The 57,671-nt window shown below is 58.9% G+C and carries 48 protein-coding genes and 4 pseudogenes (1 of these 52 running past the window's edge); 38 read left to right on the forward strand and 14 right to left on the reverse strand.

What is annotated here, in order from left to right:
• Window positions 1–129: 129 nt before the first annotated feature.
• Window positions 130–941: pseudogene (locus NBH21_RS24360) on the reverse strand (IS3 family transposase); the annotation flags it as partial.
• A gap of 242 nt (window positions 942–1,183) precedes the next feature.
• Between NBH21_RS24360 and NBH21_RS26300 the strand changes: the two are divergent.
• The 9 genes and pseudogenes from NBH21_RS26300 to NBH21_RS24410 form a co-directional block, all read left to right on the forward strand.
• Window positions 1,184–1,276 (forward strand): annotated as a pseudogene (locus NBH21_RS26300) (GMC family oxidoreductase N-terminal domain-containing protein); the annotation flags it as partial.
• A 539-nt stretch (window positions 1,277–1,815) separates the two neighbouring features.
• Entirely contained in the window at window positions 1,816–3,372 is a 1,557-nt protein-coding gene (locus NBH21_RS24375; RefSeq protein WP_250913204.1) for a DUF2272 domain-containing protein, read from the forward strand.
• Between the two features lie 105 nt (window positions 3,373–3,477).
• Window positions 3,478–4,302: a hypothetical protein gene (locus NBH21_RS24380; RefSeq protein ID WP_250913205.1), complete on the forward strand. Its 825-nt coding sequence runs from the start codon at window positions 3,478–3,480 to the stop codon at window positions 4,300–4,302.
• Window positions 4,303–4,662, forward strand: coding sequence for a hypothetical protein (locus tag NBH21_RS24385; RefSeq protein WP_250913206.1), 360 nt, complete (start codon window positions 4,303–4,305; stop codon window positions 4,660–4,662).
• A gap of 2 nt (window positions 4,663–4,664) precedes the next feature.
• Complete coding sequence (locus NBH21_RS24390; protein ID WP_250913207.1) at window positions 4,665–5,066, forward strand: transposase; 402 nt, start codon at window positions 4,665–4,667, stop codon at window positions 5,064–5,066.
• A gap of 386 nt (window positions 5,067–5,452) precedes the next feature.
• A complete protein-coding gene (locus NBH21_RS24395; RefSeq protein WP_250913208.1) occupies window positions 5,453–9,130 on the forward strand; it encodes a S8 family serine peptidase in 3,678 nt (1,225 codons plus the stop codon).
• Window positions 9,123–10,691, forward strand: a complete 1,569-nt coding sequence (locus NBH21_RS24400; RefSeq protein ID WP_250913209.1) for an MBL fold metallo-hydrolase — start codon at window positions 9,123–9,125, stop codon at window positions 10,689–10,691. Before NBH21_RS24395 ends, NBH21_RS24400 begins: the two co-directional genes overlap by 8 nt.
• A 1,056-nt stretch (window positions 10,692–11,747) precedes the next feature.
• Window positions 11,748–12,032 carry a metallophosphoesterase gene (locus NBH21_RS24405; protein WP_250913210.1) on the forward strand — a complete coding sequence of 95 codons (285 nt, stop codon included), beginning with the start codon at window positions 11,748–11,750 and terminating at the stop codon, window positions 12,030–12,032.
• A complete protein-coding gene (locus NBH21_RS24410; protein WP_250913211.1) occupies window positions 11,980–12,510 on the forward strand; it encodes a hypothetical protein in 531 nt (176 codons plus the stop codon). Before NBH21_RS24405 ends, NBH21_RS24410 begins: the two co-directional genes overlap by 53 nt.
• 136 nt (window positions 12,511–12,646) lie before the next feature.
• On the opposite strand, the gene NBH21_RS24415 is transcribed toward NBH21_RS24410, so the two are convergent.
• From NBH21_RS24415 to NBH21_RS24425, 3 genes are read right to left on the reverse strand one after another with little or no spacing between them, the layout of a single operon-like run.
• Window positions 12,647–14,911: a DEAD/DEAH box helicase gene (locus NBH21_RS24415; RefSeq protein WP_250913212.1), complete on the reverse strand. Its 2,265-nt coding sequence runs from the start codon at window positions 14,909–14,911 to the stop codon at window positions 12,647–12,649.
• Complete coding sequence (locus NBH21_RS24420; protein WP_250913213.1) at window positions 14,892–16,214, reverse strand: ATP-binding protein; 1,323 nt, start codon at window positions 16,212–16,214, stop codon at window positions 14,892–14,894. The genes NBH21_RS24415 and NBH21_RS24420 overlap by 20 nt, the downstream gene beginning before the upstream one ends.
• Window positions 16,211–19,285 (reverse strand): TerB N-terminal domain-containing protein, encoded by a 3,075-nt coding sequence (locus NBH21_RS24425; RefSeq protein WP_250913214.1) that lies wholly within the window; start codon window positions 19,283–19,285, stop codon window positions 16,211–16,213. Before NBH21_RS24425 ends, NBH21_RS24420 begins: the two co-directional genes overlap by 4 nt.
• 498 nt (window positions 19,286–19,783) lie before the next feature.
• On the opposite strand from NBH21_RS24425, the gene NBH21_RS24430 reads away from it, so the two are divergent.
• From NBH21_RS24430 to NBH21_RS24450, 5 genes and pseudogenes are all read left to right on the forward strand, one after another.
• Entirely contained in the window at window positions 19,784–21,508 is a 1,725-nt protein-coding gene (locus NBH21_RS24430; RefSeq protein ID WP_252759591.1) for a type I secretion system permease/ATPase, read from the forward strand.
• On the forward strand, window positions 21,498–22,811 hold the full coding sequence (locus NBH21_RS24435; protein ID WP_250913215.1) for an HlyD family type I secretion periplasmic adaptor subunit: 1,314 nt from the start codon (window positions 21,498–21,500) through the stop codon (window positions 22,809–22,811). Before NBH21_RS24430 ends, NBH21_RS24435 begins: the two co-directional genes overlap by 11 nt.
• 34 nt (window positions 22,812–22,845) lie before the next feature.
• Window positions 22,846–23,541 (forward strand): calcium-binding protein, encoded by a 696-nt coding sequence (locus NBH21_RS24440; RefSeq protein ID WP_250913216.1) that lies wholly within the window; start codon window positions 22,846–22,848, stop codon window positions 23,539–23,541.
• A gap of 148 nt (window positions 23,542–23,689) precedes the next feature.
• Window positions 23,690–24,331, forward strand: a complete 642-nt coding sequence (locus NBH21_RS24445; RefSeq protein ID WP_250913217.1) for a hypothetical protein — start codon at window positions 23,690–23,692, stop codon at window positions 24,329–24,331.
• 135 nt (window positions 24,332–24,466) lie between these two features.
• Window positions 24,467–24,828: pseudogene (locus NBH21_RS24450) on the forward strand (3'-5' exonuclease); the annotation flags it as partial.
• A 92-nt stretch (window positions 24,829–24,920) separates the two neighbouring features.
• On the opposite strand, the gene NBH21_RS24455 reads toward NBH21_RS24450, so the two are convergent.
• The 7 genes from NBH21_RS24455 to NBH21_RS24485 form a co-directional block, all read right to left on the reverse strand.
• Window positions 24,921–25,151 (reverse strand): hypothetical protein, encoded by a 231-nt coding sequence (locus NBH21_RS24455; protein ID WP_252759590.1) that lies wholly within the window; start codon window positions 25,149–25,151, stop codon window positions 24,921–24,923.
• Window positions 25,152–25,269: 118 nt separating this feature from the next.
• Window positions 25,270–25,716: a helix-turn-helix domain-containing protein gene (locus tag NBH21_RS24460; protein ID WP_280924896.1), complete on the reverse strand. Its 447-nt coding sequence runs from the start codon at window positions 25,714–25,716 to the stop codon at window positions 25,270–25,272.
• An 87-nt stretch (window positions 25,717–25,803) separates the two neighbouring features.
• Window positions 25,804–26,970: a hypothetical protein gene (locus NBH21_RS24465; RefSeq protein ID WP_250913218.1), complete on the reverse strand. Its 1,167-nt coding sequence runs from the start codon at window positions 26,968–26,970 to the stop codon at window positions 25,804–25,806.
• Between the two features lie 14 nt (window positions 26,971–26,984).
• Entirely contained in the window at window positions 26,985–27,680 is a 696-nt protein-coding gene (locus tag NBH21_RS24470) for a TfuA-like protein (RefSeq protein ID WP_250913219.1), read from the reverse strand.
• Window positions 27,681–27,684: 4 nt separating this feature from the next.
• Window positions 27,685–28,878, reverse strand: a complete 1,194-nt coding sequence (locus NBH21_RS24475) for a YcaO-like family protein (protein ID WP_250913220.1) — start codon at window positions 28,876–28,878, stop codon at window positions 27,685–27,687.
• Between the two features lie 27 nt (window positions 28,879–28,905).
• On the reverse strand, window positions 28,906–29,337 hold the full coding sequence (locus tag NBH21_RS24480) for a hypothetical protein (RefSeq protein ID WP_250913221.1): 432 nt from the start codon (window positions 29,335–29,337) through the stop codon (window positions 28,906–28,908).
• A gap of 12 nt (window positions 29,338–29,349) precedes the next feature.
• A complete protein-coding gene (locus NBH21_RS24485) occupies window positions 29,350–31,296 on the reverse strand; it encodes an AfsR/SARP family transcriptional regulator (RefSeq protein ID WP_250913222.1) in 1,947 nt (648 codons plus the stop codon).
• A 175-nt stretch (window positions 31,297–31,471) separates the two neighbouring features.
• On the opposite strand from NBH21_RS24485, the gene NBH21_RS24490 reads away from it, so the two are divergent.
• The 7 genes and pseudogenes from NBH21_RS24490 to NBH21_RS24520 all read left to right on the forward strand — a co-directional run bounded on the left by NBH21_RS24490 (window position 31,472) and on the right by NBH21_RS24520 (window position 39,446).
• Window positions 31,472–31,960, forward strand: coding sequence for a hypothetical protein (locus NBH21_RS24490; RefSeq protein ID WP_250913274.1), 489 nt, complete (start codon window positions 31,472–31,474; stop codon window positions 31,958–31,960).
• Between the two features lie 226 nt (window positions 31,961–32,186).
• Window positions 32,187–32,390 (forward strand): annotated as a pseudogene (locus tag NBH21_RS24495) (ISNCY family transposase); the annotation flags it as partial.
• A gap of 572 nt (window positions 32,391–32,962) precedes the next feature.
• Window positions 32,963–34,225: a hypothetical protein gene (locus NBH21_RS24500; RefSeq protein WP_250913223.1), complete on the forward strand. Its 1,263-nt coding sequence runs from the start codon at window positions 32,963–32,965 to the stop codon at window positions 34,223–34,225.
• A 64-nt stretch (window positions 34,226–34,289) separates the two neighbouring features.
• Window positions 34,290–35,342, forward strand: a complete 1,053-nt coding sequence (locus NBH21_RS24505) for an acyltransferase family protein (protein ID WP_280924897.1) — start codon at window positions 34,290–34,292, stop codon at window positions 35,340–35,342.
• Between the two features lie 19 nt (window positions 35,343–35,361).
• Complete coding sequence (locus NBH21_RS24510) at window positions 35,362–36,429, forward strand: glycoside hydrolase family 5 protein (RefSeq protein WP_250913225.1); 1,068 nt, start codon at window positions 35,362–35,364, stop codon at window positions 36,427–36,429.
• Window positions 36,430–36,580: 151 nt separating this feature from the next.
• Window positions 36,581–38,194, forward strand: coding sequence for a GumC family protein (locus NBH21_RS24515; RefSeq protein ID WP_250913226.1), 1,614 nt, complete (start codon window positions 36,581–36,583; stop codon window positions 38,192–38,194).
• 136 nt (window positions 38,195–38,330) lie between these two features.
• On the forward strand, window positions 38,331–39,446 hold the full coding sequence (locus NBH21_RS24520; RefSeq protein WP_250913227.1) for a lysylphosphatidylglycerol synthase transmembrane domain-containing protein: 1,116 nt from the start codon (window positions 38,331–38,333) through the stop codon (window positions 39,444–39,446).
• A 38-nt stretch (window positions 39,447–39,484) separates the two neighbouring features.
• Here NBH21_RS24520 and NBH21_RS24525 read toward each other — a convergent pair whose 3' ends face one another.
• A complete protein-coding gene (locus NBH21_RS24525; RefSeq protein ID WP_250913228.1) occupies window positions 39,485–40,438 on the reverse strand; it encodes a glycosyltransferase family 2 protein in 954 nt (317 codons plus the stop codon).
• Window positions 40,439–40,661: 223 nt separating this feature from the next.
• On the opposite strand from NBH21_RS24525, the gene NBH21_RS24530 reads away from it, so the two are divergent.
• Window positions 40,662–41,774, forward strand: coding sequence for a polysaccharide deacetylase family protein (locus NBH21_RS24530; RefSeq protein WP_250913229.1), 1,113 nt, complete (start codon window positions 40,662–40,664; stop codon window positions 41,772–41,774).
• A 115-nt stretch (window positions 41,775–41,889) separates the two neighbouring features.
• The gene (locus tag NBH21_RS24535) at window positions 41,890–42,141 is read left to right on the forward strand and encodes a hypothetical protein (protein WP_250913230.1); all 252 of its coding nucleotides are present in this window, start codon (window positions 41,890–41,892) and stop codon (window positions 42,139–42,141) included.
• A gap of 15 nt (window positions 42,142–42,156) precedes the next feature.
• Here NBH21_RS24535 and NBH21_RS24540 read toward each other — a convergent pair whose 3' ends face one another.
• Window positions 42,157–42,438, reverse strand: coding sequence for a BON domain-containing protein (locus tag NBH21_RS24540; protein ID WP_250913231.1), 282 nt, complete (start codon window positions 42,436–42,438; stop codon window positions 42,157–42,159).
• A gap of 276 nt (window positions 42,439–42,714) precedes the next feature.
• Here NBH21_RS24540 and NBH21_RS24545 point away from each other — a divergent pair, with 276 nt between their 5' ends.
• Complete coding sequence (locus NBH21_RS24545) at window positions 42,715–44,406, forward strand: sensor histidine kinase (protein ID WP_250913232.1); 1,692 nt, start codon at window positions 42,715–42,717, stop codon at window positions 44,404–44,406.
• Here the strand turns inward: NBH21_RS24545 and NBH21_RS24550 are convergent.
• A complete protein-coding gene (locus NBH21_RS24550; protein ID WP_250913233.1) occupies window positions 44,401–44,691 on the reverse strand; it encodes a hypothetical protein in 291 nt (96 codons plus the stop codon). The genes NBH21_RS24545 and NBH21_RS24550 overlap by 6 nt on opposite strands.
• Before the next feature lie 209 nt (window positions 44,692–44,900).
• Here NBH21_RS24550 and NBH21_RS24555 point away from each other — a divergent pair, with 209 nt between their 5' ends.
• The 14 genes from NBH21_RS24555 to visR all read left to right on the forward strand — a co-directional run.
• Window positions 44,901–45,710, forward strand: coding sequence for an inositol monophosphatase family protein (locus NBH21_RS24555; protein ID WP_250913234.1), 810 nt, complete (start codon window positions 44,901–44,903; stop codon window positions 45,708–45,710).
• Between the two features lie 352 nt (window positions 45,711–46,062).
• Complete coding sequence (locus NBH21_RS24560; protein ID WP_250913235.1) at window positions 46,063–47,718, forward strand: globin-coupled sensor protein; 1,656 nt, start codon at window positions 46,063–46,065, stop codon at window positions 47,716–47,718.
• 136 nt (window positions 47,719–47,854) lie between these two features.
• Window positions 47,855–48,151 (forward strand): STAS domain-containing protein, encoded by a 297-nt coding sequence (locus NBH21_RS24565; RefSeq protein ID WP_250913236.1) that lies wholly within the window; start codon window positions 47,855–47,857, stop codon window positions 48,149–48,151.
• Window positions 48,151–48,516 carry a chemotaxis response regulator CheY1 gene (gene cheY1, locus NBH21_RS24570; RefSeq protein ID WP_099056616.1) on the forward strand — a complete coding sequence of 122 codons (366 nt, stop codon included), beginning with the start codon at window positions 48,151–48,153 and terminating at the stop codon, window positions 48,514–48,516. Before NBH21_RS24565 ends, cheY1 begins: the two co-directional genes overlap by 1 nt.
• Before the next feature lie 16 nt (window positions 48,517–48,532).
• Entirely contained in the window at window positions 48,533–50,797 is a 2,265-nt protein-coding gene (locus NBH21_RS24575; RefSeq protein ID WP_250913237.1) for a chemotaxis protein CheA, read from the forward strand.
• Window positions 50,798–50,829: 32 nt separating this feature from the next.
• Window positions 50,830–51,297, forward strand: coding sequence for a chemotaxis protein CheW (locus NBH21_RS24580; RefSeq protein WP_250913238.1), 468 nt, complete (start codon window positions 50,830–50,832; stop codon window positions 51,295–51,297).
• Window positions 51,294–52,199: a protein-glutamate O-methyltransferase CheR gene (gene cheR, locus NBH21_RS24585; RefSeq protein ID WP_250913239.1), complete on the forward strand. Its 906-nt coding sequence runs from the start codon at window positions 51,294–51,296 to the stop codon at window positions 52,197–52,199. The genes NBH21_RS24580 and cheR overlap by 4 nt, the downstream gene beginning before the upstream one ends.
• Window positions 52,199–53,248, forward strand: coding sequence for a protein-glutamate O-methylesterase CheB (gene cheB, locus NBH21_RS24590; protein WP_250913240.1), 1,050 nt, complete (start codon window positions 52,199–52,201; stop codon window positions 53,246–53,248). Before cheR ends, cheB begins: the two co-directional genes overlap by 1 nt.
• A complete protein-coding gene (locus tag NBH21_RS24595; RefSeq protein WP_099056621.1) occupies window positions 53,248–53,637 on the forward strand; it encodes a response regulator in 390 nt (129 codons plus the stop codon). Before cheB ends, NBH21_RS24595 begins: the two co-directional genes overlap by 1 nt.
• Window positions 53,634–54,188: a chemoreceptor glutamine deamidase CheD gene (gene cheD, locus NBH21_RS24600; RefSeq protein WP_250913241.1), complete on the forward strand. Its 555-nt coding sequence runs from the start codon at window positions 53,634–53,636 to the stop codon at window positions 54,186–54,188. The genes NBH21_RS24595 and cheD overlap by 4 nt, the downstream gene beginning before the upstream one ends.
• A gap of 14 nt (window positions 54,189–54,202) precedes the next feature.
• Window positions 54,203–54,589, forward strand: coding sequence for a chemotaxis protein CheT (cheT, locus tag NBH21_RS24605; protein ID WP_250913242.1), 387 nt, complete (start codon window positions 54,203–54,205; stop codon window positions 54,587–54,589).
• Window positions 54,590–54,745: 156 nt separating this feature from the next.
• On the forward strand, window positions 54,746–56,431 hold the full coding sequence (fliF, locus tag NBH21_RS24610) for a flagellar basal-body MS-ring/collar protein FliF (RefSeq protein WP_250913243.1): 1,686 nt from the start codon (window positions 54,746–54,748) through the stop codon (window positions 56,429–56,431).
• 296 nt (window positions 56,432–56,727) lie between these two features.
• Window positions 56,728–57,474 carry a transcriptional regulator VisN gene (gene visN, locus NBH21_RS24615; RefSeq protein ID WP_250913244.1) on the forward strand — a complete coding sequence of 249 codons (747 nt, stop codon included), beginning with the start codon at window positions 56,728–56,730 and terminating at the stop codon, window positions 57,472–57,474.
• 14 nt (window positions 57,475–57,488) lie between these two features.
• Window positions 57,489–57,671 carry the 5' portion of a transcriptional regulator VisR gene (visR, locus tag NBH21_RS24620; protein ID WP_425340473.1) on the forward strand. The gene runs 567 nt beyond the window's last position, so 183 of the gene's 750 nt are visible here — the first part of the coding sequence; its start codon is at window positions 57,489–57,491; its stop codon lies beyond the right edge, outside the window.

Raw genomic sequence — 57,671 nt, forward strand, 5'->3', positions numbered from 1 at the left:
CCGGCCTGATGCTCCTTCAGAATACCGATGATCTGCTCGTCGCTGAAACGGGAACGCTTCATTCTCTGTCTCCTTCTCCGGAGAACAGACTAACCTCAAACCGAGGACATTCCAGGGGAGCAGGTCAGTGGGGATGCCGCGCAGGACAAAGAGGTCAGAAAGCACGTCGATGACATCGACGGCCTTCAGCTTTCTCTCGACCCTTATGGCGATGCATTCCCGTGTGAACTCGTCGATCACATTGAGCATGCGGATTTTCCTGCCGTTGTGTGTGCGGTCCTCGACGAAGTCGTAGGACCAGACATGGTTCGGGTATTCCGGTCGAAGCCGGACGCATGAGCTGTCGTTCAACCACAGCCGACCGCGTTTGGGTTGCTTGTGCGGCACTTTCAGCCCCTCCTGTCGCCAGATACGCTCGACCCGTTTGACGTTCACGATCCAGCCAGCCTGGTGTAGCATCGCGGTGATGCGGCGATAGCCATAGCGGCCGTACTGGAGAGCGAGCGCCGTGATGTCAGCGGTCAACGCCTTCTCATCATCCAGGGGCCTGGCGATCTTGCGCTGCGTGGAACGATGCTGTCCGAGAACCCGACATGCCCGTCTCTCGGACACGCCCAGTTCCTCAATGACATGATCCACGCAAGCGCGGCGACGGGTGGGGCTCAGAAGTTTCCCTTGGCGGCCTCGGCCAGGATCATCTTGTCCAAAGTGAGATCGGAAACAGCACGCCGCAGCCGGGCATTCTCTGCCTCAAGTTCCTTCAAGCGCTTAACCTGATCGCCCTTCAGGCCGCCGTATTCGGCTCGCCAGCGATAGTATGTAACTTCCGTCACGCCTATCGACCGGATTGCCTCCGACATCGACTTGCCCTGTGCATTCAGCACGTCAACCTGACGGAGCTTGGTGACGATCTCTTCTGCCTTGTGTCTTTTCCCTGCCATTTCAATGTCCTTCCTCGGCTCATAAGCCATACTTCAAGAAGGATCACTTTTCAGGGGCAGACCAAAATCCGTGCTCACCGGATTGTGGTCCGAGATCAACGGTGCGGCTGACCTGCGACTGAACTTTCATCCGGCGGCGATTAGAGCCTCGGATGAAAGTTCAGTCGCAGGTCAGCATCAGTCGGATACAGAGACCAATTGCCGCGCTGGCAGGAGACGTCCTATCAGCATGATGAGGCCTTCGGTCGCTACAGCCATATCCGCGTGGCAAGACGCTCGGCGGCTGCTCCTCGATCAACGGCATGATCTACGTGCGCGGGGATGAACGCAGATTTCCGCGTTTTCCTCATGAGGCCACCAGTGATCAGTTCTTTTCCGAAGAGCAGTTCGAAGCCTATCGGGCGCTCGGGTTTCATGCGGTGGATCGGGCTCTTACACACGCAGATGAGACCGTCCCTTGGAGAACTCTTATGGATCGACTCCTATTCGATCTCGCAAAGAAATGAGCGCTGCGAAGGCCGCAGCGTAAGGGTTCAAATACCCCTAGAACGTGTTTTATTCGATGCGACATGTATTGCATTCCGTGTAAGTATGCGTATTCTGCATCATTAGAAAAACTCCGGATTATAGCTGGTTACCCAAGCAATGTTGTGTACTTGTAACCAAGTACGCTCGCGAGTTACGAGCTAATGGCGTCCGCGTAACAAAAGACGTTCTCTTCCTATCCAATTATTTGTGTGGCATCGCATACAGAGCATGGTGATGGGAGAATCGTAAGATCGCCATCTGAAGCTCCATGGAAATAAACAGACCACTTTCACCGCTGTGATCATCAGCGATGCAGTGCTTCAAGACAATTTTTGGGGGAATACAGATGTCCTATCGAGATGACTTCTCGAATGCGGCTGGTTGGTCTGCGGCCGATGTCAGCATTCGACTTAACAACAGCGCTGGGCGTGGATTTTTGTCCTTTCTCAAGCAGAGCGGCGTCGACACGCTCATCCGGTACTATGCAAGTTCAGCCCGTCCGAAAACGATCACCGCCGAAGAGGCGAAGTTCCTTTCTAAGGAAGGATTTGGCATTCTGCCGGTCTTTCAGGACAGCAGCCGCGATATTTCCAACTTTACGCGTCAGGCTGGAAAGGCAAACGCAAAAAGCGCCATGGATTTCGCCAAGCGCGTTGGTCAGCCAAAGGGCAGGGGCAGCACCATCCTCTTTGCGGTTGATGCTGACTACAGCACTGCTGAAATCGACGGCCCGATCGTCGACTATTTCACTGCGGTCAAAAACGAGATTGATGGCGCCTTCGCGATTGGTGCGTATGGAAGCGGAGCAGTCCTTTCCAAACTTGTAGCTGAAAGGCTGATCACAGTTCCCTGGATGTCAATGTCTCGGCTCTTTCTGGGAACCGAGCAATATTTCTACTCGAATCGTTGGTCGATGCGTCAGATCCCGCCCGAGGTGACGCACCAGGCTTCTGGTGTCGGCTACGACCGTAATGTCGTGAGGGTTCGGCGCGAAGAACTGGGTGTGTTTCAGGTGGATGAAGCCGGGGAGGGCCTTCTGGCTTGGGACACTGATATTGATGCAACGTTGGGCGGTCACATGGATGCGGCTGCAATCGAGCATGCCATCGGTCCTCAGAAACGGGTCACGACGGAAGGTCTACGTCTTCGAACCTCTCCAAACGGCGAGATTATTCGCGACCTGACGATCGGCGAAAACGTTACGGACCTTGGCGAAGCCTCTGAAGATGGTTGGCGTAAAATCAAGGCAGGGACAGACGAAGGCGTCGCGTTCGGGAAATATTTACGGTCCCCGGGACGCCCTGAGGTGGAGGCTCTTCTGACGGCCGCCATTGGCGAATGGGTGCGGTTTGAGAAAGGACGGGCCAACGAGGCATCGGATCCCTTCTATAAATACGTCCGCGAAATGTGGGCAGCCATCGGTGAGCCATACGATGGCCGTAGCAAATATCCGAATGGCGAAGAAGTCCCTTGGTCTGCGGCATTTATCTCTTGGGTCGTCCGCAAAGCCGGACCTGCCTATGCGAATTTCCAGTTTGCGGCCAGCCACTCGGTCTTCGTCAATAATGCGATCAAGGCGCGTGTGACAGGCCGCCAGGACAAACCCTACTGGGGCTTTCGCATCACCGAGGAAAAGCCGGAGTTGGGAGACATCATCCAGCGGAATCGTAGCGGGCGGACGTTCAGCTACTCCTACGCGGAAAACCACGCGGAATACATCAGCCATTCCGACATCGTGGTGGAGGTCACGCCTGACGTGGTTCGAGTGATCGGCGGCAATGTCGGCGATACCGTGTCGTTCGGCGGCGAGATCCAGGAATATGAACTGGACGGCAACGGCTTCATCAAACCGGGGCAGAAAGTTATCGCGCTTTTGAAGAACCGCGCCGGCTTGATCGGATGACCAGGCAGACGTCGACGTCCATGAGGCCGTTGCTGTGGCCGACGCGGTGCGTGGTCGAGCGGCAAACACATGAATGCAGCAATCTGGTTCAATCAGGGGAAGTCGATGTTTGAACGACGTGTAGGTTTAGGGGTAGGTGTCATCATTGTCTTCTTCGTCATGTATCTCGTGATACGTGACAGGCCTTTCGACCCCTCCTTGTTTCTATTGGTCAGGATAATTCTGTCTTTCGCGATCGGAGCACTTGTCGCCACCGTGCCGGGTTTTCTCGGTGTTACGCTTAATGGTCCAGGCATTGCTATCCGCGCCGGGGGCGGTATCGCGGCATTTGCTCTGACTTTCTTCTTTTCTCCAGGGACCATAACCTCGCTGCAGCCGCCCGCTGGGCAACTGTCTATGGACCCCCTCAAGGTGATCGATTTCCGGACCTTGGCAGATCCGGGGAAAACCGAAGAAGAGCGCCGAGCCTCGCAGATGGCCGTGACATTTCCAGTCGTCTTCAGGAATTCAGTAGACCCTGCCAAAACTGTAACTGTTGAAGCCACGGACGTGGAATTTACGTTTGGGGGTGAGGTGTACAGCTACCATTGGCGTGACTTTGTGAAAATGCATGAAGAAAACTTTGGGAAATGGCTGGGCAAGGAAGATGACGCTGCTCCCTTCGCGTTGCCTGCCGGACAGGTTATCTACAAAGAGATTCTACATGTTCCCAAGTCTGCTGAAATCGCGACATGGGGGACCTTCATCGACGCCGTCAACCGCATCAAACCAAAAGAAATTGAGGTGACGTTTGAAGCCGATTCCAACTCGGGGACGATAAGATCTGTTTGCCGTGCACAGATGGCGGCTAGGGTGAAGGAAATTGGCGATTTTATCGCAACATCAAAGACAATACCCGGCCGGATAACCACATTGTGCGGGGTGCTTTAAATGCGAAAGCTCTTCTATTTAAGTATCCTGCTGCTGATGATGACGGGAAGTGCCGTACACGCCGACGACAAGGAGAATGTCTTCAAAACGTTCCCAGGATTGGCAGAATTTTATAAAAAGCATCAGTCGTCGGAAAGCATCACGATACTTGCGTGTCCGCCGGGTGTCGCAAAAAAAGATTTCGCTAGCAACACCACGCCGTGTGGCCCCACCGGCACGCCGACCGTTCCAATCGGAGGTGGGACCCCGGTTTCGCCCTGTTCCGCTGCGGGTGCCTGTGGCCCCGGGGTAGGCTTCGAAGGCGGCCTCGAGAAGCCTTCGTTGGAATTGTGGAGAATGGACGCAGTTCCCTCTCAATAACGATGCTGACGGGATATGAACGCCCGCGCGCGATTGCTAAATCGTTCTTCATTTTTCAGGGAGACGGCGTGACCTATTGCAATCGCAAGGTCTGCAAAAGCTGCACGCTACGCCCTGCCTGCACTGCTAAAACCTATCGGGGGATCATCCGGCTTGAGAATGAAGCCGTACTCGACCGTATGGCGGCGCGGCTCACCGCTCGACCCGAGGTGCTCGACCGGCGGCGTGAGAGTGTCGAGCACCCGTTCGGCACCATCAAACAATGGATGAATCAGGGAGCGTTTCTGATGCGCCGACTGGCAAACGTTCGAGGGGCGTTCAGCCTGACCGCGCTCGCCTACAACATCAAAAGAGCTATCACCATCATCGGCGTTCCGAGCCTGATTGCGGCTGCCAGGGCGTGAGATGACCACTTCTCGTCGAAAACGCGACCCTGCCGCGCTCCATAGGCCTGAGATCCCTTCTGATGGCTTGTTGCCTACGATCAGCGATGAACAGAAGCAGAGTGTCCGCAACGATCTCGCGACGGGCATGAGCGTTTCGGCGATAGCAAGGAAATTCGCGACCAGCCGGCAGACCATCATGCGCCTCCCCGACGAAGGTTCACGATCGGTTCGGCCTTAGCGTGTCTGGGGGAACAGTTCTTGTTCTGACCCCTGAACACTCAGAGACGCAAATAATAGTGTTGAACTCTCCCTATGGTTGATGATTATATGCCGCGACATCAGAGATCGGCTGTGAAGTCAGCCTGAAGTTTCATCCGGTGATTTTGCAGCTGGGGGGCTGAGACGTGGCTGATATCGCAGGTTTGCTTGTCAAGGTAGCTGGGGATGGTACTGCGTTCACGGCGAACAAACGAACTCTCGGAGTAAAAGCCGGTTCGGTCGAACCGATCTTGAGCATGCCTCCCCAGCCGGCCGCTGGTATGGCGGCCCAGGCGGGGCAAGGTGCCACGTGGCTAAAGCTCGGTGCAGATTTCAGGAACTCGCAGAATCCATGGGATGATGCCCATGCCGTCGTCGATCGCGGTTCGGCCTTTGCCGTCGCAGGCGGAGCGCAGATGCTGGCCATCGAACCCGATCTGGTCCAGCAGTGGGACTACAAAGACGCGAATGGCGACCGCGGCATGGCGGCGAGCGCCAGCCCTGTCTGCGTTTTCGACGATCAGGACGACAGCGGCCGAAAGGCGGTCAAAAAGGGAGTAGTCGCCTGGAATGCCGGCGCAGCCTTCAGCCAGTTCGACGCGGCGCGCCATAAGGTTGGCAACAAGCAGGAAAGGATCATCGTTGCTCACCTCGACACGGGCTTTGATCCGAAACATCAGACCCGGCCCGTGGGGATCGTAGATAAAGCGCTCTGGCGTAATTTCGTCGATGACGGCCACGGCCCAAACGATGCGATTGATCATGCGCCCGCCGGGACGTTGAGCAATCGCGGGCACGGTACCGGAACACTCAGCCTGCTGGCGGGTAACAGGCTGGATGGCACCTCACCGGGCTGGCCGGGCTTTTCCGACTATGTCGGCGGCGCTCCGCTCGTGCAAATCATTCCAGTGCGGGTGGCGAACTGGGTCGTGCGCTTCAGTACGTCGACACTCGTGCAGGGTTTCGACTATGCTCGCCAGCAGGGCGCCCATGTGCTTTCCATGAGCATGGGTGGAGTGTCCTCGGCAGCCCTCGTCGACGCTGTCAATCTTGCCTACGAGCACGGCGTGGTCATGGTCACCGCTGCAGGTAACAACTATGCTTATAGGCCGTCGCCGAAGAGCATCGTTTTCCCGGCCCGCTACCAGCGTGTTCTGGCGGCCTGCGGTGTGATGAGCGATGGTCGCTCCTATTCGGGCCTCGCATCCGGAACGATGCAGGGCAACTATGGTCCCGACAGCAAGATGGCAACGGCGTTGGGAGCCTTTACGCCGAACGTTCCCTGGGCAGAAATTGATTGCGGCAAGATTGTCGACATGGACGGCGCCGGCACCTCGGCCGCGACGCCACAGATTGCCGCCGCCGCCGCCTTGTGGCTGGCCGAACACTGGGACACGGTGAAGAACTATCCGGAGCCATGGATGCGCGTCGAGGCCGTTCGCCACGCGCTGTTCTCCCGAGCCCTGAAATCCACCGCCAAAATGAACGCGCAGGAAGTTCTGGAGAAAGTCGGCCAGGGCGTCCTGCGGGCGGAAGACGCGCTTGCCGTCTTGCCGCTGGCCGCGAACAAGCTGAAGAAACTGAAACTTGCGACCGATTCCTGGAGCTGGCTCAACCTCCTGATCGGTGGTGGCGTCAGTCTGGCGCCGGAAGGACCGCAAGCGCGGCAGAAACAGCGTATGCTCGCACTTGAGCTGACACAGATGGCGCAGCGTGTCGCTTCTGTCGATCAGGCGATCTCCGATCCAGATGCGGATCCGGCACAAATACCAGCCGCTGCCCGCAATCGTTATCTGGAGGCCGCCCTTGACGAGGGCAATCCCTCCAAGCCCCTGCGAGCTGTACTGGAGGCTGCTCTTGGCCGAGCCGCAGTGGCCACGGCGGCTGTTTCAGCTCCGCCTACGGCGCTGCCGATCGCACGCAAGCCTCGGGCGGTCTCCCCGCCGGCACGACGGCTACGCGTTTATGCGCTCGATCCGGCGGTCGGCAAGAAACTCGAATCGGTTGCAGTTCACCAGGCGACTCTTTCGGTACCGTGGGATGATGACCGGCCGGACGGGTCGCTCATGCCGGGTCCGGTCGGTGAGTACATCGAAGTGGTCGATGTCGATCCGGCTTCGAACCGTGTCTATGATCCCGTCGATCTCAACGACAAGCGTCTGCTTGCCCAAGATGGTCTTACTCCCTCGGAAGGCAACCCGCAATTCCACCAGCAGATGGTCTATGCCGTGGCCATGACGACGATCGGTCACTTTGAGCGGGCACTGGGGCGTCGAGCTCTCTGGGCACCGCGTTATGCCAGCTATATCGGGCGCGATGGCGACAGGAAGTCGAAGGGCTATGAAGTGCCGCGACTGCGCATCTATCCGCATGGGCTGCGCATGGAAAATGCCTATTACAGCCCGGACAAGAAAGCCTTGCTGTTTGGCTATTTTCCGGCCGATAGCGGCGGCGAGGACACCACCGCGCCGGGATCCATGGTCTTCTCCTGCTTATCCTTCGATATCATCGCCCATGAAACCTCGCATGCACTGCTCGATGGTCTGCATCGCCGTTTCCAGGAGGCTTCCAATCCGGACGTGCCTGCGTTTCACGAAGGGTTTGCCGATATCGTTGCGTTGTTCCAGCACTTCACCATGAAGGAACTTGTCAGCTTCGAAATCGCGCGAACGCGTGGCAATCTTTCGGCCGTTAATCTCCTGTCGGGTCTCGCCCTTCAGTTTGGGGAAGGGAGCGGTCGATCCGGCCCTCTGCGCGATTATGCCAAACCGAAGATGGCAGAGCTCGACTATGAAAAGACCTTTGAACCGCATGACAGAGGCTCGATCCTCGTCTTTGCGGTCTACGATGCCTTCCAGGCAATCGTCGCGCGGCGAACGGAAAGTCTCATACAGCTCGCGACAGGCGGCAGTGGCATCTTGCCAGCCGGTGCTTTGCATCCGGGGCTTGTCGAACGTCTGACGGACGACATCGTCAAGACTGCGCGCAGCATGCTCGACATGTGTATTCGAGCTCTAGATTATTGCCCCGCAGTCGATATTACGTTTGGTGAGTATCTCAGGGCCGTGATCACGGCTGATTTAGATGTCTTTCCAGAAGACACCTACAATTATCGTTTGGCCTTCATGGATTCCTTCCGGAAATGGAAACTGTTGCCGCGTGACGTGCGAACCGTTTCGGAGGAAACTTTGACGTGGGATACGCCAGCGGTTGCCACGCCATGGTTAGAAAATATCCTGAAAGGGATAGATCTCGGCTGGGATCGTAAGCTAACCCGATCAAAAATATTCGAATTCAACGAAAGCAACCGTTGGAAGATGTGGACGGGATTGAAGAGTGTTCTGCTGGAGAACCCGGCGATCCACGCACATTTCGGTTTGTTGCCCGACCTGCCGCGTTACCGGGACGACGGTACATTGCTCAAGAAACCCGATAACGGCGGCACGACGTTCGATGTCTATGGCGTGCGGCCAACGCGCCGCGTCGAGCCGGACGGATCGTTTCGCACCGAGGTGATCGTCACGATCCAGCAGCGTGTTCCACTGAGACCGGACGGAACGATGGCGATGGAAGGCGTGAATACTGGCGAGGAATTCCTCTGGTTTCGCGGAGGCGCCACGGTGATAATCGATCCGCGCAAGGGGCAGGAGGAAATCCGTTACGCAATCATCAAGAATACGGGAAGCGATGCGCGCCAGAAGCGGCAGGCGAAAGCGGCTAGAGCCCATTACATGTCGCCGCTGAGAGCTCTGTATTTCGGTGAAACTAAGTCCGAGCCGTTCGCGATGCTACACGCAGATCATGGGGGACACGACCATGGCTAAGGCACCCGCAAAGCCAAGAAAAAGGACATCGGCAGCCGCAAACGCGACAGCATCGGCGTCCGTGGTGAACAGCGCTCTTCCCGCGATCACCGTTCGCCACTACTGCCAGGGCATAGGTGACAGCCATCTCCTGACATTTCGCAAGTCCGACGGCTCCCTGTTTCGGATGCTGATAGACTGCGGTGTTCACACCTCTGTTACCGGCGGTGGAGATCTCATTCGGGATATCGCTGCCGATATAAAGAAGGAGACAGGCGGAAAGATCGACGTCCTGGTAGTGACGCACGAACACTGGGATCACGTTTCCGGTTTTACCAGTGCGGCGGAGGTCTTCGACAAAAACAAATTCGCCGTCGACGAAGTCTGGATGGCCTGGAGCGAGAACCCGAAGGATCCCGATGCTATCGCATTTGACAGGTTCAAGACCCAGGCCCTCGCTGCTCTGCAGGGCGCGAGCGCCAAATTGGACGCGGTCAAGGGCATGGACAGCTACCTGGGTGGCCTCCGTGATGGCTTGAATTCGGTGCTGGGGTTCCAATTCGGAGCTACGGGCGAGAAAGTTCGGGCCGCGCGGGACGCCGCCGCCGCGCTTTCGAAAAGGCAGCCGCCTGTCTACATGGGGCCGGAGACTGCGCCATTCTCGATCCCCGGCCTGCCGAACATTCGCATCTACGTGTTTGGCCCGCCACGTAGCAAGGACGCACTGAAGCTGGAGACCAAGGCGAGCGAGCAATATCCGCTGGCTGCCGACAGTGCCCCTCTATTCCTGAAGCCCTTGCGTGCCGCGCTGGATGCCAACAATGCTGATAGCGCCGCCTATCCTGCAGATTATGCGTGCCCTTTTGACCCGCATATCGGGACTCCGCTTTCAGAAATCCTGGCCGGGTCGGTGGACGGAGAGACATCCGATTTTGTTCGAAGGCATTACTCGGAAAGCTTACCGACGCCGGGTGCCAAGCCCAGGATCGATGATGAAACGGTGAGGGACCAGTCCTGGCGCCGGATTGATGCAGACTGGCTGGGCATTGCCGCTGACCTCGCCATGCAGCTCGATCGCGGTGTCAACAACACCAGCCTCGTGCTGGCATTCGAAATGATCGACAGCGGACGGGTCTTCCTGTTTCCTGGCGATGCCCAGATCGGAAACTGGTTGAGCTGGATGGATTCCAAGTGGACGGTCGATCAGGCCGAAGTACACGCAGCCGACCTGATGGCGCGCACGGTCTATCTCAAGGTTTCCCATCACGGCAGCGAAAACGCGACGCCGGACAAGAACGGACTTGGTCTGATGACCAATCCCGACCTTTCGGCATTCATCCCGACGAACAAGAACGATGCGGTGAAAGTCCGTTGGGGCGCGATGCCCTACGATGCCATCCTACAGGCCCTCACAACCAAAACCGGCGGCCGCGTTATCCGCGCTGACGACGCATGGCTGGCAACTGTCAATGGTAAGCCTGATTTCGCCTATCCTTCCGGATCTATTCTTGACGTCCGCAGTGCCGTCCGCGACCAGAAGCGCGAACCTGGCGGGCTTTGGGTCGAGGTTGATCTCGCTTAGGTTCCGGTGGGCTAGTGTCGGCTCAGACGTTGGGCCGTCACTGAAGGTCCTTGGCAGCCATCGCTCCGACCAATGTCGGACATAAAGGGAGTTGAAATGCCGACCGTGAAGGTTTTTGTGCGACCGAACTGGAACGACATCTGCCCGGTGCAGGCCGGGAGGACTTATGAACTGTCGGCAATGGGGACCTGGTGGGACTGGTTCGTCCCGTGTGGACCAGATGGTTATGAGGGGAAACTTCTCGAGCCCGTCGCACACCTGAAGCGGTCACCGTCTGATCGATGGTTCCGCCTTATGGGCGCAGTAGACCGCGCTGATGATAGTCTCTTTGCGATCGGCAGTCGTAAAACGTGGACGCCAACACGGGACGGCATGCTTTGTTGTGTGGTGAACGATATTCCTGCAATGCATTGGAATAACTGGGGTTCAATAACTTTGTCAGTCAGTATGGTCAGGCAATCCTGAGAGGCGGATTTGCCGCCGATCGTACAGAGGGAAGTAATCAAGCCGTGCTGGCTTTTCGCGGTGATCAGCGAGCCTAGGCCAAGGCCGGGTAAGATTTGGAGCAGAGCGCATTATGGCGTTTTAGCACCAGCAGTAAATCGAAGGTCTCCAGTTCCTCAGGCGGCAGCTCACGATCCTGCGTGGAGCACGGGTTTCGAGAGACTGCCCGCCAAGTAATTCAAAAAAGGGTATTTCATTAAGTGGTGAACCGGATGATTGCAATTCGCGACGATTAAGATAGCCATTGCGGGTATCGAAGTTCACATAACTCGGAATTATATGAAACGGTAACAGGCAATTGAGCGACTACGACAATCATGTGGTGTAAAATTTAGCAATCACTCTTTGTGTCAAAGAGTTTGGAAGCGATGGTTTGACTCCGTTCAATTCCAATCGTTCGTTGTCAATTTTTGTGGCGCGTCACTCCCGGGATGGCCTATAGGAACTGCGACCATCAGACTTGGCCTTGGTCCTTTCCTCGTCGCTCCAAGTCTCTATGCCTTGCAGCACCAGGGTTGATTTCACGCACCATGTTTGCCTGCAGGAAAAATAGTGACTACGACCGAGAGCTTATCGTCCGAAATCTATGCCATTGCCGACATTCATGGACGCGCCGACCTTCTTGAAGCCATGCTTGGCTACATCGCAGCTGCCTCGGATGATCATCAATCCAAGCCGGTCGTGATCTTTCTGGGCGACCTGATCGACCGCGGCCCTGACAGTCCGAAGGTACTTGATCAGGTTTGCTCGACACTCGACCTTTATCCAGGGTCCCGGCTGGTTCTTGGCAACCATGATTTTTACTTGCGTGAACTCCTTCGCGGCACTCATCACTGATGAGGACGCCGTCAACTGGTTGGACTGGGGAGGCGTCGCAACGGTGAGCGCCTACTCCAGTCGCCCGGTCCCTGATTTTGAGAACATCGCCGCCGATATCCGCCGCGTTTTCCCACGCCACGCGGAGTTGCTGGAAAACGCGCTGACATTCAAGGAGATCGGGCGCTTCTGTTTTGTTCATGCTGGAATACGCCCCGGCGTTCAACTCGCAAGGCAAACCGAATACGATTTGCGCTGGATCAGGGCGGGATTTCTCGATCATATCGACGGCTTCGGCCATGTCGTTTTGCACGGTCACACGATCACCAAGTCTCTGTGGCCCGAAGTCTACTCAAATCGCATAGCATTGGATACCGGAGCGTATCGAACCGGCAGGCTGAGCGCCGCGGTCGTCAGGCGTGATGCGCTTTCACACTTCGTATGCACCGAACTGACCGAGACCGGTGCGATCCACGTTGGTGAGTGGCAGCCCGATTAATGGAGAGGGGGACCAATTTCCATGGTTTCCAGAAAGCGCGTTGCGCCAGAAAATCTCAGAGAGATCAGAAGGCGCTTGGATCATGAAGACGTGCCAGTGGTTCAGATCCCTTCAAGAGCTTAAGCCTCCTCGCTATTTAAAGGCCCTCTGAGGCTACATCTCTGGGTTTGACCTCGTGGTCGTCGCAAAGGCTAATGGCAATGCCTTGGAGAGCCCCATAGTCGAGCCGCTCCCGAACGGTGACCATCGTCATCAGGTCCCATGAGAGATGATTGTCGAAGCGTGCGACATTCGGCCGGGCCACCCCGGTCATCAGGGCGTCGATCGTCGGCACGTCGCCCGCTGACCACCGCTCGAGGCATTGACTGGCGCCTTCGGGATCACAGTCCTGGAGTTCGAGGGAGTGCTGGTACTGCGCGGTCCGGAAATCACGCGAGAGGAAGGCGAGAGCGAGGGTGGTCAACTTCCTGGTCCCGATCCAGGGCAGAACCAGAGCACCATCGGCGTATGGCAGGATCGATCGCGTGGCCAGCCCAAGTTCACCAAAACACGCCCGGGCGCTGCCCAACATTTCCGCAGCGACGCGATCAATGTATGCGTACTGCTCGCTACTTTGGAGCACTCGTTTCATCTCCAGCACTATGCGATCGTGCAATCCACCGACATTCCCGCTGAAGCGCGGCGGCTTGCCGCCCCGGGTCGGTTTCACGGTTATGATCCGAGTGGCGTCGTCCACCTCGAGGACCTGCCAGCGCCGTCCGGCGAAAATCAGCGTCTCCCCCGACCTGATCGCCGATTCCAGCGGGTAGGTGCCCAGCGTTCTGGCGTCATGCATGATCCGGTATTCCCGCTCCGTCGAGAACACCGGGTAGAAGTCGTGCGCCTCGGTGATCCTTTCCCCGAACTCCCCGATCATCAGCAAGCCCTCGGTCGACTGTTCGATGAGCTTATTTTCTTCGGACGCCATACAGCGTAGAAGATCGGCGAATGTCGTGCGGTCCACCGACTTGAAGGGACCTCGGTCGCATAGCACTTTCCACGCGGTCTGCAGTGAAACTCCCCCATTCTGAAGTATTAGGGCGAGGACTTGGTGAAGGAGTGTCGAAAGGTGAACGCCTGTCGGCGCAGGCGGCTCGCACCAGCCGTCCTTGAGGCACTCGATCATGGCGATCGATTGGACAAGCCCGAGGTTCAGGCGCTCGAGCGGATGCTGTCCGCGGCCCGGATTTCGCTCGATGACGAACATCCGCATGACGGCCGGCCGTCCGGCCCTTCGTCCCGAACGGCCAAGGCGCTGCCTGAGTGACGACACTGAAAAGCCCGGCCCAATCTGGGCAACGGATTCCACGTCGCCGATATCGATGCCGAGTTCCAATGTCGTCGTCGCGACGGCCGTCGTAGGCCGCGGATCATCGCGGAGCCTAAGCTCGACATCCTCACGTTCTGCCTTGGAAAGGCTGCCGTGATGAGGGAAGAACTCGTTCGGGACCCGGTTCTCCTCGCACATAAGACGGAGCCGATCCGCGTAGAGCTCGACCCGTTCTCGAGACCCGCCGAACAAAAGGTTCCGGTGCCCGCGCAGGAAACGGAAGAGGTCGTTGGCTAGGCGCTCCGGGATGCCGTGCCGCTCGTCTGTCTCTGTACCGGGCGGCGTTTCCGCGACCTCTTCGCTGTCATCCTTGGAGATCTCTTCCTTATCGTAGTACCCTCGGATCTGTAATTTGAGCCCGTTCCCTTCGTCGTTCCCTTCGATGACCGCGACGTTCGCGCCGCCGGCAGGACGCAGCGCGTCGGCGGCCAGCCGCATATCACCAAGCGTCGCCGAAAGGCCGACGCGGTCGATCCGCTCCCGACCGCACTCGATCTCGATCCGATTGAGGATGGACTGAAGCTGCATGCCCCGCTCGGTCCCGATGAAGGCGTGGAGCTCGTCGATGACTATGGCCTCCAGCGAGGAGAACAGGAAGCGTACTTCCTTGCCCCGGCGGACGAGGAGCGCCTCCAGCGATTCCGGCGTGATCAGTACGACCCCGCTCGGGTTCTTACGCGCCCGCGACTTGGCGTCGGCCGACACGTCGCCGTGCCATTTATGCAGCGGGATGTCGCAGGCCCCGCAAAGCGGCTCGAGCCGACGGTACTGGTCGTTGATGAGCGCCTTGAGCGGGCTGACGTAGAGAATACGGAAGCCGTCCCGCCCTTGGCCGTCGAGGACGCGGGTCAACAGCGGCAGGATCGCGGCTTCAGTCTTTCCAGCAGCCGTGCGGGCGGATACGACGACGTCGCCGCCCGCGAGAACGGCAGGTATCGCCTTCTCCTGAACGTCCCTCAGCCGCTGCCACTTCTGTGCCCAGATCCAGCGCCGGATCGGTTGGCTGAGACGCTCAAAGGCGGAGGGTTGCAAGCTCGTCGTCCCCGTCGTCGGCGTCTGCAGAGATTTCCGCCTCGTCAGCGCCCTGGCGATCCTCGCTCACTTCGACACGGGTCAGCAGGTCGTTCCACCTGACGTCGGGATTCTGCGCGAGGATCGCAAGAAGGTCCACGAACGCCTTCACGGTGTTCCGAGGCGTGCGGAAGTAGGCGTCGCCGATGGTGTTCGAGCAGTGCTCCATGAAGGCGACGAGTGCCTCGTCCGGGACCAGATGTTTCTCCGGGTCACCGCCCGCAAATACGTCGCGGAGCCTTTCCAGCAGGTGGAAGAGTTCTTCCGGGGTGAGGCTCGGCAGGTTGATGACAGGCCCCGAATAGTCGGCGAGACCGTTCACAGCAAAGCTGTTTTCGGCAAGCCTGCTCTGCAGCGCTTCGTAGGAGTAGAGACCCCGGCGGGTGTCGAGCAGGAACTCCGGCGTTCCGCCGAGGATGAAGCCGATGCCTTCGGTAGTCCCCTGGAGCACGTCGTTCAGGATGCGGAGGATCTGCTCATAGTTCTGCTTCCGAGCCTGGGCGCTTTGCAGCTTGTAGAGATTTACCAGTTCATCGAGGCAGACGATCATCCCGCCGAACCCGGCGACGCGGACGAACCCCGCCAGAAGTCGCAGGCCGTCGTAGAAGGACGCGTCGTCGAGGATTGTCCTGACACCGAGATCCTGTCGCGCCTCTGTCTTGGTGGTGTATTCGCCGCGGAGCCAGCGGAGGGCGGCGTCCTGAAGGGTGCTGTTGCCGTCTTCGTATCCGCGGGCGTAAGCGGCGACCACGGTCGCGAAGTCGTAACCCGCCGCCATCTCGCGGATGTCACCGAGGCCGTCCTTGACCGCCGTCTCGATCGGCACGCCCGTCGCACCCGCTTTCTCGGTCGCCTTCTGGATATAGCTTTCGAGAATGTTGCGCAGAGCGCCGCCGTCGGGCGCAGTGCGGGTGGAAAGGCTTCGCGCCAGCTCGGCATAGAGCGAGCGGGCCTGGCCATTGGTCGCGTGGATGCGTCGGTCGGGTGACAAGTCGGCCTGGCAGACAGCCAGCTTGCTCTGGAGGGCGATCTGTCGGACGAGGAATAGGAAGAACGTCTTGCCAGCCCCGTATGCGCCGATCACGAAACGTATGCTCGATCCGCCTTCGCCCACCCGGCGTATGTCACGAATGAGCGCGTCGATCTCGCGCTGACGTCCGACCTGGATGTGCTGTAGGCCGAGCCTCGGGACGACACCCGCCCGGAGCGCGCTGATGATTGTGTCGCGGTCACGCGGCTTGATGGCGGGTGGCTTGGTGGTCATGCGGGCATGCCTTCTTTGATAGCTGATGGGCTTGTCGGAGGTGTGGGAAGCAGATGGCTGTTGATGTCCAGTTCATCGTCGCCTTCGATCATGAGTTCGTCGAAACGGTCGAGCGCCCAGTCGTTGATTGCTTCCTTCGCCGCGCCAGGCATCAGGGAAGCGTCTCGGGCCAGATGTTCGAAATCGTCTTTCGACCAGCTTGCGCGCTGAAGGATTTCCGACAGGAAAGCCCCGTATCGCTGTTCGAGGCCTTCGAAGAGCTCGCTTTGCGTGGCTTCTACCGGGGTCTCGAGGACCACAGCGACGGCTTCTTCCTTTTCGTCGACGAAAATGTCGGCGAGGACGTTCGAGGTAACCCGTGTTGCCGAGCGGATGCTCTGAAGTCTCGAAAGGTCGATGCGTGTCGGTGAAGGGGAAGGCGCGATTTTCGAGGAGGGGGCGGAAGGCGCCGATGTGGGCCCGGCTGTGTGCGTCGCGCTGTTTCCCGCGTGAAGACGCTCGTAGAGAGACTTCTGGTCGATCCCCATCCTTTTGAAGATCGCCTCGAGTTTCCTGACCTCGTCGGCGTGCAGGTCGCCGTCGGCGGAAGCGAGCGCGACCAGTTCGGCGGCGACAGCGTCCCGGGCGCGTTCGGGGACGTCTTTCAGACGTTTGAGCCAGTCATCTAGGCGCGCGGGGTCCTTTTCGTTCAGCCGGATTTCTGCTTCCAACCTCCGCTTTTCATCTCCGGACAGGTCTGTGGAGGTCGCAATCCGGTCAAGAAGCGCCTTTCGCTCCAGTTCGTGGAAATCGCCGTCGGCATGTCCGACGACCATGCCCAGCATCGTCGAGAGCTGTTGGGTACGGTAGGCGTCGGTTGCCACCGCGGGGAGGGGGGCCGAGATCGGAAACAGGATCGCCGTGTCATCACCTGCCGACGTCTTCACGGCAAACGCCGGATCGAAGGTCGCGCCGATTCCGAAACCGGAAAGGGTCTGGCTTAGATCGCGGAGCTTGGCCTTGCCGGGGATGGGGCCCATCTCAATGCCTATCTGCTCGGCGAGACGGTCAATACGTGTTTCGGAGGATTGGTCGGCGAGACGTCGGAGGCCCGCCAGGGGATCGCCCGGCAAACTCGCGGCGGCCGTTATCCGCAGAGCCTCGGGGAGCTTGGATATGGCGAGCAAATTCGGCTGCAGACCGGGGAGACGTCCAAGAGTGCGGCTGTAATCATCGAGCTGCTCCATGCAGTCGTTGAAGACCCGTCGCGCTATCCGGATCGGTTCTTCCCGGTCGGTGATGTCCGGAATGTCTCCGCCGAGGACCTTGATTTCGAGATTGAAGCTTCCGCTGCAGGCCTGGTACTGCTTCTTGAGCTTCTTTGTCCGTCCGGCCCTCGACCGGTAGCCCGCCGGATAGAGCTTCGCGAATTCCAGAAGGTAGAGTTCCCGCAACAGGGAGGGAACGCGCTTGGCAGGCGTGCGGACGCTGGTCTCCGGATGGGTCAGCGCGAACCGAAGCATGAGATCAGCCTCGATCGGGCGTTCGTCCCGGACCCGGATACCGAGGGCGATCTTGACCGCAGCGGGGACCTCATAGCCGTTAGGTTCGACCCTGGCGAGAAACTGGGCGGAGGGCTCACCGCTCCTGAGCTCGGCTGCGGTCAGTAACTCCGTGGCATAACGGTTGAAGGAGCCGTTATGGCCGTAAACATCGAGAAGTCGTCTAACCTCCGCCAGCACGGCGGCTGTATCGGACGCATCGACGTCGAGGAGCAGCCGCCGTTCGAGGCCGTAGAAGTAGAGGAAGACGTAACCGATGTAGTCGTCTGGATTCGACCTGCCGCCTGCCAACCATTCCAGATAGGACCTTCTGGCTTCCGGGGACATCCCGCCATATGATGGCCAGTATCCCATGGACACACCCGCCGGATCGCGGCCTCTTCCCACGGTTAGCGCCGGATTGACCAGACAGTTCTCATTTTCGTTCAGCCTTCCCTGCTTACCGAGGAAGCCGCCAAGGTAGAACATGCCGCCCGAGATCGCGACGGAAGCGACGGTGACGGACTTCCCCGGCGATATCCACTCGGCTCCGGCCGTTCTAGTGGCAGAGGCCTCTGTCTTAGGGGGAGGGGATACTACCTTTGCTCGATGGAAGTTCAGCAGGGTGCCCGTCTGGGAGGGTATCGGCGGGTGGATCACGCCAGTCTTCTGCCCCCGCTCGGTAATATAGGTCAGGTCGTCATTTTCGCCATCGGACAGGGATTTCGGTTTGGAGGCGTTAGCCTTGATCCAGTCGGTGACGTTCCTGTTGTGCGCGTCCATCGACGCCGCCCGGTCCCGAGACGGGGAGGCGGTTCGTGTGGTCGTCGACTGCTCCGTTAGAACCCGGAAAGCGTCCTTGTCCCATATCAGCTCTCCCGTGGTGTCGCTGTCAGTAGCCGTGGGCATGCCGTTGGCGCTAGCGGCCTGCCGCTTTCGCTTCCGTCTCCTCCAGAACAGTACGACACCGCCGACGGCCAGACCGACAAACGCCAAGCTCCAGGACGCGTTCTCGCCATCGGACGGAGCCGCCGATGACCGGGGAGCGACGGCATCACCCGAACTTTCGGTCGTCAGCGGGACGCTGTCGGCCTGCCGCGTACTCTGAGGCTGCTGCGAAGGCGTGGCGGTTTCGACGGCCTTTACTTCGGCGGTGGGTTCGATAGTGCTGGAAGCGGAGCCGCCAATAGGACCTAGCGGTTTGGTTTCGACTTCCGGGACCTTTGTCAATGGCGTTACGTTTTCCGACGCCGAGCCAGTAACAGCGGGCTTTTGATCTTTTATCGCCGGAGGCGTCGGAAAAAGGCGGTCGATTGTCGCCTGGTCCGCCGCGCCGGTGGGCGGTAGGCCGTTTGCCGTCTGATACGCCTGCAATGCCGCGATCGACCTCTTGCCCCATATGCCATCGGCGACACCCGGCTTGAAGCCCTTGTCAACCAAAGCTTCCTGGATATCACGAATCGACCGCTCGGCTGCCTGGACCGAGGCGGCGGTCAGCAGGCTTAGCAAACCCGCAGCAATAACCAGAACAACAATCGGCCGGAACTTCACGAAAACCTCACCCCGAAGTGGATATCTACTATACACGGGGAGCTTGCATGGCCAAGAGCTTGTTTACATTCGCGGTCTTGAGATCATGTATTCGATCCTCAACCGACCTCTCCGTGGAAGGACTCCCACCGCTGCCGTAACTGCATCCGGCCAGATATCCGGTGTGGAGCCACGCTTTAAAGCCTTTTTGACCACCGGGATTCCCACAATGCCTTGGGCGGTCTGTAAACCGATCGCCGCGACGACTTCCCCATTTTTTCAAGGCTTCTGCGATGAACCCGTGTTGCCCGGGGGAATTATTATGAACGAACAAGACACCAGCCACTGTGTCCCTCTTCCAATCACCTCAACCATTTCGCGAAAAATATTCCAAAACTCGGAATGAATGCAAGAACCGCTTGACTTTCGTTCTCCATATTCGCTTGTATCAAAAAATGCATTTTAAAAACGATTATCGGTAAAGTTGTCCATATTTTGAGTATGTAGGCAGGAATTTTGATGCGCCGGGCTTTCGCTGGGGTTGCCGTGTTTTCCGGCATAATGAATCTGCTCGGTCTGGCTGGACCAATGTTCATGCTGGAAGTCTACGACCGGGTGATTCCGAGTAGAAGCGGCGCGACGCTCGTCGCGCTCCTGCTGTTGGTTGCCGGTCTGTGTGCATTCGCGGGATTTCTCGATATCGTCCGCGGCCGCGCCCTGAGCCGGATCGCAGGGATATTCGATGCAAGGTTTTCGCATCGGGTTAGCACCATTATTGCCAGCGCTCCGTTGCGAATGCGCATCGCAGGCGATGTTCTCAAGCCGGCTCACGATGCCGAACAAATCAGAGCGTTCCTGACTGGCCCCGGTCCTTCAGCTCTTCTGGACCTTCCCTGGATGCCGATTTATCTGGCGATCAGTTTTTTTCTGCATCCATTGATCGGCAGTCTGGCGACGGGAACAATGGCCTTGCTGGTGGTCCTGACCTTTGCCTCGGATCTTCTCAATCGCCGGAACACAAGCGGTATTGTCGACGCGATGTCGAACCGAAACCGCTTCGGCGAAGCGATGGGCCAGAATGCTGAAGCGATCGCGGCAATGGGGATGCTTCCGGAAATCAACGTTCGCTGGAGTGAGGCGCATGGTCGTGTGGCGGAACTGCAGCGCAAGACAGGTGATACCGCCGCTTTCTTTGCCGGCCTTTCCAGAACCCTCCGCCAGATGGTGCAATCCGGTTCGCTGGCGCTTGGGGCATGGCTCGTCATCACGGGGGATATGACAGGCGGCAGCATTGTTGCCGCGTCCATCATCGTCGCTCGATCGCTGCAGCCAATCGAACAGATTATCGGCAACTGGCGCAACATGATTTCAGCACGGGCAGCATGGCGGCGACTTCAGCAGGTGCTTAAGCTCTTTCCGGAGGAAAGGGACCGCACCACTCTCCCCGTACCCTCCAGCAGTCTGACCGTCGAAGGATTGTCTATCGGACCACCCGGCGAACGCCAACGATTAACAGTCCATAATATCAACTTCCGTGCGAATGCTGGAGACGTGATCGGCATTGTTGGACCGAGTGCATCGGGAAAGTCTTCACTTGTACGCGCAATTACCGGCGTCTGGCCTTCATTGCGTGGACGTGTTTGCCTCGACGGAGCATCGCTCGACCAATGGCCGGCTCACGCGCGTGGACGGCACATCGGATACATGCCGCAAAGCTTCGACCTTTTCCCCGACACGATTGCCCAGAACATCGCCCGGCTGGACCGTGGCGCTCCCCATGAGGAGATCGTTGCGGCGGCACGGGCTGCCGGCGTCCATGACATGATCGTGTCTCTGCCCGATGGATACGAAACGCAGATCGGCGACGGCGGCGTCAATCTATCGGCGGGCCAGCGCCAACGTGTGGCACTCGCCCGCGCTCTTTATGGAAATCCGTTCCTTGTGGTTCTGGATGAACCGAATTCCAATCTCGACACCGAAGGAGACCGGGCCCTTGCCGATGCGGTTGCCAGTCTCAGGGAGCAAGGCAGGATCGTTATGATCGTCACCCATCGAAACAGCATCCTGTCCTCCGTCGACTTTCTGCTTGTGATGGAACGCGGTACCGTCAAGGCTTTTGGCCCAAGGGAGGTTGTGCTTTCCCGCCTTCGGGATCGCCCCTCCGACCGAATCAAGCCCGCGCGTTCTGCTGCCGCTCCCGAACTAACGGTCATCGACGGCGAGGGGCCTAGCCATGATCGCTGACGAACTGCCAATGCTTGCGAAATCCCTTCGCAGGAATCTTTTCGCCGGGGTGGCGGGGATCCTTGCGGTGTTCGGTGGCATCGGCAGTTGGGCCGCAACAGCCGAACTTTCGGGCGCGGTGATCTCATCAGGTGTCCTTGTCGTCGAGGGGAATACCAAGAAGGTTCAACATCCGGATGGCGGCATTATCGCTGAACTTCTGGTTCAGGAAGGGCAATTGGTAACCGTTGGCGAGACGGTTGTTCGGATGGACGATACTGCGATCCGCGCGAGCCTTCAGGCGGTAGAAAAGAATATCGCGCAGCTCCTCGCCAGACAGGCTCGGCTGGAGGCCGAGCGTGATGCAGTACCGATAGTGACCCTCTCCGAGGAACTGCGGAACCGCCTGGGTGCCGATAGCGTCAATGCAGTCATGGCCAGCGAGCGCCGGCTGTTCCTTGATCGCCGGGCCTCACGTGAAGGCCAGAAGGCACAACTGGCCGAGCAGATCCAGCAGTTGCAAGAACAGATCAGCGGCCTTGAGATCCAGCATCAGGCGAAAGCAGACGAGATCAGCCTGATCGAGAAGGAGTTGCGTGGAAAGCGGCAGTTGTATGAGATTGGTGCCATCACCCTAAACCAGGTCAACACGCTCGACCGTAGTGCCACACGACTTGTTGGCGAACGCGGTCAGGTGATTGCCTCTATCGCCATATCAAAAGGCAGGATCGCCGAGCTCGAGCTTCAGATCCTGCAAGTGGATCAGGATCTGCGGACGGAGGTGGCAGCCGAATTGCGCGATGTCGCCAATCAACTTGCCACGCTCGCCGAGGATGAGGTGAAAGCACGCCACCAACTGAGGCATTCGATAATCAATGCGCCAATTTCCGGTGCGGTGCACATGCTGTCGATCCACACGGTCGGCGGCGTGGTCACGGCGGCCGAGACCCTGATGGAGATCGTCCCGCAGGACACAACGCTATTGATCGAAGCCCGCGTGTCACCACAGGACATCGACCAGATCGCTATCGGTCAGCCCGCGACCCTGAGGCTGACAGCCTTCAATCGCAATACCACGCCGGAACTGACGGGTCAGGTCATCCGCGTCTCTGCTGATCTCGAAACTGATCAGAAGACCGGCGCCAGCTTCTTCCGTGTCGGAATAGCGATCACCGATGAGGCGCTTGCGCAGCTTCCGGGCGGCCTCTCGCTTGTCCCCGGCATGCCGGTTGAAACCTATATCGCGACGGGCACCCGCTCCGTCGCGTCCTATTTCCTGAAGCCGATCCGCGACCATGCGAACCGCGTCTTCAGGGAAGACTGAGCAATGACCATCAACCTTAACAGGAGAATGTGAAATGCCAACTTGGACTGGAACCACAGGTGACGACACGATCAGCAAGTCAACTGCCACAGTGTCGTGGACCCTCAATGGCGTTGCAGGGAACGATACGATCACCGGCGGCACGGTTGCCGACGTCCTCAACGGCGGCAGCGGTAACGACTACCTGAGCGGCAGCAATGGCGACGATTCCCTGAATGGTCAAGCCGGTGATGACAATCTGTATGGTGGAGCGGGCATAGATACACTCTACGGTGGGGATGGCAATGATTGGCTCTCCGGTGACGGGGATGTTGACTATCTCTATGGCGAAGCGGGTACCGACACCCTCGCTGGCGGCGACGGCGTCGACTACCTTTACGGCGGCACCGACAATGATACGATTTTCGGCCAAGCCGGAGCAGACCGCATTTATGGTGGCGCTGGAAACGATACACTCTGGGGGCAGGATGGAGCCGATCGGTTCTATTTCGAGGCCAATGGAGGTCAGGACATCATTAAGGATTTCGTGGATGGCACTGACCGCATATATGTCAGCACCACTTCAGGCCTCACCAGCACATGGAAAATCAGTGACTACGACAATGATGCCGATGGGACAGCGGAGTCGTCGTTGATAGAATTTATGGTCGGCACTACCGTCAGCACGTCCGTGATCGTCGAAAATGTTCAGTCTACCGCGCTGGACGCCTCTGATTTCTATTACGCATAATTTCTGACGAAGCAGCAGGCTCAAGTGGGCCTGCTGCATTCAAATCCAATAATCCTTCATAGGAAAGCAATTCAAAGTAGATGAAAACTGACCATTCCCGCGCAAGCTTTATCTCCTAGGTTTCGGCTGTTTTGAGAAGGAGAATGCAATGTCGGTGGGTATGGTCACGTCTAATTCATATCAAATGTACAAGAATTCGACCGGGAATACGCAGAATGCGAGTTCATCGGATCAATACGCTTCCAATAGTCAGCTTTTCGATACCTCAAGCGTCCAACAAGGCGAGAAGGAAACCTATCCAGGGTGGAACGTAACGTTCAACACCGAGGAAACAGAAACGTTCTACGGTATCACCGGGTACAACCTAAACCGATACCCTGATGGAAGCTATTATTTTTACGACGGCAACGGAAACGAACCAACCGGAGCAAAGCTCGAAATGTTGACTGCGGCGGCAGATTACATGACGCAGGCAAAGCAGGCATTGTTCGAACAGGAAGGCGCAGGCTGCAGCCTCAATTCGGACGATATAACGGGCGCCCTGCAAGGCATCGTCGCATCCTTTCAAGACGCAATGAATCCTTACAGCTTACACGAAGACGCTTTGGCAAACTTTTCTGCAGGAACCGATGTGACGAGCGATCTCTTAGAGACGCTGGACGCTATTTCTGCAAATTCAGCCGCAGCGACTGAATTGTCTGAAAGTGAGGCCTCAGAAAGTCCGAAGCACATCGCCCAAGTCTTGAAATATAGCACGAAAACTGGGACGACGCTGTCGCATTCAATCTGAATTGGTATGATCACGGAGTGTCACGGGGTGGCTAAGGAAGTTCCATCTCGGCCTCTTCTCACCTCATCAGTGATCGTACAGTCGCTTCTTAAGGGCATGCAGAATGGGGCGTTATTTAGCAGGTATCCAGCCTGCTTCTGCTTCCAGCCAGCGTACTGTTCGGTCTCGGAGATTGACTGGTCGGCGCGCGGATTTGAGGGCAGGCACTGCCGGGTGCTGCCTTAACGCCATTTGTGGAGCTCCATCAAGCTAGTCAGTCATCACGGGTGCGCATCTTTGCGGAAAACAGCCCGTTCGACATGAAGGATCACCTCAAGGCGCGCGGTTACCGCTGGTCGGATGGTTCCGATGGTCGCCCGAAATCCTGGTGGATGGAATTGCCGGAGGAGAGCCTCGAAGAGGAGCTGGGTTTCCTGAGGTCGGAGATCTATCGTTGGGAGGCGGATCCGCCGATCAAATACCTGACGGCCCTCGACCGGTTCAAGGCGGGTTCATAAGAGAGTACGGCCGGGTTTGGTGACCACGGCCGAATTAAGCGTGACGATCATGAACGGCTCGACTCTTGGGAACGTGCCCGGCGGCCGGTTGATCAGTGGAACCCGGACCCGAGGTTCATTTTCGCCGTCCGCTCTTCCGGCTTCGGTCGTTTCGGCCCGGATCTCGCAAGATCCTGCATCAGCGACATCATCGCCATCTCGAGACAATAGGTCGAAAACTCGAGATTCATCGTCTTGGCCCGCTGGCAGGCGTAAGACACCATCCGCCCTAGGGCGAGCAGATCTTCCTCATCGCCCGCCTCAGTTACCTCAAACACCCGCATATCGGCCTCTCGCAATGTGCGCCCGGACGCAGCACCATGCCGCGTACCAAGACTAGAACACACAGGGCGTCACGCGAGCGTCACACGGGTGTGACGTGATACAGAAGGGACTGAACGTTTAGGGATGCTTTGCGTCGCCGGCGGTAGCAGCCGCCTTGCCGAAACCTTCTTCCGCCTCCGCGAAAGCCTTGACCAGGGCAACGACCTGCCGACGGATATTCTGGTCCTTGATCTTGAAAAACGCCTGGTTCAGCGCAAACCCATCCTGCGACGTCAGGAAGGTCTGCAGTTCGCTGGCTTCGTTTTTCTGCTGCCCCTGAGGTGGTGATGCCGCCCCCGGTGCGCTCTGGAAAAAGAACGCGGCATCGACACCGAGGATCTTTGCGATTGCCTGAAGGCGCGAGGCTCCGACGCGATTGGTGCCCTTTTCATACTTCTGGACCTGCTGGAACGTGATCCCCAACTGATCGCCGAGGGCCGACTGACTGATGCTTAAAATCTTGCGGCGCAGCTTGATCTGCATGCCGACGTGAACGTCGATGGGATTGGGGTTTTTGGTCGACATGTCTATTCCTCATTCTGGCAACGCCTGGCGACGATATCCTCGTTGAGAATTTTATGAAAGTACAATCTATCGATGCAGGAGACTTCACTAAAGTGTTATGCTTTTCCGCGCGATGGGCATATCCGTAACCGGTGAGTTTCGTTGCCTGCTGATAACCTTGGACGCGCAACGGAGAGCACCATTGCGGCTTGCAAAACGGCTCCATTCGGGAACGGGAATGACATCGAAGCCCAGCTCTTCCCATATCCCTGCATTTGCCCGGTCATAATCTTCAAGCGGTTCCAGATCGCCGAACTGCGGTAGCCACATCAGCGGCTTCCGGCGCCCCGGGCGCAGTCCGTTCTCCACGAGGACGTTATTGTAGAGCCGCGGCAGGCGTTTTCCGCTATCTAATGCTATGGCGACAGGGATCGGGTTGCGAAGCACTGCGAAGCCCTGACGGATCAGATGGGTCACCGATGCATCCAGCTGCCGTCGCAGGTTTTCGAAGATACCGTTCGGCGGGCTTGCCGGTGCGTCGGGTTCGCCGACCAGCAGCAGCGGTCGGCCATCGCGTTCCAGGCCGGTCACCGAGACGAACTGATCGACATGAAAGCCCACCTGATGAAGGCGACCGGCGAACGGGAGAGATCCCGTGGCGTCTGTCGATGCCATCGGCGAGAGGCCCGCCACCTGATAGCCGAAGATCCTGATGGGACGATGATCCACCTCGGTGAGGATTGCCGGCCCTTGAAAACCCGCGGCATCCCCGGTTTGAAGGCCGTTCGTCTTCATGCTCGACCACCCGACCAGCCGGAAGTCCGGACCGACAAGCTGGTCGCCGCCGGCAAGATCGATTGCGACAGGGACGGTGGCGACGCCGATAGCATGCGCCAGATGACTGGCGACCACATCGTCCGGCCTCGACAATATCTCGACGGCGCCGGTGTCGTGCGTGCGCACGTGGAAGAAATCCTGGATCCAGGGGCTGGGAACGCCGCCGGTGTTACCGCCAACCGGGATCAGCGTCAGTGAACATCCGGACTTCAACCGGTCGAGCCATGTCTTAGCGGCAGGCAGCGCGTTTGAGCTTAAGACAACGAATGCCGTCACCTCTTGGGGAAGTGTGGCGATCAGATTGCCGATCGGCACCAGGAGGCCGTCGTTACGGTCGTACACGCTTTCGAGAAGAACATCAGGGATGGCGAAGGCGATCTGCTGGATGATACCGCCGCAGTCGGGCACCAGTGCTGGCTTTCGGCAGAGAGAGTGCATCGAGATCTCCTCTTTCAGCTCAGGCGGGCGGCGAGGTTTTGAAAGAAGATCGTATTCTGGAACGACCAGCCAACCGGCTGCAGTTCGGGCGGCGGATCATCTCTCAGTGTATCGAGCAATTCGAGAGCGTCAGCATGTTTGACCGACCTGGCATTCTCGGCGAGGGTTCGCGCCGTCTCGATCCCGAACCCCGCCTTTCTGGCAATGGATTTCCAGGTTCGCCCGGAAAAATGCAACGCACTTGCTGCCGCCATCAGGGATGCGGTATCGGCGGGCTCCATGCTGGCAGAAAGTCCCTGGATGGTTGCCTCGGCATCGACGAGAGCAATCGTTAGGGGCTGATATCCAAGTTCCCGAGGAGCATGGCTGACGGCGACGTCCGCATCCGATACCCTGTCTCCGGTCCGATAGGATCGGAAGATACCGCCGATGCCGATCATTCCGAAGGCCTCGCATTCGGCTGCCCGCAGCGCTCCCATGCTGGCCGCGCCGAATACGGCGACCCCGTGGGAGAGAGCATACAGGATCTCCTTGTGCCAGACCGCAACGCAATCTCCATAAAGCCCGTCGATGAGACCGATCCGTCGCGCGCCCTCGCGCGTTGCTGCCAGGATATCGCCGGCGACAGCCGGCGGCCGGATGGAGAAGTTGTAGCGGGGTGCGAGATCCAGGCCATAGGTCGAGGGACCGGTGAAGACAATTGTTTCCATCGATCTAGGGCTCCATGAACGCGTTGAGCGCGCTGGCGGAGAAGCGGCTTATCGATACAGTTGAAGACGAGGAGAGGCCGCTTGCGAGAACGCGCGCGACCTTGATGCCCGGTTCCCCGCTTTCAAGCGGGAATATGTATATGTCCTCCACCCCGCTTGCCAGGAGATGGGCTGCGAGGCGCTGCCAGTGTGCTGCGGATACGCCAGCCGAGATGAGCTCGCCCCCTTCGGGCATCATTGCCGGCAGCGTCTTTTCTTCTTCCCGAATGGATGCGGCGAGATTGCCGCAATAACGGGCGGGCGAAAGGTCATCGCGAGCGCCGCTGATATCGGTGAGCCGCGACTGCACCGCTTCAAGAAGAGCGACCGTTGCAGCCTCGAGGGGGTTGAGACGGCAGGCCACACCGGCAGCCGTCCGCATTCCCGGACCATCCTGCGCCACAAAATGCCTTTCGATGCTGGCCATGACGACCGGCACGCCGTTTCCGGTTGTCAGATCATGGAACTCTGCCCTCAGTTCCGCCTTGTCGAGGCGATCGATCAAACCATCCAGGGACGGGTCAATAGCAGGCGGAATGCTTACTCTGCGTGTCCTGACGGAGCGGGTGTCCATCGCATCGATCAGAAAACAGGCGTCGTGTTCTATGAGTTCGAGAAGCGCATGCAATATGGCGCGATCGCAATCGAAGCCGGCTGCAAGTCCGAGCGAACTCATGTGAAACGCCCGCCGGTCCCATGGGAAGCCTGCGCGGAAGTCGAGGCCTATGAGCTCGTAGGGTGCAAGCACGTCCTTTCCGGTTCGAACGGAAAAACCTCTCACCCAGGCCCGTTCCCGGTCCTGATCGAGGCAATCGACATCGACGCGGGAAAGCCGTTCCAGCGTAACCATGGGCGTGTGTCGCGCCGATATGGCTCTGACAGAGCCATATTCGCAGACATGACGTTGCGTATCTTCGGCGACGGCGCCCTCGATCGCTTCCATGATGGCCGACAGGCGTGCCTGCCTGATGGTGATGCCTTTGCCCTGGGAAACGGAAAGGCCTCGAGAATTGGGGCGAGTGGCAAACCAGACCGGAATACCGATCGTGTCCAGCCCGGTGATGTCGCCGACACGCGTGATTCCGAAACGCCTGAGCGTCTCGGGACCCGGTTCCGTCGGTTCGAGCGCTTCCGACCGGTCGGATCTGACGGTCTCCACGCCCTCGCCGTGAACTCCGAACGCCACTTAAGGAGCTGCGTTGGGCGTGTCGGACAGAATTGCTTCAAACAGATCACCGGCCGTTATTCCGCTCGGACCGACAGCACGCAATGCAGATTCGATCGGAAGCTGGATGACGCGGTTGAAATCCCACCCCGCATCGACCACTTCGCCGACCAGGGCGAAATCCGCCTCCGAAACCGTGGCTCCACCGGAAATCAGCGCCTCGATGCCCTGGATCTGGACTTCATCGAGCGCTGTGTCGGGCTTGCCGTCCTGGCTTGCCATCATGGCCTTGGCCTTCGCGGCAATCCGGGCGTAGCCGTCGACGCCTGGATGACTGGCCTCATAGGCGGTAATCACCTCGTGAGACACCGTTGCGGCGCGAAGCGGCGATGTCCTCAAAACGAGCACACCAAAACCCTTCTTGCCGATGACGTAGAACTGCGAATTCGTCATGGTAAAAACCCCCTATTTGATACCTGCTAATCGAAATGCCGTATAAAGTTTCTCGTTAGCCGCCGGATCCTTGTCTGGCGATACGCCACTGATCTCCCTGGCTGACAGGCCAGGATAGATCTCCTGCAGGCGGCGCGCATATCCTCGCGCCGCCTCCAGATTTCCATTGAGAGCATGACTTGCGGTCAGCACCCTCAACGCCGGTTCGTCGTTCTCCATCTTCGTGCAGAGATCCACCGCCGTCCGATAGTCGTCCCGCTTCAGCGCGATGCTGGCGCCCGCCCACCAGTAGATATCCGGAGCCAGCGGATTGAGATCGATCGCCTGCTGGAAGCGTTGCCATGCGAGGTCTTTTTCCCCGAAATGCGCAAGCGCATCCGCATGCTGGATCAGGAGATCGGCCGAGTTGGGCGCAAGTGCTTCCGCCTCGAAGAAACCTTGCGCCGATGTCTCGAAATCCCGCTGGTAAAGCGCGACGACTGCGCGCATCCAGTGGCCGATGCCGAGTGCCGGATCGATCTCGATCGCGGCTTCCGCTTCGGCCTTCGCCCGGTGCAGGAGATGCGGGTCATCACCGCCGAGCATAAGCCATTCAAGTTGAAGGGATTGCGCCGTACGCGCTCGCGCAACCGACATCTGAGGATCTATCTCGATTGCCTTGCGGAACTCCGAACGCGCCCTGCGCAGGAGCGGCAGATCGCATTTTCCCCGTAGCAGCTGCTGGCCTGACAGGAGGTGATGATAGGCGCCGCCATCATGTTGCCGGGCCGGCGCAAGCTGGAGCCGCTCGATCTGTTCGGCCAATGCGGCGGCTATCTGTTTCGACAGCATCCTGAAGGCGGAGTGGAGCTGGCGCTCCGCCAGGACTACCTCGAGCGACCAGACGATCTCGCCTGTCGCCTCCTCGATCATGGCAAATGACAGGCGCATGTTGTCGAACACGGTCGCCTTGACACAATAGTCTGCCCGTAGCGTTCGGTATAGCCCGCCCGACATGTCGCCTGCCGTCGCGAAACTGCTATAGGGAGAGATGACGGCAAATGTCCGGTAGCGAACCAGGCTGTTGGCGATATCCTCGACGAAAGCCTGGACGAAGGACGGGAAGCTACTTCCATCAATTCTGGTCGGGCGCAGGAATGCGACCCGGGGACGCCGGCAAGTTGCGCCCGCCGAGGATGCTGACGGAGACACTGCAATCGCTTCCACGCGTCCCTTCAGCCGGCGATGAAGCGCAAGCGTTTCGGCCTCCGGTGACCGTCCGTCCAGTTGCGTGTGCTGGGCCAGTCTGGCGAAAATCCGATCGCTGGCTGCGGGATCTCCCGCCCGCGCGAAAGCGTTCATGAAAAGCCGATAGGTCTCCTCCCTGTCCGGCTCGAGCTGCAAGGCATGATTGGCGATCGTCGCGATGTCCGCAGACTTCCCGGCGCCAAATCGTGTGACATCATCGAGCAGGCGGTTCATCGCACCGTGAAACTGGTCGTTCAGCCGGTTTCGTTGGGATAGCAGCCAGAAATCGAACTGTTCAGTTCCGGCTTCAACTGCTTGCAGGAGCTCACCGGTCACAGCGAGAAGGCCCTTCAGCCTGCTGTCGATATCCTCATCCTTAAGCGACGACAGGAACGCCTCGAGATCGGAGCGCCGTGTCGCTGGACCGACGGTCAGCCCTGCCATCGTCGAAACGACGAATGGTTCGCCGTCAATGGCGTGCTGTTGCAGCCTGAGCAGAAGCTGACGAAGATTTGCGGCCGCGCGCTTTTCCTCGGCATCTTCCCAAAGAAGGAACGCCGCCGCCTGGCGTGTCAGGAAGCGGGAGGGAGACAGGAGAAGCGCGGCAATAAGGACCAGGCCTTTAACGGGAAAAAATGTCCGATGCCCCGCTTCGCAGCGCGGCATGCCAAAGAGCCGGATCACTAAAGGTTCCGCGTCTTCAACCACGTCATCACCCCTTTGAGTCGCCATCTAACAACGGCATATGAGAAATTGAAAGTGGCATTGTAATACGATTTTGCGTTGCTTTGATGATTGCATCGTATAGGTTGTGTACGCAGGGGGAAGAAACACGGAAAGCGGGATCGGTCAGCCGCTGTTCGTCCGAGGAGCAAGAATGGACCATTTGCCGTTTCATAATTCATATTTGACGTTTTCATTTCAGGCAGAACCTTACCAGCGTGCCGATGACGTAGGTTATGCGATCAGCGAATTCATGTGGTTCAGGGGCCAGCCATTTTATCCAATCGGAGCACTGGCCGAGGCGAAAATCGCCCATCTCAGGTTGTCTGCGGGAAAATTTGATGCAGGCGATGAAGACAATCTCGATCTCGTGTTCAGGATGAGAGAGGCCGGTGGAGGGCACTACTTCGAAATCGTGCTGCGTTCGGACCGCGGTACCCGTTATGGCGGCTGGGCATGGGGAAGGGAACTCGAGGTTCTCGACGAGTTCGTAAACGGTTATCGCGTGCTGGTCGCAAGCTCCGGGATCTGCAGGCGGCGCTTCGAGTTCTGCTGCAACAAGAGCCGCTACCGATGCGTTGCGCCCGGTGCTCTCAGCAAGAGCAACTCGACGTTTGCGGTATCTCCATTAACTGATACGGGGCTCCTCGAAGCAGAAGTCAGATCAGTCTGATTTAGCTCCAGCGTCTTTATCTGCTCGCCCGTTGCCACTGGGTATCATGGACTTTACGGGATGAGCCTGTTGTCGTTGGCGGCGCGTGAGATCTGTTGCGATGGCAGAAACGGATAAACGAGAGACCAGTCATGCGTGGCCAACTCTTCAATCTGACCGGCAAGTGCGCCTTGTGGCAGGCTATTCCCAGGGGATCGGGTTTGCGCTTATGCGTGGCCTGGCTGACGCCGGGCGCGAGCAGCAGCGCAGCAAGAGCGGCCCTCGCCGAACCGGCCAGACGGATCATATGTTTGGGATACCGGATGGCAGCAAGAGCAATGGTTATCAGAAGCGTGGCCGTAAGCCTGGCCGGCGGACGGACTTCATGAACGATCCGCAGGTGATTGCGAAACGGCAGCGGGCCCTGGCCCGGATGGAAGCGGCCGAATGAATGGCGGTGGACATAGTCTCAAAGCTAAAGCCGAGGGGTGCGTCCCACCCGCCCTCGCTCCTCCCTTTCAATCCGGCCCACCCGGTCGGATCGGGGGCTAACCATCACAGCCAATGGCGCATCTCTAACTGGCCACCACCGTCGCAGCCCTATCCAGCTTTGACAAGTGGCGTAGCGGTCTCTGCAACAAAGGATCAGCCAATACAGCTCACTTTTGCTCGCCCATGAAAATGTCGGTTGTCTATCTGTTTCCCTGTTACCAACGCGTTTTCCCTGTTCTCTTGTTAAGGGAAAGAACTGCTAATTTGCTGAATAGGTAGCGGAATTCGGATCTGCAGAAGCCGAGCTTTCTCGGCTATATCGATTTTTCGCTGCATTCGTTCAGAGAACAGGGTATTGGCCTTGAGAACCGTTCGCTCCTGTCTGCAAGCAGCACCATTTTCCTGACTATATTATGCAAAAAATTCTGGAATTTCAGAAGTCTGGCCTGATTGTCAGTTCACTCAGCGCGAGTGCGAGGTATCTCGGGCGTCTTCCTTCCTAATTCCGCGCGAGTCGGCTAATTCTCGTGCATGGATCTCGGTGCGCTTCATAATTCGCAAGGCTCGCTTTCGACCGGTGCTGCCCGGTCGGATGGGCGGCTGGTGCGTGTCGTGGTGCCGCTCGCGGTCATGTATAATGGTCTTCTTGCCCTCATCAACGCGCATGTCATGCCGCTCGGCTTTGCTCATGTGGCGCTTGTCGAGATCGGGCTTCTGTTCGTCTCGCTGATGTATCTGCTCTATCGCGGCCTTTCGCAGGAATCCCTGCCGGTCGTCGTGCTGGTCGGCTTCTTCGCGATCGTGATGGCCTATACTTCGGTGGCGAACGGCATGCTGTTCGTCGATTTTTTCCGCAACGTGCTGATCATCGCGGTCTTCTGCCAACTTGGTGCGATGACGGACGGGCGCACCGTCGAATTTGTCTTTCGTATCTGTTGTATCTGCGTGCTGTCGGTGCTGCTGGTGGAGATCTTCTTCACCAAGGTCTATGAGGATCTTCTCTATCCGGCGCTGTATTTCACCAACACCCGCGGTCTTGAGCAGATTTCCTTTGGTGGCTCCAAGATTTTCCAGAACGCCATCAACATTCCCGGCCGCTTTTCCTTCGGCCTCAGCGACCACCGTACGGCTTCGCTCTTTCTCGAACAGGTGTCGCTGGCCAATTTCTCCGGTGTGCTGGATGTCTATCTGGTCAGCCGATTCAGCCGGATCAAGCGGTTCGACCGCATCCTCATGGTGTCGACGGTCATCCTCATCCTGCTGACCAACGACTCCCGCAGCATGCTGGCCTTTTCAATGATCGGCCTCGGGGGGTATTTCATTTTCCCGAAGCTCAGCAACGTGCTCCGTCCCCTGGTCATGCCGATCGTCCTCTGCGCTGGTGCGATTGTCTTTCTGATACGGCCGGATGCGAGCGGCGATACGCTGGACGGCCGTATCGTCCTGACCATGAAGGGTTTCCTCAATCTCGATTTCGTCGAACTGCTGGCGCTGAATGTTCGCGTCATCGGCAATTTCGCCGATAGCGGCTACATCTATGTCATCAATGCCGGAACGGTTTTCGGCCTCATCGCCTTCTGGCTCTTCGTGACCTTCTATCCGGGCGGGCAGAGCGACGACCAGAAACGTTGCGCCTTTGCGCTCGGGACCTTCATCTTCCTCAACATGATGATCGGCGGCACCGCGATCTTCTCGATCAAGGTCGGCGCACTGATCTGGCTTCTCGTCGGCTATATGAAATTTTCCGAGGGTGAGGGGAAATTAACTGCGTTGCCCGATCATCAACGACAATAGCTGTAGCATTGGGCTATAGCTCCGTTGACGTATTGCGTTTTCAGGCAACGAACAGACAGATCCCATGTGTGTACAACTGCAATATATAAGAGCGATTGCGGCTCTTCTTGTCGTTTACTTTCACGCGATTCTGCAATTGCAGAAACTCAACCCGGATGCCTGGCTGAACCCTTATCTGTTCGGCAAGAGCGGGGTTGACCTGTTCTTCGTCCTGAGCGGTTTCGTCATGTGGATCACCACGTCGGACAAGCCGTTGACCGTTGCTGACTTCTGGTGGAAGCGCGTTCGCCGCATCGTGCCGCTCTATTGGGCTGTTACTCTGCTTGCCGCCGGGGTCTCGCTTATCATTCCGCAGATGCTGAAGTCGACCCAGTTCGACCTGCCGCATATCCTGGCGTCTCTCGCCTTCCTGCCGTGGATCAACCCGTCGGATCCGGATCATTACATGATCGCACCGCTGATCGTTCCCGGCTGGACGCTGAACTACGAGATGTATTTCTATCTGCTGTTCGGCCTCTGCCTCGTTGTGCCGGTGCGCCACAGGATCGCCGCTCTCGTCGCGCTGATCGGCAGCATCTTCCTGCTCTGCAATCTTGCTCCGGTGAACACCGCCACCCGCTTCTACGGGGATTCGGTGATCTTCGAATTCGTCGCCGGTGTCCTCCTCGGACAGATCTACAAGAAGGGCGTTTCCATGCCGGGTCCGGTCGTCGCGGCCATGGTCGCGATCGGCTTTGCGGCTTTGATGTTCAACGATTATCTCGAGATCGACCTGCCGCGCGTGTTCACCATCGGCATTCCGGCCGTGGTCATCATCTTCTTCGCAACGTCGATCCGCATCCCCGATACCAAGTCCTGGCGCTGGCTGCGCATTCTCGGTGACGCCTCCTATTCGATCTATCTGACTCATATCTTCACGCTGGCCGGCTCGCGCATGATCTACCCCCATGCAATCTCCATCCTGCACAGCGACACGCTGTTCGTTGTGTTGATGATGGTGATTTCGACGCTCGCCGGCATCGCCAGCTATTATGTCTTCGAAGTCCCGGTCGGCAGGATGCTGTCGTCGGTAAACCTGCCCCGGGATAGCCGGGTGGTGCCGGTCCAGAATGCGTGATGCCGCGGACATGGAGCAGATGAGAAAGTGGCACACGGGCAGGCACCTCCTCGTCGGTGGTTTGCTGCTTGCGCTGACGGCTGGTTCTGCTCAGGCCGCCAATGCCGATCTCTGCTTTCGCGGCGTGAACCTGTCGGGCGCGGAATATGGCGAGGCGGACGGCAAGGAAGGCATCAACTTTACCTATCCCTCGCAGCAGACGGCGAACTACTTCGCCGGCAAGGGGTTCGATGCGGTACGTCTGCCGTTCAAATGGGAACGGCTGCAGCGGGCTCTCGGCGCTCCGCTTGATCCTGTCGAACTGGAGAGATTGAAGACCAGTGTTGCCGGCCTGCGGGCGAAGGGTTTCACCGTCATCCTCGATCCGCACAATTTCGGTTATTATTCCGGCGGAAAGATTGGCAGTGCCCAGGTGCCGGCGCGCCAGTTCGCTCAGTTATGGATACGGCTTGCCGCCGAGTTCGCCAATCAGGATGGCATCGTCTTCGGCCTGATGAACGAGCCCTATGATATTGATCCGAAGGATTGGCTGGATGCAGCGAACCAGGCGATTGCCGGTATCAGGGCGGTGAAGGCGCGCAATCTCATTCTGGTGCCGGGAACCTACTGGAGCGGTGTCAGCAGCTGGGAAACGGATTTCGGCAAGGGCGCCAACGGCCCTGTGATGCTTGGCGTCCGCGATCCGATCGACAATTACGGCTTCGAGGTCCATCAGTATATGGACGAGGATCTTTCCGGTACCCACAGGGCTTGCGTGAACGCCGATATCGCCGTCAACGCGATCGCGAAGCTTTCTGAATGGCTGCGTACCCATGACAAGCGTGCTTTCCTGGGTGAATTCGGGGGATCTGAAGATCCTGATTGCCTTGCCGGCCTGACGCGGATGACCAAGCAGATGGCCGATGATTCCGATGTCTGGCTCGGCTGGACCTATTGGGCCGGCGGTGACTGGTGGCCGGAGGGCGAAGGCAACAACATCAAGCCGACGGCCAAGGGGGATCGCAAGCAGCTTTCGGCGCTTGTTCCCAATCTGTCGCCATCGGCATCGAAACCGGGTTCCTGCGCAATCATTCCTCCGCAAGGATAAGACTAAATTAACCATGAAGTTTCATGATTTATCGAGAAACGGACGTCTCGTAGTCAGCCTGCGAGACGTGTTCCCGCGTGACTGAACGCAACCAGTTCGATGAAGAGTGTGACCTGAGCATATGGCCGGCCCCAAAAGCGAATATCGGCGCATGAGCGATCGTTCCGCTCCCTTAGACGGCGGGATGAATGTGAGCCTTCGTCGATATCTGGACGCCTCCAAGGAACAAACGTCATCCCGGGAAGCTTGGCCTGATGTTAGCGAGAGCCGCATCGAGATCGGGTCGGAGGCGGGCGAGCAGGCCGCTCCGCAGCCGCGAGGCGAGGGATCGGTTCGCACGCTGCCGCCGCAGTCGGATGCGCGCGGATCGACTGCCATCGATGGACGGTCTGATGTTGGGACTTTCGTTGATGACGGGCCGCTTGTCGTCGATCTGCAATTCGTCTTTTCCTCCGCCTGGAAGCGGCGCAAGACCATTCTCGCCGGTGCCGTCGTCTGTGGCCTCCTTGGCGGAGCCATGACCACGCTGTTGTCGAAGAACTACAGCGCTGCCGTCACGCTCTATTTCGATCCGCAGAAGCTCGCCGTGGAACTCGTTGACGGCGACCGGTCGACGTCACCGGAGGTGCTGAACGCCACCATCGACAGCCAGACACGCATCATTACCTCCTATGCGGTTCTCGAAAACGTTGCGAAGAACCTCAAGCTGACCGCCGATCCTGAATTCGTGGGCAGGCCTTCCGGAAATGCCACGACCGACATGAACACGGTCGTCTCCAACCTGCAGAAGCATGTCGAGGTCTCCCGTCAGGACAGCACGTACATCTTTCAGGTCAAGGTGAAGGCGAATGCGCCGGAAAAGTCGGCTGACATCGCCAATGCCGTGGTCGCCGCCTATCTCACTGACTCGCGGCTCAACGCCGAAAGCAGCTATGGCAGCGTCAATGCCGGTCTTGTCGGTCGCCTGACGGACCTGCGGCAGGCAGTTATCGCCGCCGAGGCGGAGGTCCGGGATTTCACCTCCAAGAATGACCTTTATGCCGTGGGTGGCGATCAGATCGCCGACAAGCGTCTGCAGTCGTTGGACGACCTGTTGGTCACGGCGCAGCACAAGACCATCTCGGCGAAGGCCCAACTCGACACCGTATCGAAGCTGGGTATCGACAATGTCCTGATTGCCGATGGCGGGAGCGACAACGGAAGCTCGAGAACAATTTCGGATCTCAGGAACCAGTATGCGAACTTGTCCGCCAATGTCAGCAGCCTGACAGAGCGGCTGGGGCCGAGGCACCCGCAATTGCAATCGGCGAAGGCCTCGCTGGAGGATGTCAAGCGTCAGATCCAGTTGGAGCTTGAGCGCATGGTCGTGGTCGCGCGCAACGCCTATCAGTCCGCCCAGAATGAAGAGGCGGACCTGGTCAAGGAGATGAACGTCCAGAAGGCCTCCCAGGCGACGAATTCGACGGCGCTCATCGAACTCAGCGAACTGGAACGCAAGGCGAAGGCGGCTCGTGACATCTACGAGGCGGTCCTGAAGCGCAGCGAGGAAACGTCTGCGCAGAAGAGCCTCTACGAGAGCAATGTGCGTATCGTCGCCCAGGCTATCCCTTCTCCGGTGCCGGATGGCCCGGGCCGAAAGGCGCTACTGATTGCCGGCATCTTCGGCGGAGCTGTGCTCGGCTTCGGATTGGGGATCATGGCGGCAGTCGCTTACGCTCTCTATGTTCGGATCGGACGTCGGTCACCTCGCGTAGAGGCTCACTGACGCGTCGATGTGGATGCCCGGGTTCACGGTCGGGCGCAGGCAATGTCGCAGCCGCGAAAAATACGTTGCACGCAGGCGCTCGCCATCCAACAATAGCGATAGAGTTATCCGGCAAGGGCCTTTCAGGAAATGAGGAATGTCTCCGAAACCGGATGCTCAAGGCTCTTGTGAAATGCGGGGCGAGAAGGATCTCTCCGGCGGCGATCTCGGCGAGGTCCCCAAGGGCGCGACACTTAGCGAAACCCTTATTGCCGAGGAAATCGAAAGACAGAAGTCAGGGATTACTCGTGCATCCCTCTGGATCTGGTTGCCGGGACTGCTTGCCCTTGCCGTTCTCTTTTTGCTGGCGCTGCACTTCGAAGAACTGAAGCATTTTGCCGAACTCGCAGCCGCCGCCGATGTGCGATGGCTACTGCTCGGAGCCGTCATTCAGGCGCTGACTTACGTCTGCGCAGGCGGCGTATGGTGGCTTGCTCTCTGGCACGCCGGCTATCCAATGCGCTTTATCGGGTTTGCTCCGCTTGGGCTCGGGAAGTTGTTTGTGGATCAAGCTCTTCCGACTGGTGGGGTCAGTGGAACAATTCTGGTGACTGCGGGCCTGAAGAACCGTGGAATACCTTTGCGTATCGCCTTCTACGCAATGCTGACGGGCTTGTTTACCTACTACACTGCCTATCTTGCGTCCGCTGTCGTCTGCTTCTTCGTTATCTACATGGACCACAGGATGGGACCTGTGCTGGCCTCAACCTTCGCCGTCTTCGCAGTTGTCGCCCTGTTCATCCCCTTGTCGGTCCTCGCGATGAAGACGTCGGGTCAACGCTTCATTCCCAAGTGGATCGCAGGGCAGAGAATTGTCAGGATCCTGCTGATCGGGATCGCCGAGGCGCCGCTTGTGCAGTTGATGAACACACGCCTGTTTCTCGGCGCTTTCGCGTTCCAGATTGCTATCGTCGTTCTCGACGCCACGACCCTCTGGATCGGCTTCAAAGCGATTGGCCAGGACGTCGATCTGTTTGTTGCCTTTGCCGGCATGGTGGCTGGCTCGGTCGGGGCGACCATTGGTCCGGCTCCCCTGGGTTTCGGTACATATGAGGGTTCCGCAGTGGCAATCCTTGCGATCCTCGGGGTTCCCGTCGCTCCTTCGATAACAGCCGTTGTCTTGTTCAGGGGGCTTTCGTTCTGGCTTCCGATGGTCCCCGGCATATGGTTTGCCCGCCGCGAGCTTGTTTTCCGCAAGAAGGAACCCACCTGAAATCATGGTGTAGACGCCACGACGGACGCAAGTAAGTCTCAGTTCTTCGAGCGCAGGGACTGAGGCAGGAAATTGCGGCCGATCCGCTCGACGATCCGCTGGCGTACGAGCGGTTCGCTGGCAATGAGCTTGGCCATCTTGGAGAATTCCCGTTTGACGCGGGCCCTGTGGAAGGCCGCGATCGCCGCTTCACGACGCAGGACGGCGATGCGTTTTGCGAAGCCGCTGTTTTCCTCCGGTGAGAGCTGCTTCCTGAGCCGTTGCCAGATTTCCACCAAAGCGTATATCAGGGGCTCCGTATCTGCGGTACTGCGTGAATAGGGTGAGGCGGCGCGACTGATGAGACCGACGGGTGTCGCATACACATAGAGCGCTTCATTGACGAACATCGCCCGCCCGCCATACGCCATGAATTCGAGGTTGAAGATCAGGTCTTCGCCCACGCGCACGTTTTCACGATAGGACACGCCGTGCTCGACGAGGAATTGTCTTCGGATCAGCGGCTGCAGGTATCCGAAATCGTGAGTATCGGCCGCGCTCGGCAGAACGAAGTCGATCAGATGCAGGCACCGATCCTCGATCCTTTCATAGATAGGGCCTGTCTCGATGCCGGCCCCGACATCGTAGCCCATGATGTTGTCGGCAATGAAATCAGCTTCGTCCGCATGCGCGAGGAGGCGGACCAGCCGGTTCGGTTTCCACCAGTCGTCGGAATCGAGAAGTCCGATCCATTCGCCACGAGCAGCCTTGAAGCCGATGTTGCGGGCCGCGGAAGGGCCGCCGTTCTTTTCGCAACGGATCACCCTGACGCGTTCGTCCTGGGCATAGACTTCGCTGACGAAGTCGGCGGTGCCGTCGGACGAGGCATCATCGACAACGATGACCTCCACAGGCACTTTTTCCTGCTGAAGTGCGCTATCGATCGCCGTACATACGCAATCACGCGTATTGTACGTCGGCATGACGACGGAAACCGTCGGATGGTCAGTCATGAACAGCGTCCCGCTTTATTCTTCTCCGTTCTCTTCCAACTATTGCAGCTACGCATATTTCGATTTCATGAATCAGACTTTCGACTTTTTATAAATCATAACGAACTTGCTTCGATAGCGCTGTCTTTTCGTCCTATCCGGACCTTCCTCACGAAATCTCAACATTGCCTGCATTAGGTTCTGGTCTGTCAAAGTTCCGCGTTTTCGCATCAAGGCCTGTGAAATGTCCTACTTCATCCAAAACCTGCGCCGTTTCGCCGGTGAGTTGCTGGAAGACCCGATTGGCGGACCGGCGAGGGTTGCCGCAGCCTTGAAGGTGAAGTGGAAGACCGGGCTGGAGCAGGCGCTCGGCTCTTCGGGCATGGGGCGTCGTCTCGCCGCCCGGTATCGCGGGCGCGGTGTCGTGCTGATGTTTCATGAGATCCATGACGACGTCGAAGGCAATCTGCGCATGGGCTGCAGCCCGGAACAGTTGCGCATGGTGCTTGCGGCGCTCAGGGCGGAAAGCAGGGATATCGTCACGCCCGATGAGGCCGTGAAGCGTCTCGCCGATCCGCAGGCCGGGGACTTTGCGGTCCTGACCTTCGATGACGGATATCGCGACAACCGGACGATGGCATTGCCAATTCTGGAAGAGTTCAGTGCACCGATGACCATGTTCGTGCCAACGGGCATGGTGACGCGTGAGGTCTATGCCTGGTGGCTTGGACTGAGAGCCCTTTTCCAGCGCGGGGATGAGGTGGAGATTGAGGCGATGGAGCGGCGTTTCACGCTTGCCGACGCCCCATCCAGGAATGCGGCCCTGCGCCAGATCGGTCTCTGGATCGGCACGGACCGTGCCCGTGCGGAAGCCCTGAACCCGACCTTCGCTCGCCATGCGATATCGATTCCCGCGCTCGTCGACAAGGTCGCGATGGACGAGCGGGAAATCCGAAGCTTTGCCGACCATCCGCTTGTGACCATCGGCGGACATACCACGACCCACACGTTCCTCTCCGGTCTGGATGATGCGGCCGCTTACCGGGATATCAACGACAACAAGCTCTATCTCGAAAATCTTCTGGACCGGCCCGTCCGGCATTTCGCCTATCCCTACGGAACCGAGGGGGCCTGCGGAAAGCGCGAGGCTGAATATGTGAAGGCCGCCGGCTTCGAGACGGGGTTCACCACCCGATCGGGCCATCTCTTCCCGGCCCATCTCTCGACGCCTTGCCTCATGCCTCGCGAGGATGCTGGTTTCGCCCATATGTCGAACTCGCAGCTCGCAAACAGGCTGAGCGGCGCACGCCGCGCGCTCGTCACGAAATTCGGCGATCCAGTTGCCGGACTTCGTTGAAGCAACCGGGCTCGAACGCCGGGAATCTGCACCCATCCTCATTTCGGGTGAGAAAAGCTTGAGGACTATGGAACCCTTTCCCGGCTGCGGAGTTCGGAGGCCGGGAGGAATGCACATGTCCGAAATCTTTTGCGATATCGTCCCGCACCCCGAGGGATGGATGTTTGTGAGCGAGGGCGTTCAATCGCCCATTTTCCCCTGCTATCAGCTGGCGGTCGAGGCGGCTTATCGACACGCCAACGAGAAGGCGCATGCACGACGCTTTCTCGTCCTGCGCCAGCAGGATCTCAAGGGAAGAATGTGCTCGCTTGCCGGTCACGACGGGATAACGCCCTCGGAAGACGAAGCGCGGACGGCGCTCCATTGAGGCGTTTTATCGTTTTCATCCCTTGACGCGGTCGGTGACGTTGATACTGACGCTGACTTTCGTGACGCCGGGAACGGACATTGCGACCTCGATCGCGCGGTCAACTTCATCCGACCAGAGTAGGTTACCGCTCAGCAGGACCGTGCTTCCTGTCGCGGTTACGGTAATATCGCTTGCGTCCACTCCCTGAGCGATGGCGAGCGCCCGGGCTACCGCGCTTTCCAGCGGTTCCTGATCGGGATTTTCGATCTCGATTTCGGGAAGTTCTTCATGGAATCGCGGCGGTTTGAAAACCATCTCTGCCTCCCTGCTGGACGCCACTGGCGCCCCATGCATCAACCCGCTCGCCGTGCCGATGCGGCCTTCTCCCGGCGTTGGGTGCACTTGATAAACTGGTTCCTCGCGGCCTAACGCCCGAAAACGCTCTTTGTTCCAACCATGCCCCTTCGGCGGTTGGCAGCGCGTTGAACCTGCGTTATCAATGCATTAGTGACTTCAGCGGCGGGGAGGCATAATGGATTGCTTTGAACGGCACAGTCTCGCCCACAATTCCAGCACGGGCCTGCCGGGGCAATGAACAGACTTTCAAAGCTTTTCCCTACAGCTTCGCTCAGCGTCTATCTGGTCGCCATGGCCATTCTGGCCACCGTTCCCCTGCTGATTTTCGTGGTTTTCCTGCTCTCCGAACTGGAGCGCAACGAATATGACGCGTTGCGGCGCGAGGTGGCGCTGGATGCCCAGACCATCGCGGTCAATTTCGAACGCAAGCTGGAGGATATGGCGACCACGCTGCGTCTTCTGTCCGGCGCTTCGGAATTGAAGTCCGGCGACCTCGCAGCCTTTCATGCGCGTACTTCCGCGAGCCTCGGGGAAGGCTCGCTCTATGTCTTGCTGGTGGCCGCCGACGGCACGCAGACGCTCAATACACGGGTCCCTTTCGGCACGGCGCTTGGCAAGATGTCCAATATCGAAGACCTGCATTCCGCCATTGCGGCAAAGCGTGTGCAGGCTTCCGGCATCTTCTACGGCGCGACCGCGAAACAGTGGGTCTTCAATCTGACGATGCCGCTTCCCGAAGACCTGTCGGCCGTCGGCGATGCCATCGTGCTGACCCAGAACGCCGGTGATCTCGCCAGCATGACATCGACGGAGGGCTTGCCGAACGGCTGGTCCGCGGCCTTGCTCGATGCGGATGGCAAGGTGATTGTTTCAACTGGTCCGGACAACATTCCCTCCGCCCAACCATTCCCGGGGCAGATGTTGAAGCTCATGACGGGAGCGAATGCCAGCACCGTTCTCCGTGACGGAGATTCCAGAACGATGCTGGGTTACGCCCGGGTCGGTGACTGGCCGTGGCGCGTTGTGGTCTGGGGGCCTGTATCTGCGGCCCAGAGCACCATCGTCAGCACCTGGCGGCAGTTGATCCTCGGCAGTGTCGTCCTTCTCGGCATCAGTCTCGGCGTCGTGCTTATCGCTGCCAACCAGTTGCGCCGCTCGATCCGCCAGATCGCCCGTATGGCAGAGCGTATCGGTCATGGCGAGATCGTTTCGCCTGAGATCACCAAGGTCAAGGAAGCCAATCAGGTTTCCATCGCCCTTTCCAATGCCTCCTTTGATCGGGCGCAGGCAGAGGAGCGGGTGCAATTCATCCTGCAGGAACTGGTACATCGCACCAAGAACATACTTTCGCTGGTGCAGGCGATGATGCGCCAGCTTGCCCGCAGTACCGATGATATCGAGGAGTTCCAGAAAGCGGTGAGTGGTCGCCTCTCAGGCCTTGCCCAGTCGATCGAGGCGCTGGCCAAGCAGAAATGGGGCGGCATTCCCATATCGAGCGTTATCAAGCTGCAATTGGCAACCGTAACGGGCGATAGCGAACGGATCACGCTGCGCGGTCAGGATTTTCTGGCCAATGCAAATGCAGTCCAGAATCTCGGTCTGGTGCTCCACGAACTGGCGACCAACTCTGTTAAATACGGCGCCTTGTCCGTGCCCGACGGCCGCATCCTTGTAGAATGGGAGCGCTATGTCGATGAGGAGCAGCAGGTCGGTCTTCGTATGCGCTGGAGCGAAAGTGGCGGTCCACCGGTGGTGCAGCCCTCCCGGCGCGGCTTTGGCACGACCGTCATCGAACGACACGCAGCCGCCGCCTTTGGCGGAAAGGTTACCATCGACTTCGACGAGAAGGGATTGCGGTGGTCGTTGGCTGCGCCGCTTTCCGCTTTCGAGAGCAAGCGCGATCACGTCGAACAACCGGCGTCATGAGGCTGCGGCCAGGGCCTTGATCCGTTGCAATGCCGCGGCCCGCTCCCGCGCGGTGACAAGTATTTCGCGGATCTCGTCGCTGCGTTCCGCACCGGAGGCATAGCCGGCTGAAGGCGTCAGTCCGGGGTCTTCGGCACCGTCGGGCGTCAGGACGTCCTGTTCCAGTGACCGAACCATGTCCGTCAACGCCTCGGGCGACATCAAGGCCGCAGCCAGCAGTGACACGAGTATCTCGCGATGCGCGTTCAATCGACCCTCGACCGCCTGATGTACCAACTCTGCCATCGCTCCAACCCCTGTCCCTGTCCAAAATGAAGGTGGCGAAATAACGCGCGAACGGACGAAAAGTTTCCGCCGTTATACATGCATTTTATCAGTGGACCGTTTTCCCCACGCCCTATCATCTGATCGTCAAGAACGCGGCCTATCAGCCTGTGATGATCGATGCCTTGTGGCACACCCGTCCTTGGGTCGAAAACGGAAAGCTGTTTCAGATGCATAGTGCCGAAGACGATGCCCGCTACGAGTTTGCCCATGCCCTGACCGTCGAGGCAGGGGAACTGGCGCTTGCCCATTTTCGCAATCTGGAAGCGCTGGTCATTGAGGAGAAGAAGAGCGGTCAGGACGTGGTCAGCATGGCCGACCGCGAGGTCGAGGACCTGATCCGCACCCGGATCTCCACCGCTTTCCCCGATGATGGGTTTCTCGGCGAGGAAACCGGGCTGACGGAAGGCACAAGCGGCTATCGCTGGGTGGTCGATCCGATCGACGGCACAAGCTGCTTTCTGCATGGCTACCGGGAATGGTGCGTCTCCGTGGCGCTGATGAAGGGCGACGAAACCATCGCCGGCCTCGTCTACCAGCCGACCGTCGACGAGTTCTTCACAGCGCGTAAGGGAAGCGGAGCGTTCCTCAACGGCAAGCCGATTCGTGTCGACGCTCGCGCGTCCATTGCCAACGGTTTGCTTGGCCTTGGTGCAAACGGCCGCGTCCCGATCCGTTCCGTCACCTGTTTTGCCGAAGTGCTGCTGGAAGCCGGCGGCATGTTCATCCGTAGCGGCTCCGGCGCATTGATGCTGGCCCATGTCGCCTGCGGTCGTCTCGCCGGCTATTACGAGCCGCATATCAATGCCTGGGATTGTCTTGCAGCGCTTTGCCTGATCCGCGAGGCCGGTGGTTGGACCGCGGACTTCCCGGTTTCGGATGGGCTGTTGACAGGCGGCAAGGTGGTCGGGGCGGCTCCGCAGATCAGCGGTGAACTGGAGGCCCTGATCGAGCTTGCGGCAGCGCGCGCGGCCCTCTGATGTGACATTCGACACGCTCAAAGCACACTCCAAGCTTGCTGCGATGCGGAAAGCTTCGAAATGACGCCGCCGGAAGGAATTCATTAACCTTCAGGCAAGGAATTAACCATAAAGATTGAAGGACACGTCGGAGAGGGACTCCCGCAAGGGGCGTTTCCGTCGGGCATGACGCCATCCCGTCGTACCGGTTTCGGTCCGGTATGAGAAGCATTGACACAATTCCGGGGTAAGCCTTCGCTGAAAGCGATGCCGTCTGCCGCATCTTCGGATGTCGCCAAAACGTGTATCCGCGCAATCGATGCCAGACCCGGAAATGACAGGACCGATCCCAGGGAGCGGTTCAGGAACGGGGATGGCAGTGGGGCAGGTTTCGCCGTCAGATCGGCCGGGAAACGCACAGGCGGGCAGCCTGCGCGACCGGTTGCGTTTTGCCGGCCTGGACGACGGCTTCTGCGATCTTCTCCGCCAGCACCGCCATGTGCTGGAACCCAGCCTCAAGCTGGGGCTTCGCGATCTTTTCCAGCGTCTTCAGACCTTTCCCGATGCCGCCCGCAATTTCTCCAGCGAGCGCCAGTTCGACCGTCTGCATGACCTGCTTGCCTCCCATTGGGAGGTGCTCACCGACGCCCGCTTCGATGCGCTTTATGCCGAGCGGGTCAAGGTGCTGTCCGATACCGAGAGCCGCATGGGCCTCGACCCGCGCTGGCATGTCGCCGGACATGGCGTGGTGCTGGAGCATCTGCTCGGCGCGGTAATGCAGGATCTGGCCGGTCGCAGCCTTCTTCCCACCGGTCGCAAGAAAAACCGCGAGATCGCCGATCTGGTCGGCGCCATCGTCCGTCTGGTGATGGTCGATGTCGAAATCGCCGTCTCGCTGCGGTTCAACGAACTGCGCGTCAAGCATCACAAGGAACTCGCCGCACAGCGCGAAAAGGATCGCGCCGTCTTTGAGGAAATCTTTACGCCCGTTGTCGATGCCCTTGCCGAACGGGACCTGACGGTTCGCATTCCGGATGGCGTACCGGAAGCCCATGCCGCTCTTGCAGGCCGGATGAACGCGGCACTCGACCAGTTGCAGCAGGCTTTTCTCTCCTCCGAGGAAAAGGCCCGTCTTGCCGAAGCGTCGACCTCCGCATTCACCGCCTCGGCCGAAGACTTTGCCGGACGCGCAGGCAGTCAGTCGGAGAAGCTGACGGATGCCGCGCACGTCCTTGACGCGTTGACGGCAGGCGTGTGCGAAAGTGCGGGTAAGACCAGAGCTGCGGAACGAAGCGTTGCCGCCACCCGCCAGTCGGTCGAGGCGAGCGGAAATGTCGTCGGACAGGCGATTTCCGCCATGTCGGACATCGAGGCCTCTGCAGAACAGATCGGCCATATCATCGGCGCCATCGACGAGATTGCCTTCCAGACAAATCTTCTGGCGCTCAATGCCGGGATCGAGGCGGCGCGAGCAGGCGATAGCGGCCGGGGCTTTGCCGTTGTCGCGCAGGAAGTGCGTGCGCTCGCCCAGCGGTCGGCGGATGCCGCCCGGGAAATCAAGACCCTTGTCGCCACCACCAAGGCGCAGGTCGAAGCCGGTGTCGACATGGTTGCCCGCACACAGGAAGCGATCGGCGGCATCGTCACCCAGGTCGGCGGCATCAATGATGTGGTATCCGATATCGCTCGGGAGAGCGCCAGCCAGGCGGCGGGGCTGGAAGCCGTTGCCGGTACGGTCGCAAACCTCGGTACGGAAGCAGCGGAAAACGCAGAACGCGCCCGCCAGTCCCACGAGGGTACTGACCGGCTGCATACCGTCATCCTCGAACTCGGCCGCACGATCCGCGAATTTCATGTCGAACGGCAGGGCAGGGCGCCGAAGGCGGCACGCCCGGCGATCGAGATTGCAGGCGTGCCAGCACCCGCCCGTGCGACGCAACAGCCTCTGCCGCTGTCAGCGGCTCACGACGATTTCGCATTCAATGACGATTTCGACTTCCATGTCGGGATCGCAGGGCTTGGAGGTTGAGGGGATTGTTTACCACCTTCGGGTACACAAGAGATATCGGGCGGACCATGCGACCTGAGGATCGGCGGAGGTACGGACCGCCGTGCTGCAGGCAGCGTTATGATGTCCAGGGGCTCGTAAGACAAGGAAAGAACTGATGGCAAGCAAGAAAGGCGAACAGAAGAGTCTGAAACTGTCCGCAGTGCTGGACCTGAATGAGGCTTCGAACCTTCGGGAAAACCTCATGTCCCTGCGCGGCAGCGGACTGGCGATCGACGCTTCTGGTGTCGAGCGTGTCGGCGCCCAGTGCGTGCAGATTCTCATGGCTGGTGCCAGTGCATGGGAAGCGGACAAGAAGCCCTTCTCCTTCGTGAAGGTTTCAGATGCCTTCACCAAGACACTTCAATTGATTGGCGTGAACATTGATCATCTGCTCGCTAAGGAGAGCCGGTAATGAAGAAAAAAGTACTCACAGTGGATGACTCCAGAACCATCCGAAACATGCTTCTGGTGACCCTCAACAATGCCGGCTTCGAAACCATTCAGGCCGAGGACGGCGTGGAAGGCCTCGAAGTTCTCGAGGAAGCCAATCCCGACGTCATCGTGACCGATATCAACATGCCGCGCCTCGATGGTTTCGGCTTTATCGAAGGCGTTCGTCGCAACGAAAAATATCGCGCTGTCCCGATCCTGGTTCTCACCACGGAAAGTGATGCGGAGAAGAAGAATCGCGCTCGCCAGGCTGGCGCGACCGGCTGGATCGTCAAGCCTTTCGATCCGACCAAACTGATCGATGCCATTGAGCGTGTAACCGCCTAAGCCGGGATTTTCTCCTATGGATATGAACGAAATCAAAGAGATCTTTTTCCAGGAATGCGAGGAGCAGCTCGCGGAACTGGAATCCGGTCTTCTGAAAATGAATGACGGGGATCGTGACCCGGAAACAGTCAATGCTGTGTTCCGTGCCGTTCACTCGATCAAGGGCGGTGCTGGTGCCTTCGGTCTCGATGACCTCGTGGCGTTTGCACATGTCTTTGAAACGACTCTTGATTGCGTTCGTTCCAACAAGCTGGAGCCCGGCCTGGAAGTCATGAAGGTCATGCTCAAGTCGGCCGACGTCCTGGCCGACCTGGTCAGCGCCTCCCGCGACGGGGGCGGCGTCGATGCCGCCCGCTCCAGCGGTTTGGTCAAGGAACTGGAAGCCCTTGCGAACGGCGAAGTGCCGGTTGCATCCGCTCCGGTGGCGGCAGCCCCCAAGCCGGCTGCCAAGGCTCCCGCAAAGGCGGCGGCTGCTCCCACGGACGACAGCGGGTTCCAGCCGATCCCCTTCACCTTCGACGGTTTCGGCGAAGACGAAGAGCCGACGATCGAGGCCTCGACCTTCGACGTGACCTTCAAGCCGCGTCGCGAGCTTTATGCCAAGGGCAATGAAGCCGCCCTGCTGTTGCGTGATCTTTCCCGCATCGGCGAGATGAGCATTTTCTGCAACATGGAAGACCTGCCGTCACTCGACGACATGGATCCGGAAGCGGCCTATTTCACCTGGAAGATCCAGATCAAGTCGGAGAAGGGCGAAGAAGGCATCCGTCAGGTCTTCGAATTCGCCGAATGGGATTGCGACCTAGAGGTTAAGCTGCATGAGACCGATACCGGCGCTGCTGCCGGTGAGGAGCCGCCGATGGTGCCGGTTCCCTTCGATCTTTCCATCCTCGACGATGCCGCCGAAGCGCATGAGGATACCGAGGGGCATCATGCGGATGCGACGGTTTCCGCTGCCGTCGAGGCCGCCGAGACCGCAAGCAATGTGATGAAGCTTGCCGCCGACAGCTCCAAGGTCGAGAAAAAGGAAACGCCGGCTGCCGCTGCCGCTGCAGCTGCCGCACAGGGCAATGCAGCCGCTGGTCAGACCATCCGCGTCGATCTCGACCGCGTTGACCGCCTGATCAACCTCGTCGGCGAGCTTGTCATCAACCAGGCGATGCTTTCCCAGAGCGTCATCGAGAACGACAACAACGGTGCCTCGTCCATCAACATGGGCCTCGAAGAGCTGCAGCAGCTCACCCGCGAGATTCAGGACTCGGTCATGGCGATCCGCGCGCAGCCGGTGAAGCCGGTCTTCCAGCGCATGTCGCGTATCGTTCGCGAAGTTGCCGACATGGTCGGCAAGACGATCCGTCTCGTCACCGAGGGTGAAAACACCGAAGTGGACAAGACGGTCATCGACAAGCTCGCTGAGCCGTTGACCCACATGATCCGCAATGCCGTCGACCACGGTATCGAAACGCCCGAAAAGCGTATGGCCGCCGGCAAGAACCCGGAAGGCACGGTCAAGCTGACCGCGAAGCATCGCTCTGGCCGTATCGTCATCGAGCTGGTCGACGATGGCGCCGGCATCAACCGCGAACGCGTGCGCCAGAAAGCCATCGATAACGACCTGATCGCCGCCGATGCGAACCTGACGGATGAGGAAATCGACAACCTGATCTTCATGCCGGGCTTCTCCACGGCAGACAAGATTTCCGACATCTCCGGCCGCGGCGTCGGCATGGACGTTGTGAAACGCTCGATCCAGGCACTCGGCGGTCGCATCTCGATCAGCTCCAGGCCGGGCCAGGGCTCGACCTTCACCATGAGCCTGCCGCTCACGCTGGCCGTTCTCGACGGCATGGTCGTGACCGTTGCCGGACAGACGCTGGTCGTTCCGCTGACTGCAATCGTCGAAACGCTGCAGCCGGAAGCGCAGAACATTCACTCCTTCGGCGCAAACCAGCGGCTGATCTCGATCCGCAACTCGTTCTGCCCGCTGGTCGATGTCGGTCGCATCCTGAACTTCCGCGCGACCCAGGCCAACCCGATCGACGGTGTGGCTCTGCTGGTCGAATCCGAAGGCGGCGGTCAGCGTGCCCTCATGGTCGATGCCATCCAGGGGCAGCGCCAGGTGGTCATCAAGAGCCTCGAGGCCAACTATACCCACGTTCCCGGCATCGCCGCGGCAACGATCCTCGGCGATGGGCGTGTTGCGCTCATTCTCGATGTCGATGCGGTGGTTGCTGCCTCGCGTGGCCAGTCGCTGAAGCAGGAAATGTCGTTGGCGGTCTGACGACGGTAAAAGGTTAGTATCAGGGTAGCGTCATGTCGTATGCGTCAAAAAACTTGGTCGAAGGAAACCGGGAGCTCATCGCCTTCCGGATCGGAGATCAGGAATTCTGCGTGAACATCATGTCGGTGCGCGAGATTCGCGGCTGGACGTCTGCGACACCGCTGCCCCATACCCCGTCCTACATCATGGGCGTCATCAACCTGCGCGGCGCTGTCCTGCCGATCATGGATCTGTCTAACCGACTGGGCATGAAGCCGGCAGAACCGACAGCCCGCCATGTGATCATCGTCGCCCAGGTAAATTCCAGGGTGGTCGGCCTTTTGGTCGACGCTGTCTCCGATATCCTGACCGTCTCTGACGAGCAGATCCAGCCGACGCCGGAGATCTCCTCCGACCTCGAAAAGCAATATGCCCGGGGCATCCTGGCGATCGACAAGCGCATGATCTGTCTGGTCGAGCTCGGAGCCCTCATCGTTGAAACTGAAAGCGAGGCTGCATGACGGTTGCCATCGGTACTTCCGCCCGTCTCTCGGACGACGAGGTACTCGCCAGCGGCGAATATCCGCTGACCCGGCGGGACCTGAACGAGATCGCTGCGATGATCTATTCGGATGCGGGGATTTCGCTCAACGACTCCAAGGCGTCGCTCGTCTATTCGCGCCTGTCGAAGCATATCCGCAATCTCGGCCTTTCGGGGTTCCGGGCTTATTGCAATCTCGTGGCGTCGCCGGAAGGGGCCGTTGAGCGTCGTGAGATGCTGTCGCATCTGACGACGAACTTCACACGTTTCTTCCGCGAGAACCATCACTTCGACCATCTGCGTACCGAGGTGCTGCCGGATCTGATCAATCGCGCCAAGGCCGGCGGCCGTGTCCGCATCTGGTCGGCCGCCTGCTCCGACGGGCAGGAACCTTATTCGATCGCGCTGACGGTTCTCTCGCTGCTGCCCAATGCAGCGGATTACGACTTCAAGATCCTGGCGACCGACATCGATCCCAAGATCCTCGCGCTCGCCAAGGCCGGCTGCTACGACGAGACGGCGCTGGAGACGGTCAGCCCGGCCATGCGCAAGCAGTGGTTCCGTGAGGTCGATGTCAACGGTCGCCGCAAGTTCCAGATCGATGACCGCGTCAAGCGTCTTATCACCTTCAACGAGCTGAACCTGATGTCGCAATGGCCGTTCAAGGGCCAGTTCGACGTGATCTTCTGCCGTAACGTGGTGATCTATTTCGACGAACCCACCCAGATGCGTATCTGGACTCGCTTTGCCGGCCAGCTGCCGGAAGGTGGTCACCTTTACATCGGTCATTCCGAGCGGGTGTCGGGCGAGGCGAAGAACAACTTCGACAATATCGGCATCACAACCTATCGCTACACGGGCAAGGCTGGAGGGCGCAAATAATGGGCAATCCGGCAAGGGTCCTCGTCGTCGATGACAGCCCGACCATGCGTGGTCTGATTACCGCCGTCCTGAATTCCGATCCGGAGGTCAACGTCGTCGGTCAGGCGGGCGATGCCATGGAGGCGCGCGCCGCCATCAAGCAGCTCAATCCCGATGTCGTAACGCTCGACATCGAGATGCCGAACATGAACGGCCTGGAATTCCTCGACAAGATCATGAAGCTTCGGCCGATGCCGGTCATCATGGTCTCGACCATGACGCATCGCGGTGCTGAAGCGACGCTGGCCGCGCTTGAGATCGGCGCTTTCGATTGCGTCGGAAAGCCCGGCCCCGGCGAACCCCGCCCGTTCGGCGATCTCGCCGACAAGGTGAAGGCCGCGGCCCGTTCCGGTCTTCGCTATGCCCGGGGAGCCGTAGCGCCTGCACCCGCCGCGGCAAGCCCGGCGACCGACTTCCGCGTGGGTCGCAAGATCGTGGCGATCGGCTCCTCGACCGGTGGCGTCGAGGCGCTGATCACCGTGCTTCAGAAGTTTCCGCGCAATTGCCCACCGACGGTCATCACCCAGCACATGCCGCCGACGTTTACGAAAAGTTTTGCTGAACGCCTTAATCGTCTCTGCGCGCCTGTGGTGGAGGAGGCGACGGATGGGGCAAGGCTCGAAATCGGAAAGATCTATCTGGCGCCGGGCGGCGACCGCCATCTGCAGGTGGTCAACGCCTCGGCCCCGAGTTGCCGGCTGCTCGAACGTCCGCCGGTCAATGGTCATCGCCCGTCTGTCGACGTGCTCTTTGATTCGGTTGCCGAGCTGGCGGGCCGAAATGCGGTTGGGGTTATCCTGACCGGGATGGGGCGCGACGGCGCTTCCGGTCTGCTGAAAATGCGCCACGCAGGTGCGCGCACGCTCGGCCAGAACGAGAAGACCTGCGTGGTCTACGGGATGCCCCGCGTCGCCCATGAGTTGGGCGCCGTCGAACAGCAATTGCCCCTTGGTTCCATTGGGGAGGAAATCCTCAAACTAACTGCCGCTCGAAAAGAAGGTATCGAATAATGTCTCTAGCCGAAAAGATAAAAGTGCTGATCGTCGACGATCAGGTGACCAGTCGTCTGCTGCTCAGCGATGCTCTCACCCAGCTCGGTTTCAAGCAGATCACTGCCGCCGGCGATGGCGAGCAGGGCATGAAGATCATGGAGCAGCAGCCCCATCATCTCGTCATCTCCGACTTCAACATGCCGAAGATGGATGGTCTGAACTTTCTCCAGGCCGTGCGCACCAACCCGACCACCAAGAAGGCCGCCTTCATCATTCTCACCGCGCAGGGCGACCGTGCGCTGGTGCAGAAGGCCGCCCAGCTCGGTGCAAACAACGTGCTCGCCAAGCCGTTCACCATCGAGAAGATGAAAGCTGCGATCGAGGCGGTATTCGGAGCGTTGAAATGATTGACGATAGTGCAGGCAAGCGCGTGCATATTATCCAGGGCGAATACAAGGTCATCAATGACCCCAACGTTGTCCTGACGACCATTCTTGGGTCGTGCGTCGCTGCCTGCCTGCGCGATCCCGTGGCCGGCGTGGGAGGAATGAATCATTTCCTGCTGCCGGGCTCGGCCAACCCGGGAGCCGGGGGAGGGGATGCGACGCGCTATGGCGTCCATCTCATGGAACTCCTGATCAACGGTCTGCTGAAGCAGGGCGCGCGACGCGATCGTCTCGAAGCCAAGATCTTCGGCGGAGCCAAGACGATCGCCACGTTCTCCAACGTGGGCGAGCAGAACGCTGCATTCGCCATGCAGTTCCTGAAGGATGAAGGCATCAAGGTGGTCGGCTCATCGACAGGCGGAGAGCACGGTCGCAAACTGGAATTCTGGCCGGTCAGCGGTCGGGCAAGACAGTATCCGCTCACGGGCGCAGAAACGCAGAAGACGGTGGCTCTCGAGCAGCGCCCCATTCCCGCTTCGAAGCCGGTGGAAAGCTCAATCGAATTTTTCTAAGTACTGGAAACCGGATGCTAAACGAAAACAAAGCGGATATTGCGACCGAAGAAGCCTTGCCCGAGATCTTGATGAGGGTCGTCTCGGAACTCCACGACGTCGCCTATCTGATCGAGCGCATCGAGCCCCAGTTGCTGGAGCTTGGTGGCCCCAAGGTTCTCGAATCACCCGATAGTCTCAAGGTGCTGCAGGGCATTGATCTTGTAGTGCAGAAGACCCGTGGACTTGCCGAATTCATCGACACTATCACCGGCTCCATCCCGGCCGACTGGATGGTCGATATGAGCACTGCGTTGAGCCTGGTCAAGCTTGCTGACATGCAGAAGGCGCTCGGCGCCGGTCTGCGCCACGGGCATTCCCAGCCGCTCGGCAAGGCTGCGGGGGATTTCGACTTCTTCTGATCCGATTTCGCCTTGATCGTCCCGCAGATGCGGGGCGATCCATCGAAATGGTGCTTGCGTTTCTTCAAACCACGAAACGTTCGCACAAGTTTCGGTTTCTATTGTCGCACCAAGGCAAAAGCCCGCAAACCCTTCTTGTTGATGGTGCGAGACAGAATGAATCTGTTAAATCAATTACTTCAGATGTTTAAGAATCTGGCGTCGCTGGGGCAAACCAGGCTCCTGGCAATGGCCGGCGTCGCCATCGTTTCCTTCGCGCTCATCATATCGGCAGCAATTTTCGTCAATAAGCCTGCCTACGAGACCCTTTATGTCGGGTTGGAGCCAACGGATCTCAATCAGGTCAGCATTGCGCTTGCTGAATCGGGCATCGATTTCGAGACAGGTACGGACGGAAAAAGCCTGAAGGTTCCGGCGGGCATGACCAGTAAGGCTCGCCTTCTGCTCGCCGAACGCGGTTTGCCGAACAGCGCCAATGCCGGCTATGAACTGTTTGACAATGTCGGTTCGCTCGGCCTGACCTCCTTCATGCAGGAAGTGACCCGCGTGCGCGCCCTTGAAGGCGAAATCGCCCGGACCATCCAGCAGATCAACGGCATCGCAGCCGCTCGCGTTCATATCGTCCTCCCGGATGTCGGCAATTTCCGCCGTGGTGAGCAGAAGCCGACGGCTTCCGTCATGATTCGAGCGAGCAGTGAAACCGGGCGGAAGGCGGCTTCCTCCATCCGCCACATGGTCGCATCTGCGGTCCCCGGCCTCGATGTCGAGGATGTTACCATTCTGGATTCCACCGGTCAGCTTCTCGCTTCCGGCGATGAAAACGGCGGCCCGGCAAATCGTTCGCTCGGTGTCGTGCAGTCCGTACAGCAGGAAATCGAATCCAACATCGACAAGGCCCTTGCGCCCTTCCTGGGCATGGACAACTTCCGCTCCAGCGTTACGGCCCAGCTCAACACCGATACCCAGCAGATCCAGGAAACCGTCTACGACCCGGAATCGCGCGTCGAGCGTTCGGTTCGGGTCACGAAGGAAGCCCAGAAGTCGCAATCGCGTGCACAGGATACTGCTGCTACCGTCGAACAGAACGTTCCGCAGAGCGCACCTCAAGGCGGCGTTGGCGGGCCGGAATCGTCCGACGAGGCGAACAAGAAGGAAGAGCAGACCAACTACGAGATCAACAGCAAGACCATCGCGACGGTCAAGAACAGCTACACGGTCGAGAAGCTCTCCGTTGCCGTCGTGGTCAACAAAGGTCGTATTGCCAAGATGGTCGGCGAACCCGTCGATCAGGCCAAGGTCGATGCCTACCTCGCCGAGATGCAGAAGATCGTCTCGTCTGCCGCAGGCCTCAACAACGACCGCGGCGACGTCGTGACGCTGACGGCGATGGACTTCCTCGAAAACCAGTTGCTCGAAGAGGCGGCATCCGGCCCCGGCGTCATGGATATGCTGAGCCGCAACCTCGGCGGTATCATCAACTCGCTCGCCTTTGTCGCAGTCGCCTTCCTGATCGTGTGGATGGGCATCCGTCCGATGGTTCGCACAGCAAACGGCGGTGCTGCCGCCATCGCCGGCGGCTCGGAGCAGGCGGCAGGTCTCGAACTGCCGGACTTCTCTCCCGCTCTCGGCGGTACGGGTGGTGGTGCCCTTATGGATGGCTTCGGTTCGGATTTCGGCTTCGATTCCACCGACGACCTGCTCACCATGGAAGAAGATCCGAATGGCGGCTTCAACCGCCGCGTCAAGGAAGGTCCAGAGCGGCGTCTATCCCGCATGGTGGAGATCAGCGAAGAACGCGCCGCCAAGATCCTTCGCAAATGGGCAGTCGACAAGGCCGCCTGACAGGGAGAATGAGCTTGATTATAGAACGCGCCGGTCTTGCCGGCGCGTTTTTCGTTGCGTTCAGTCGCAAGGCTGCATTTGTCTGGGTGTTTTGCAGGTTCCCGAACACCTCAATCGGCAGCGACGCCGGAAGTTGGGGACTCCCCGTTCCGGGATGTGATCTTTGGCTCTTTATCTTTTAAAATGCCTGTGATTCGTTAGCAGGAGAAGGCGGTGCCATCTGGCTGTCCAGGCCAGAAACCGGAAGTCCGCCGGGCTTTCCCATCATGGAATCGTCCTTGCGAGGGGCCAGAGAAATGGACTTGGAGCAATCCAGAGAGGATGCCGGAGGCAGGGCGGGGTCGCGCCCGGCAACTGCGGGTCCGCAGGTGTCCATTTCACGGGAGGCCTTGTTGCGCGATCTCGCGGCCGCGGCACAATCGGGGCATATGAGTGCCGGTCTTCGCATCCTCACCCGTTATGTCGGCGCCAGCCATTTCCTGCTCGCCCGTTATGACCTCGTGCAGGAAAACGGACTGGATTTCGTGGTGTCTTCTGACTGGCCGTTCGATCTCGTGCGCAGGCTCGAGAGCGAAATCGCAGCCACCTATTCCCGCACCACCGAGCTTGAGAAGTGTCTCTCGGTGCTGCAGCCGAAATTCGGCCTTTTGCCTGATGATGCGGATATACCTGATGACACCAGCCGCCAATATTGTTCCCTGACGCTCAGCGTCGGCCGCACCCGCTTTTCGCTCATGCTGCTTTTCGATGAGGACATCGTCCTCTCGCCGGAACGTCTGCGGGAAGTTGGCCTTCTTGCCGGCTATTGCGTCAGCCTCACGAACAGCGGCGGCCAGAAGGTCGATCGCGATTTCGATCTGACGGAACGCGAACTCGAATGCCTGTTCTGGATTGCCGAAGGCAAGACCTCGGACGAGATCGCCACCATACTGGGAATTTCACGCAATACGATCAACAACTACATCACCAGCGTCATGCGCAAGACGGCCACCAAGACGCGTTCGGAGGCCATCGCCTACGCGGTGAGAAATAATCTCGTATGAAGGGGAAAGAGGGAATGGGATATCCGCCGGGGATGATGGAAGGTGTGCGGGGCGACCAGCTCTCCCCAGGCACCCGCCACGCGATATCCCGCTCCGATATCTTTCCCAAGCTCGTTTCTCTTCAGCGTTCTCTCCATGCCAAGGGTTTTACCGTCCTCAAGCTCGTCGGTGGCAGCGTTCCATCCAAGCGCCGGCTT

The sequence above is a fragment of the Ciceribacter sichuanensis genome, from assembly GCF_024055605.1.
GTDB classification, from domain to species: Bacteria; Pseudomonadota; Alphaproteobacteria; order Rhizobiales; family Rhizobiaceae; genus Allorhizobium; species Allorhizobium sichuanense.

Coding starts and splice junctions, on each gene's coding strand:
- NBH21_RS24575 (WP_250913237.1), top strand. CDS start 48,533: ATGGATATGAACGAAATCAAAGAGATCTTTTTCCAGGAATGCGAGGAG.
- NBH21_RS24500 (WP_250913223.1), top strand. CDS start 32,963: ATGGATCTCGGTGCGCTTCATAATTCGCAAGGCTCGCTTTCGACCGGT.
- NBH21_RS24560 (WP_250913235.1), top strand. CDS start 46,063: ATGGCAGTGGGGCAGGTTTCGCCGTCAGATCGGCCGGGAAACGCACAG.
- cheD (WP_250913241.1), top strand. CDS start 53,634: ATGATTGACGATAGTGCAGGCAAGCGCGTGCATATTATCCAGGGCGAA.
- NBH21_RS24445 (WP_250913217.1), top strand. CDS start 23,690: ATGTCGGTGGGTATGGTCACGTCTAATTCATATCAAATGTACAAGAAT.
- NBH21_RS24530 (WP_250913229.1), top strand. CDS start 40,662: ATGTCCTACTTCATCCAAAACCTGCGCCGTTTCGCCGGTGAGTTGCTG.
- NBH21_RS24460 (WP_280924896.1), bottom strand. CDS start 25,716: ATGTCGACCAAAAACCCCAATCCCATCGACGTTCACGTCGGCATGCAG.
- NBH21_RS24595 (WP_099056621.1), top strand. CDS start 53,248: ATGTCTCTAGCCGAAAAGATAAAAGTGCTGATCGTCGACGATCAGGTG.
- NBH21_RS24455 (WP_252759590.1), bottom strand. CDS start 25,151: ATGCGGGTGTTTGAGGTAACTGAGGCGGGCGATGAGGAAGATCTGCTC.
- cheY1 (WP_099056616.1), top strand. CDS start 48,151: ATGAAGAAAAAAGTACTCACAGTGGATGACTCCAGAACCATCCGAAAC.
- NBH21_RS24435 (WP_250913215.1), top strand. CDS start 21,498: ATGATCGCTGACGAACTGCCAATGCTTGCGAAATCCCTTCGCAGGAAT.
- NBH21_RS24420 (WP_250913213.1), bottom strand. CDS start 16,214: ATGACCACCAAGCCACCCGCCATCAAGCCGCGTGACCGCGACACAATC.
- NBH21_RS24385 (WP_250913206.1), top strand. CDS start 4,303: ATGCGAAAGCTCTTCTATTTAAGTATCCTGCTGCTGATGATGACGGGA.
- NBH21_RS24515 (WP_250913226.1), top strand. CDS start 36,581: ATGAGCGATCGTTCCGCTCCCTTAGACGGCGGGATGAATGTGAGCCTT.
- NBH21_RS24580 (WP_250913238.1), top strand. CDS start 50,830: ATGTCGTATGCGTCAAAAAACTTGGTCGAAGGAAACCGGGAGCTCATC.
- NBH21_RS24535 (WP_250913230.1), top strand. CDS start 41,890: ATGTCCGAAATCTTTTGCGATATCGTCCCGCACCCCGAGGGATGGATG.
- NBH21_RS24465 (WP_250913218.1), bottom strand. CDS start 26,970: ATGCACTCTCTCTGCCGAAAGCCAGCACTGGTGCCCGACTGCGGCGGT.
- cheT (WP_250913242.1), top strand. CDS start 54,203: ATGCTAAACGAAAACAAAGCGGATATTGCGACCGAAGAAGCCTTGCCC.
- NBH21_RS24540 (WP_250913231.1), bottom strand. CDS start 42,438: ATGGTTTTCAAACCGCCGCGATTCCATGAAGAACTTCCCGAAATCGAG.
- NBH21_RS24565 (WP_250913236.1), top strand. CDS start 47,855: ATGGCAAGCAAGAAAGGCGAACAGAAGAGTCTGAAACTGTCCGCAGTG.
- NBH21_RS24430 (WP_252759591.1), top strand. CDS start 19,784: ATGCGCCGGGCTTTCGCTGGGGTTGCCGTGTTTTCCGGCATAATGAAT.
- visN (WP_250913244.1), top strand. CDS start 56,728: ATGGACTTGGAGCAATCCAGAGAGGATGCCGGAGGCAGGGCGGGGTCG.
- NBH21_RS24380 (WP_250913205.1), top strand. CDS start 3,478: ATGTTTGAACGACGTGTAGGTTTAGGGGTAGGTGTCATCATTGTCTTC.
- NBH21_RS24520 (WP_250913227.1), top strand. CDS start 38,331: ATGTCTCCGAAACCGGATGCTCAAGGCTCTTGTGAAATGCGGGGCGAG.
- NBH21_RS24545 (WP_250913232.1), top strand. CDS start 42,715: ATGAACAGACTTTCAAAGCTTTTCCCTACAGCTTCGCTCAGCGTCTAT.
- NBH21_RS24505 (WP_280924897.1), top strand. CDS start 34,290: ATGTGTGTACAACTGCAATATATAAGAGCGATTGCGGCTCTTCTTGTC.
- NBH21_RS24400 (WP_250913209.1), top strand. CDS start 9,123: ATGGCTAAGGCACCCGCAAAGCCAAGAAAAAGGACATCGGCAGCCGCA.
- NBH21_RS24525 (WP_250913228.1), bottom strand. CDS start 40,438: ATGACTGACCATCCGACGGTTTCCGTCGTCATGCCGACGTACAATACG.
- NBH21_RS24550 (WP_250913233.1), bottom strand. CDS start 44,691: ATGGCAGAGTTGGTACATCAGGCGGTCGAGGGTCGATTGAACGCGCAT.
- NBH21_RS24440 (WP_250913216.1), top strand. CDS start 22,846: ATGCCAACTTGGACTGGAACCACAGGTGACGACACGATCAGCAAGTCA.
- NBH21_RS24485 (WP_250913222.1), bottom strand. CDS start 31,296: ATGGCGACTCAAAGGGGTGATGACGTGGTTGAAGACGCGGAACCTTTA.
- cheB (WP_250913240.1), top strand. CDS start 52,199: ATGGGCAATCCGGCAAGGGTCCTCGTCGTCGATGACAGCCCGACCATG.
- NBH21_RS24390 (WP_250913207.1), top strand. CDS start 4,665: ATGCTGACGGGATATGAACGCCCGCGCGCGATTGCTAAATCGTTCTTC.
- NBH21_RS24555 (WP_250913234.1), top strand. CDS start 44,901: ATGCATAGTGCCGAAGACGATGCCCGCTACGAGTTTGCCCATGCCCTG.
- NBH21_RS24375 (WP_250913204.1), top strand. CDS start 1,816: ATGTCCTATCGAGATGACTTCTCGAATGCGGCTGGTTGGTCTGCGGCC.
- NBH21_RS24470 (WP_250913219.1), bottom strand. CDS start 27,680: ATGGAAACAATTGTCTTCACCGGTCCCTCGACCTATGGCCTGGATCTC.
- NBH21_RS24480 (WP_250913221.1), bottom strand. CDS start 29,337: ATGACGAATTCGCAGTTCTACGTCATCGGCAAGAAGGGTTTTGGTGTG.
- NBH21_RS24510 (WP_250913225.1), top strand. CDS start 35,362: ATGAGAAAGTGGCACACGGGCAGGCACCTCCTCGTCGGTGGTTTGCTG.
- cheR (WP_250913239.1), top strand. CDS start 51,294: ATGACGGTTGCCATCGGTACTTCCGCCCGTCTCTCGGACGACGAGGTA.
- fliF (WP_250913243.1), top strand. CDS start 54,746: ATGAATCTGTTAAATCAATTACTTCAGATGTTTAAGAATCTGGCGTCG.